Origin of the sequence: Limosilactobacillus gastricus DSM 16045, from assembly GCF_001434365.1 — a bacterium.
Taxonomy (GTDB): domain Bacteria; phylum Bacillota; class Bacilli; order Lactobacillales; family Lactobacillaceae; genus Limosilactobacillus; species Limosilactobacillus gastricus.
In genome coordinates, this window is the sequence record NZ_AZFN01000017.1 from 1 (window position 1) to 47,582 (window position 47,582).

The 47,582-nt window shown below is 41.7% G+C and carries 49 protein-coding genes, 3 pseudogenes and 1 other annotated feature; of the genes and pseudogenes, 24 read left to right on the forward strand and 28 right to left on the reverse strand.

Features of this window, described 5'->3' with window-relative positions; genetic code table 11:
• Positions 1-42: 42 nt before the first annotated feature.
• From FC60_RS06420 to FC60_RS06440, 5 genes are all read right to left on the reverse strand, one after another.
• Positions 43-2,394 carry an HAD-IC family P-type ATPase gene (locus FC60_RS06420; protein WP_056937613.1) on the reverse strand — a complete coding sequence of 784 codons (2,352 nt, stop codon included), beginning with the start codon at positions 2,392-2,394 and terminating at the stop codon, positions 43-45.
• Between the two features lie 116 nt (positions 2,395-2,510).
• Positions 2,511-2,891, reverse strand: coding sequence for a DUF956 family protein (locus tag FC60_RS06425; protein WP_056937614.1), 381 nt, complete (start codon positions 2,889-2,891; stop codon positions 2,511-2,513).
• A 3-nt stretch (positions 2,892-2,894) separates the two neighbouring features.
• Positions 2,895-3,818: a PTS system mannose/fructose/sorbose family transporter subunit IID gene (locus FC60_RS06430; protein WP_007121602.1), complete on the reverse strand. Its 924-nt coding sequence runs from the start codon at positions 3,816-3,818 to the stop codon at positions 2,895-2,897.
• Between the two features lie 20 nt (positions 3,819-3,838).
• Positions 3,839-4,645 (reverse strand): PTS mannose/fructose/sorbose transporter subunit IIC, encoded by an 807-nt coding sequence (locus FC60_RS06435; RefSeq protein WP_007121601.1) that lies wholly within the window; start codon positions 4,643-4,645, stop codon positions 3,839-3,841.
• Between the two features lie 18 nt (positions 4,646-4,663).
• Positions 4,664-5,665: a PTS sugar transporter subunit IIB gene (locus FC60_RS06440; RefSeq protein WP_056937615.1), complete on the reverse strand. Its 1,002-nt coding sequence runs from the start codon at positions 5,663-5,665 to the stop codon at positions 4,664-4,666.
• A 261-nt stretch (positions 5,666-5,926) separates the two neighbouring features.
• On the opposite strand from FC60_RS06440, the gene manA reads away from it, so the two are divergent.
• Positions 5,927-6,883, forward strand: coding sequence for a mannose-6-phosphate isomerase, class I (gene manA, locus FC60_RS06445; RefSeq protein WP_056937616.1), 957 nt, complete (start codon positions 5,927-5,929; stop codon positions 6,881-6,883).
• 162 nt (positions 6,884-7,045) lie between these two features.
• Here the strand turns inward: manA and FC60_RS06450 are convergent, their stop codons facing one another.
• Together FC60_RS06450 and mmuM are read right to left on the reverse strand one after the other, a co-directional pair.
• Positions 7,046-7,498 (reverse strand): PPC domain-containing DNA-binding protein, encoded by a 453-nt coding sequence (locus tag FC60_RS06450; protein ID WP_056937617.1) that lies wholly within the window; start codon positions 7,496-7,498, stop codon positions 7,046-7,048.
• On the reverse strand, positions 7,498-8,421 hold the full coding sequence (gene mmuM, locus FC60_RS06455) for a homocysteine S-methyltransferase (RefSeq protein WP_056937618.1): 924 nt from the start codon (positions 8,419-8,421) through the stop codon (positions 7,498-7,500). The genes FC60_RS06450 and mmuM overlap by 1 nt, the downstream gene beginning before the upstream one ends.
• A gap of 84 nt (positions 8,422-8,505) precedes the next feature.
• On the opposite strand from mmuM, the gene FC60_RS06460 reads away from it, so the two are divergent.
• Both FC60_RS06460 and FC60_RS06465 read left to right on the forward strand, forming a co-directional pair.
• The gene (locus tag FC60_RS06460) at positions 8,506-9,891 is read left to right on the forward strand and encodes an amino acid permease (RefSeq protein WP_056937619.1); all 1,386 of its coding nucleotides are present in this window, start codon (positions 8,506-8,508) and stop codon (positions 9,889-9,891) included.
• A gap of 161 nt (positions 9,892-10,052) precedes the next feature.
• Positions 10,053-11,372 (forward strand): ISL3 family transposase, encoded by a 1,320-nt coding sequence (locus tag FC60_RS06465; RefSeq protein ID WP_056937620.1) that lies wholly within the window; start codon positions 10,053-10,055, stop codon positions 11,370-11,372.
• A gap of 96 nt (positions 11,373-11,468) precedes the next feature.
• Here the strand turns inward: FC60_RS06465 and FC60_RS06470 are convergent, their stop codons facing one another.
• Positions 11,469-12,029: a TetR/AcrR family transcriptional regulator gene (locus tag FC60_RS06470; RefSeq protein WP_056937621.1), complete on the reverse strand. Its 561-nt coding sequence runs from the start codon at positions 12,027-12,029 to the stop codon at positions 11,469-11,471.
• 187 nt (positions 12,030-12,216) lie between these two features.
• On the opposite strand from FC60_RS06470, the gene FC60_RS06475 reads away from it, so the two are divergent.
• From FC60_RS06475 to FC60_RS06485, 3 genes and pseudogenes are all read left to right on the forward strand, one after another.
• Entirely contained in the window at positions 12,217-12,945 is a 729-nt protein-coding gene (locus FC60_RS06475; protein WP_056937622.1) for an ABC transporter ATP-binding protein, read from the forward strand.
• Positions 12,945-14,045, forward strand: a pseudogene (locus tag FC60_RS06480) (ABC transporter permease). The gene FC60_RS06475 and the pseudogene FC60_RS06480 overlap by 1 nt, the downstream one beginning before the upstream one ends.
• Before the next feature lie 11 nt (positions 14,046-14,056).
• Positions 14,057-14,716 (forward strand): TetR/AcrR family transcriptional regulator, encoded by a 660-nt coding sequence (locus tag FC60_RS06485; protein WP_056937623.1) that lies wholly within the window; start codon positions 14,057-14,059, stop codon positions 14,714-14,716.
• A 64-nt stretch (positions 14,717-14,780) separates the two neighbouring features.
• On the opposite strand, the gene FC60_RS06490 is transcribed toward FC60_RS06485, so the two are convergent.
• The 3 genes from FC60_RS06490 to asnB all read right to left on the reverse strand — a co-directional run bounded on the left by FC60_RS06490 (position 14,781) and on the right by asnB (position 18,844).
• A complete protein-coding gene (locus FC60_RS06490; protein WP_056937624.1) occupies positions 14,781-16,067 on the reverse strand; it encodes an ammonium transporter in 1,287 nt (428 codons plus the stop codon).
• A gap of 209 nt (positions 16,068-16,276) precedes the next feature.
• Positions 16,277-17,197: a DMT family transporter gene (locus FC60_RS06495; protein ID WP_056937625.1), complete on the reverse strand. Its 921-nt coding sequence runs from the start codon at positions 17,195-17,197 to the stop codon at positions 16,277-16,279.
• Positions 17,198-17,251: 54 nt separating this feature from the next.
• Positions 17,252-18,844 carry an asparagine synthase B gene (gene asnB, locus FC60_RS06500; RefSeq protein WP_056937626.1) on the reverse strand — a complete coding sequence of 531 codons (1,593 nt, stop codon included), beginning with the start codon at positions 18,842-18,844 and terminating at the stop codon, positions 17,252-17,254.
• Positions 18,845-18,906: 62 nt separating this feature from the next.
• Positions 18,907-19,163 (reverse strand) — a binding site (T-box leader).
• Between the two features lie 160 nt (positions 19,164-19,323).
• Between asnB and FC60_RS06505 the strand changes: the two genes are divergently transcribed.
• From FC60_RS06505 to FC60_RS06515, 3 genes are all read left to right on the forward strand, one after another.
• Complete coding sequence (locus FC60_RS06505) at positions 19,324-20,187, forward strand: aldo/keto reductase (protein WP_056937627.1); 864 nt, start codon at positions 19,324-19,326, stop codon at positions 20,185-20,187.
• A 138-nt stretch (positions 20,188-20,325) separates the two neighbouring features.
• A complete protein-coding gene (locus FC60_RS06510; RefSeq protein WP_056937628.1) occupies positions 20,326-20,952 on the forward strand; it encodes an NAD(P)H-hydrate epimerase in 627 nt (208 codons plus the stop codon).
• 19 nt (positions 20,953-20,971) lie between these two features.
• Entirely contained in the window at positions 20,972-21,961 is a 990-nt protein-coding gene (locus tag FC60_RS06515; protein WP_056937629.1) for a D-2-hydroxyacid dehydrogenase, read from the forward strand.
• 225 nt (positions 21,962-22,186) lie between these two features.
• Here FC60_RS06515 and FC60_RS06520 read toward each other — a convergent pair whose 3' ends face one another.
• The 3 genes from FC60_RS06520 to FC60_RS06530 are packed head-to-tail and all read right to left on the reverse strand — an operon-like array spanning position 22,187 to position 24,466.
• Positions 22,187-22,732, reverse strand: a complete 546-nt coding sequence (locus tag FC60_RS06520; RefSeq protein ID WP_056937630.1) for a hypothetical protein — start codon at positions 22,730-22,732, stop codon at positions 22,187-22,189.
• A 38-nt stretch (positions 22,733-22,770) separates the two neighbouring features.
• Positions 22,771-23,541 (reverse strand): ABC transporter permease, encoded by a 771-nt coding sequence (locus FC60_RS06525; RefSeq protein WP_056937631.1) that lies wholly within the window; start codon positions 23,539-23,541, stop codon positions 22,771-22,773.
• Between the two features lie 13 nt (positions 23,542-23,554).
• Positions 23,555-24,466, reverse strand: coding sequence for an ABC transporter ATP-binding protein (locus tag FC60_RS06530; protein ID WP_056937632.1), 912 nt, complete (start codon positions 24,464-24,466; stop codon positions 23,555-23,557).
• An 86-nt stretch (positions 24,467-24,552) separates the two neighbouring features.
• Here FC60_RS06530 and FC60_RS09320 point away from each other — a divergent pair.
• Positions 24,553-24,684: pseudogene (locus FC60_RS09320) on the forward strand (transposase); the annotation flags it as partial.
• A 65-nt stretch (positions 24,685-24,749) separates the two neighbouring features.
• On the opposite strand, the gene FC60_RS09680 reads toward FC60_RS09320, so the two are convergent.
• The 6 genes and pseudogenes from FC60_RS09680 to FC60_RS06555 all read right to left on the reverse strand — a co-directional run bounded on the left by FC60_RS09680 (position 24,750) and on the right by FC60_RS06555 (position 27,830).
• The gene (locus FC60_RS09680; RefSeq protein WP_235806095.1) at positions 24,750-24,890 is read right to left on the reverse strand and encodes a hypothetical protein; all 141 of its coding nucleotides are present in this window, start codon (positions 24,888-24,890) and stop codon (positions 24,750-24,752) included.
• Positions 24,863-25,324 (reverse strand): TetR/AcrR family transcriptional regulator, encoded by a 462-nt coding sequence (locus FC60_RS06535; protein WP_235806096.1) that lies wholly within the window; start codon positions 25,322-25,324, stop codon positions 24,863-24,865. Before FC60_RS06535 ends, FC60_RS09680 begins: the two co-directional genes overlap by 28 nt.
• A gap of 42 nt (positions 25,325-25,366) precedes the next feature.
• Positions 25,367-26,233 carry an aldo/keto reductase gene (locus tag FC60_RS06540; protein ID WP_056937633.1) on the reverse strand — a complete coding sequence of 289 codons (867 nt, stop codon included), beginning with the start codon at positions 26,231-26,233 and terminating at the stop codon, positions 25,367-25,369.
• A 143-nt stretch (positions 26,234-26,376) separates the two neighbouring features.
• Positions 26,377-26,739: a DNA-3-methyladenine glycosylase I gene (locus FC60_RS09685; RefSeq protein ID WP_056937634.1), complete on the reverse strand. Its 363-nt coding sequence runs from the start codon at positions 26,737-26,739 to the stop codon at positions 26,377-26,379.
• A gap of 57 nt (positions 26,740-26,796) precedes the next feature.
• A pseudogene (locus tag FC60_RS09690) lies at positions 26,797-27,008 on the reverse strand (DNA-3-methyladenine glycosylase I); the annotation flags it as partial.
• 48 nt (positions 27,009-27,056) lie between these two features.
• Positions 27,057-27,830, reverse strand: coding sequence for an SDR family NAD(P)-dependent oxidoreductase (locus tag FC60_RS06555; RefSeq protein ID WP_153672868.1), 774 nt, complete (start codon positions 27,828-27,830; stop codon positions 27,057-27,059).
• Positions 27,831-28,130: 300 nt separating this feature from the next.
• Between FC60_RS06555 and argC the strand changes: the two genes are divergently transcribed.
• Genes argC through argF form a run of 5 tightly spaced genes read left to right on the forward strand, consistent with a single transcriptional unit; the run spans position 28,131 to position 33,312 of the window.
• The gene (gene argC, locus FC60_RS06560) at positions 28,131-29,165 is read left to right on the forward strand and encodes an N-acetyl-gamma-glutamyl-phosphate reductase (protein ID WP_056937637.1); all 1,035 of its coding nucleotides are present in this window, start codon (positions 28,131-28,133) and stop codon (positions 29,163-29,165) included.
• 17 nt (positions 29,166-29,182) lie between these two features.
• Complete coding sequence (gene argJ / locus FC60_RS06565) at positions 29,183-30,367, forward strand: bifunctional glutamate N-acetyltransferase/amino-acid acetyltransferase ArgJ (protein ID WP_056937638.1); 1,185 nt, start codon at positions 29,183-29,185, stop codon at positions 30,365-30,367.
• A gap of 14 nt (positions 30,368-30,381) precedes the next feature.
• Positions 30,382-31,113: an acetylglutamate kinase gene (gene argB, locus FC60_RS06570; RefSeq protein ID WP_056937639.1), complete on the forward strand. Its 732-nt coding sequence runs from the start codon at positions 30,382-30,384 to the stop codon at positions 31,111-31,113.
• A gap of 18 nt (positions 31,114-31,131) precedes the next feature.
• Complete coding sequence (locus FC60_RS06575; protein WP_056937657.1) at positions 31,132-32,271, forward strand: acetylornithine transaminase; 1,140 nt, start codon at positions 31,132-31,134, stop codon at positions 32,269-32,271.
• A gap of 21 nt (positions 32,272-32,292) precedes the next feature.
• The gene (argF, locus tag FC60_RS06580; RefSeq protein ID WP_056937640.1) at positions 32,293-33,312 is read left to right on the forward strand and encodes an ornithine carbamoyltransferase; all 1,020 of its coding nucleotides are present in this window, start codon (positions 32,293-32,295) and stop codon (positions 33,310-33,312) included.
• 570 nt (positions 33,313-33,882) lie between these two features.
• Here the strand turns inward: argF and FC60_RS06585 are convergent.
• From FC60_RS06585 to FC60_RS06595, 3 genes are read right to left on the reverse strand one after another with little or no spacing between them, the layout of a single operon-like run.
• Positions 33,883-34,209: a putative quinol monooxygenase gene (locus tag FC60_RS06585; protein ID WP_056937641.1), complete on the reverse strand. Its 327-nt coding sequence runs from the start codon at positions 34,207-34,209 to the stop codon at positions 33,883-33,885.
• 9 nt (positions 34,210-34,218) lie between these two features.
• Positions 34,219-34,569, reverse strand: a complete 351-nt coding sequence (locus FC60_RS06590; RefSeq protein WP_056937642.1) for an MmcQ/YjbR family DNA-binding protein — start codon at positions 34,567-34,569, stop codon at positions 34,219-34,221.
• Positions 34,569-35,045: a pyridoxamine 5'-phosphate oxidase family protein gene (locus FC60_RS06595; protein WP_056937643.1), complete on the reverse strand. Its 477-nt coding sequence runs from the start codon at positions 35,043-35,045 to the stop codon at positions 34,569-34,571. The genes FC60_RS06590 and FC60_RS06595 overlap by 1 nt, the downstream gene beginning before the upstream one ends.
• A 101-nt stretch (positions 35,046-35,146) precedes the next feature.
• Here FC60_RS06595 and FC60_RS06600 point away from each other — a divergent pair, with 101 nt between their 5' ends.
• Entirely contained in the window at positions 35,147-35,545 is a 399-nt protein-coding gene (locus tag FC60_RS06600) for a helix-turn-helix domain-containing protein (protein ID WP_056937644.1), read from the forward strand.
• Complete coding sequence (locus FC60_RS06605) at positions 35,520-35,936, forward strand: hypothetical protein (protein WP_056937645.1); 417 nt, start codon at positions 35,520-35,522, stop codon at positions 35,934-35,936. The genes FC60_RS06600 and FC60_RS06605 overlap by 26 nt, the downstream gene beginning before the upstream one ends.
• Here FC60_RS06605 and FC60_RS06610 read toward each other — a convergent pair.
• From FC60_RS06610 to FC60_RS06625, 4 genes are all read right to left on the reverse strand, one after another.
• A complete protein-coding gene (locus FC60_RS06610) occupies positions 35,923-36,435 on the reverse strand; it encodes a DapH/DapD/GlmU-related protein (RefSeq protein ID WP_056937646.1) in 513 nt (170 codons plus the stop codon). The two genes, FC60_RS06605 and FC60_RS06610, sit on opposite strands and share 14 nt — an antisense overlap.
• Positions 36,436-36,460: 25 nt before the next feature.
• Entirely contained in the window at positions 36,461-37,303 is an 843-nt protein-coding gene (locus FC60_RS06615; protein ID WP_056937647.1) for an alpha/beta fold hydrolase, read from the reverse strand.
• Positions 37,304-37,450: 147 nt separating this feature from the next.
• The gene (locus FC60_RS06620) at positions 37,451-40,219 is read right to left on the reverse strand and encodes a hydrophobe/amphiphile efflux-3 (HAE3) family transporter (protein ID WP_056937648.1); all 2,769 of its coding nucleotides are present in this window, start codon (positions 40,217-40,219) and stop codon (positions 37,451-37,453) included.
• Between the two features lie 120 nt (positions 40,220-40,339).
• On the reverse strand, positions 40,340-40,894 hold the full coding sequence (locus FC60_RS06625; protein ID WP_056937649.1) for a TetR/AcrR family transcriptional regulator: 555 nt from the start codon (positions 40,892-40,894) through the stop codon (positions 40,340-40,342).
• Between the two features lie 223 nt (positions 40,895-41,117).
• Here FC60_RS06625 and FC60_RS06630 point away from each other — a divergent pair, with 223 nt between their 5' ends.
• From FC60_RS06630 to FC60_RS06655, 6 genes are all read left to right on the forward strand, one after another.
• Entirely contained in the window at positions 41,118-41,849 is a 732-nt protein-coding gene (locus tag FC60_RS06630; RefSeq protein WP_056937658.1) for a deoxynucleoside kinase, read from the forward strand.
• A gap of 1 nt (position 41,850) precedes the next feature.
• The gene (locus FC60_RS06635; protein ID WP_056937650.1) at positions 41,851-42,357 is read left to right on the forward strand and encodes a nucleoside 2-deoxyribosyltransferase; all 507 of its coding nucleotides are present in this window, start codon (positions 41,851-41,853) and stop codon (positions 42,355-42,357) included.
• Positions 42,358-42,366: 9 nt separating this feature from the next.
• Positions 42,367-43,023, forward strand: a complete 657-nt coding sequence (locus FC60_RS06640; protein WP_056937651.1) for an HD domain-containing protein — start codon at positions 42,367-42,369, stop codon at positions 43,021-43,023.
• Between the two features lie 45 nt (positions 43,024-43,068).
• Entirely contained in the window at positions 43,069-43,683 is a 615-nt protein-coding gene (locus FC60_RS06645; RefSeq protein WP_056937652.1) for a sugar O-acetyltransferase, read from the forward strand.
• A 210-nt stretch (positions 43,684-43,893) separates the two neighbouring features.
• Positions 43,894-45,312, forward strand: coding sequence for an amino acid permease (locus FC60_RS06650; protein WP_056937653.1), 1,419 nt, complete (start codon positions 43,894-43,896; stop codon positions 45,310-45,312).
• Between the two features lie 12 nt (positions 45,313-45,324).
• Complete coding sequence (locus tag FC60_RS06655; RefSeq protein WP_056937654.1) at positions 45,325-45,756, forward strand: universal stress protein; 432 nt, start codon at positions 45,325-45,327, stop codon at positions 45,754-45,756.
• A 100-nt stretch (positions 45,757-45,856) separates the two neighbouring features.
• Here FC60_RS06655 and FC60_RS06660 read toward each other — a convergent pair whose 3' ends face one another.
• Positions 45,857-46,402, reverse strand: a complete 546-nt coding sequence (locus FC60_RS06660) for a TetR/AcrR family transcriptional regulator (protein ID WP_156399306.1) — start codon at positions 46,400-46,402, stop codon at positions 45,857-45,859.
• A gap of 128 nt (positions 46,403-46,530) precedes the next feature.
• On the opposite strand from FC60_RS06660, the gene FC60_RS06665 reads away from it, so the two are divergent.
• The gene (locus tag FC60_RS06665; RefSeq protein WP_056937656.1) at positions 46,531-47,529 is read left to right on the forward strand and encodes an NAD-dependent epimerase/dehydratase family protein; all 999 of its coding nucleotides are present in this window, start codon (positions 46,531-46,533) and stop codon (positions 47,527-47,529) included.
• Positions 47,530-47,582 lie beyond the last annotated feature (53 nt).

Sequence of the window (47,582 nt, forward strand, 5' to 3'; positions counted from 1 at the left end):
AAATGCTAATTGACATTTCTTCCCACCCTCATTCCTTTTTTATTATTTGTCTCCCCTTTTTTTAAACGAATGTGGTTGCAAGAGCCAATCCACTAATTTAGTTAGATATCGTAAGACGGTATTCGCCGAAAGCAATAGGACGATCGCGAAACTAATCGCCACTCCATCAATCACCTTGATCCCAAAGAAAGTCTTAAAGAAAGTCAGCCCAATAACTGCTCCCAAGAGACAGCCAACAAAGATGGCTAAGCGAAAACCATTTAATGGACGACTCATGTAATACAGCACCATAAAACCTACTCCCGCTAAAATTAAAGTTGAAGCGGTTTGAATTTCATTATTGCTTAAGGCAAACAGACTCCCACATACCACAATAATCGCTACAATCGCCGCATCGGTCACCCCACCAGGAAGCGCTCGAGTGAAAATATTAGTCATAAAGCGACCACTAATCCGCTCATGATTGGCCTCTAATGCCAGCAGGAATGATGGCACCCCAATCGTAAAGAGACTAATAAGCGTAATTTGTGATGGTTGCAATGGATAATTAAAAGCAAAGATGAGCGTAAATAAGGCTAACAAAAACGAAAAAATATTCTTAACTAAGAATAAACTGGCTGACCGTTCAATATTATTAACCACCCGACGACCTTCATTTACAATCGCTGGCATTTTAGCAAAATCAGAATCTAACAATACCATTTGGGCCGCTTGCATCGTTGCATCACTTCCAGTAGCCATGGCGATACTGGTATCAGCCTGCTTCATCGCCAGAATATCGTTCACCCCATCGCCAGTCATAGCAACCACTTCACCTTGTGCTTGCAATTCTTCAACAAATTGTTGTTTTTGTTCGGGAGTCACCCGACCAAAAACCGTCTTGGTCTGTAGTGCTGATGTTAAATTATCTGACGTTAATTGACTAGCATTCACCCATTGATCCGCATTCTCAATCCGAGCCCGCTGAGCAACCGCCGAAACCGTTTCTGGATTATCACCCGAAATAACCTTAATCTTAACGCCTTGGTGGGCGAAAAAGGAAAAGGTATCCGGCGCCGAGGCCCGGACAGGATTAACTAACCGGACGTAGGCCAATGGGGTTACCGGTGCTGATAGTACATGATCATTTAAGGCCGGTCCTTCATATTTCCCAAACACCAGAATACGAACCCCCTGTTGGGTATCAGCTGCAAAATCGGCATGGTAGCGGTCAAAGTTATCCCGCAAAACCATTTCCGGTGCCCCTAGGACATAAGACGTTTGATCAAAGGCAACGGAAGAAAATTTCCAAGCCGAACCGAAGGGAATCAAATTGGTCGCCTGCTTTTGACTCGGTGAAGTGAAATATTGGTGTAGGGCTTGCATGGTCGAATTATCATTTGGCATGGCTTGGACGAAATCGTTTAAAATCCCTTGAATGGAACTCCGCGTGGCATTCTGCGTGGGAGTAACGCCATCAACCACCATTTCGTTTTCAGTGATAGTTCCCGTCTTATCAACACAGATTACGGTAACCCGCGCCAGGGTTTCGATACTCTTCATACTATGCAAAAGGACCTGCTGACGACTTAAACGCACAGCACTAATGGCCAAGGCCACTGTCGCCAATAAGAACAATCCTTCTGGAATCATCCCGATTAAAGCCGCCTCCATCGACACAATGCTCCGTTGAAAGGATAAGCCATTCGTCACAAAGGAGCGATAAAACAAGGCAAGGCCCAACGGAATTAAGGTAATCCCAACCGCTTTAATTAAGCGGTTTAAGGACTTAATCATCACTGATTCTTCATCCATTTGGACCTGCTTTGCAGATGTCGTTAGCTGATTGACGTAGGCTTGTTCACCTACCGCCGTGGCCTTTACATAAGCCTGACCGGCAACCACAAAACTGCCTGACATCACTTGATCATCACTGTTTTTAGGGATTTCATCGGCTTCTCCAGTTAAGAGAGCCTCATTGACCTGCAGAGAGCCAGCTAGTAAAACCCCGTCGACCGGAATCTGCATACCCGTTTTTAAAATAAACACATCGTCTAAGACCAGTCGATCCGTCGCAATTTCATTTATTTGACTATTCCGGACTACCTGCACCTTGGAGGCATGTAGGACGGTTAATTTTTCCAAAGCTCGTTTGGAGCGAATTTCCTGAATGATCCCAATAATCGTATTGGCGATAATCACCGGTAAAAAAGTTAAATTAACATATGACCCCACAACTACCAATAAAATCGCTAAAATCAAAAAGATTAAGTTAAAGTAGGTTAAGGTATTATCTTTAATAATTTGTCGATCAGACTTAAATTGCGGTTCCGGAGGCTGATTGGTTAACCCCTGACGTTGCCGTTGTGCAACTTCAGCTTGGGTTAATCCAGGGTATTTAATTTCTTCACTCATAATTAGCCTCCTAAAGTTATTAGCCTTAATTCTACCGTATTATGTCAACCTAGTACATTGATATAGCTATACTAAAAGGCCGCTGGATACCTTATGATCCAGCGACCTTAATTAGCTTAATGCTTTTTTCGATGAATTAATGCTTTAAGGCCACGCCAAATCCCTTGAAAAAAGGATAATGACCGTACCATACGTTCGGGTTCAACATACTTTCGAATCGCTCGTAAAACCACTTTTGGTTGCTTGCTAGCGAAAGTATAGGTCCCATTCCGCTTGGTCCGCAGTGCGTATCTTGGGATCCAGTGACCACCAAACAATACTTCTGCGATCACATAATCGACTTCATCCCACGGAATTTGAATGTAATTATTGACATTTCGATCGTCAAAAAATTCAAATCCGCGGTCGCCAATCATAATTTGACCATAACTTCCCAGGCCCAGCATAGATGAACCTTTAATCACCAAATCCACCTTGGTATTGATAGATTCAACCATTTTTTATCCTAACAAACCAATAACATGAAGGACAATACCGGCAACGAAAATACCAATGATAATCCAAATTGGGGAAACCTTCTTCTTCAATAACCACATACATAGGAAGGTTAACAGAAGCGCTGCTAAACCTGGAATCAATGAATCAAGGTTATCTTGTAAGGTCGTAACCTTAGTGCTAGAAAGAGCTAACCCATTTCCCATGTCCCATTGTTGCAATGCTTGTTGGATGGCATGCGCATTATGAGGAAGCTTATCCCATTCGATGTAACCACCTTTAGAAACTGGCGTTCTAGAAACCACTGGGGTAAAGGTAATCGTAACCCAACGTTCAATCAAAGTCCCTAGGATAAACATCCCGAGCATAGAAGCTCCCCGAGATACCGTTTGAAGGGATAAACCGTTCGTATCATCAGTAATTTGGGTCCCGGCACGGTAACCAAATTCTTGGGTGTACCACATAAAGGCAATCCGCATGATGTTCCAAACCACAAAGAAGATAATTGGTCCTAAAATATTACCAGCAATGGCTAACGAAGCCCCTAAACCAGCAATAATTGGCCGAGCAGTGTACCAGAAGACTGGGTCACCTACCCCAGCTAAAGGTCCCATCATACCAACTTTAACCCCGGACATGGTCGTATCGTCAACATCAACGCCATTAGCCTTATCTTCTTCTAGGGCTAAAGTTACCCCGATGATTGGGGAAGCCACATATGGGTGGGTGTTAAAGAATTCAAGGTGTCGCTTAGCAGCAGCAGCCCGATCTTCTTTGGTTTTGTATAACTTCTTCAACGCTGGTGACATGGCGTACATGTAACCACCGTTTTGCATCCGTTCATAGTTCCATGAACCTTGCAGGAAAGTTGAACGCCAACATACGTCCCAACGGTCCCGCTTAGTTAATTTAATTTTATTATCAGCCATTATTCTAAGCCTCCTTAATTCTAATAGTCATCAAGGATGTCGCCAAGGGGATCACCTGTCCCACTAGCGCCATTCGAGCCGTTACTGGAACCACCCTTACCTTCAAGTTGAAGGTAAAGTAGCATCAAAGCAACCCCTAATGCACCAATAGCAATTAAGGTAAGTTGAGTAATAGCGGCAATCACGAAACCGATGATAAAGAATGGCCAAACTTCACGAGTGGCAATCATGTTAATAACCATTGCATAACCAACAGCCACAACCATTCCACCACCGATGGTCATCCCATCAGTTAACCATGATGGCATAGAAGCAAGGAATGATTTAACGGTACTTGCTGGAATAAATGCCAAGGCAATTGCTGGAAGCATGATCCGTAAACCTTGCAGACACACAGCAATGATTTGCCACATATCTACCCGACCAAGGTTACCCTTAGCCCCTTCAGCATCCATTACGTGAACAATGGCAACAGAGATAGTCCGAACAATCATTGTCAAGAACAGACCAGCAACTGCCAACGGAACCGCTAACCCAATCGCTGTCCCAATGTCACTAGTGTTGGCCCCACCTTCAACAAAGATAATAGCTGAAGCAATTGAAGCTAGAGCAGCATCTGGCGCAACGGCAGCTCCGATGTTCGCCCAACCCAAGGCGATCATTTGTAGCGAACCACCTAACATAACACAGGGGATCAAATGCCCTGTTACCAATCCGATTAGCGTACAAGCAACCAGTGGTTGGTGGAATTGAAATTCATCTAAAATCCCTTCAACCCCGGCTAAGAACGCTACAATCGCAACTAAAACTATTGAAATCGCAGACATAGTTTCTTCTCCTTAAATTTACTTTTTCTCTTCATTAATCAGCTCTTGGGCATGCTTTAATAAACTATCGATGCTTTCTGGTGAGTCAGATGGAACCTTACGAACATCAAGTTTAATTCCCATATCTTGGAGTTCCTTTAAGGTGTCAACGTCTTTTTGATCCATTGCTAGAACCTTATTCACGTTAACTTTACCTTCTGTGTACGCCATTGAACCAATATTTAATTCTTTTAGTTCAACCCCACCTTTAATGGCTTCTAAGGCATCTTCAGGGGTTTCGAACAATAGCATGGCTTTAGTAGCACCAAACCGTGGGTCTTGAGCTACTTCTTCCATCTTCTTAATTGGCACAGTGTTAGCATGCACCCCAGCAGGAGCCGCTTGTTGAATCATGCTCTTGCGCAACTTATCCTTGGCCACATTATCAGAAACTACGATAATCCGATCCGGATTCATTGCCTTAGTCCAACCAGTGGCAACTTGACCGTGTAGAAGCCGAGTATCAACCCGTGCAAAGACATATTTGATATGGCCATCACCAAGCACCGTTCCTTCAGGAATAGCACCGGTTGGTTGGTTATCAACTGGCGCAGCTTCGGTTGATGTTTCTTCAGCTGGCATCAAGTCTTCCGGCTTCGTCTTGATCCCGTCTCTTGCAACATCAACAAGGTGCGTAGCGATTTCTCGAGCCGTATTCATCGAGAAACGTGATGCATAAGCTTCGATTACCATTGGTAAATTCATTCCGCTGACAACCGCCCAGGTATCCTTATGCTCATCAAACAAGTTGCTTACCTGATTAAATGGTGTACCACCCCACAAATCAACTAAGAATAATACTTGTTCTTGATCGTCAAACGTCGCAACCGCATCCGACAACTTTTGTCGAATGTCATCCGGTCCTTCGTCTGGCTTTAAAATGACATGAGCCACATTTTCTTGTTGACCAAAGATCATTTCACCAGATTGAAAGATCCCGTCAGCAAAGCCACCGTGACTTGCCAGGACAATTCCTACCATAATATCCTCCTTGTTTTTCACACAACTTACATATCAATTACTATGTAACTAATAGTCTATGAAAACGAATACATTATACAGTCTTTTCATGTAATATTTCAATCTTTTACGTGAATTTGCTAAATTTTTCTAAAATTTTATCTACGAAACCCCTAGCATTCCTGGATTTTCGCCAACAATATTTTCAGATAGCGCTTTCATAACTTTCGACAGTAGTCTATACTGAAAGCGAATTATTCTTATCAGGTAGGTATATACGCAATGAATGATGTCTTATTTCTAAAACCCGCTTTTCAAACCAAGATGTGGGGTGGTCAAAAGTTACGGACCGACTTCCACTATGATATTCCTAGTGATACTACCGGCGAATGCTGGGCCATTTCGGCTCACCCCCATGGACCCGCCACGATTGCGAATGGTGATTTTAGTGGCTTAACCTTAGCAGAATTATGGGATCAACAACCGAAACTCTTTGGTAACCCCTCTGGGCACGTTTTCCCACTATTAACAAAAATTTTGGATGCCGCTAAAATCCTCTCTGTTCAAGTCCATCCCGATGATCAATATGCCCAGGAACATGAACATGAACTCGGTAAAACCGAATGTTGGTATGTCTTATCAGCAGAACCGGGCAGTTACTTAATCTATGGTCATAACGCTCGCGACAAAGCGGAACTAAAGGGCCTGGTTAATCAGGGACAATGGGATCAATTATTGCGTAAAGTTTACGTTAAAACCGGAGACTTTTTCTTCGTCCCAAGCGGAACGCTACATGCGATTGGCTCAGGAGTCGTCGTCTTAGAAACCCAACAAAGTAGCGACACCACTTATAGATTTTACGATTTTGACCGTGTTGATCCGGCAACTGGCAAAACCCGTGAACTACATTTACAACAGTCCATTGATTGTACGGAAACGCCTTTTGTGGATCAGAATCAAACTCCTATCACAACGGAATATGATCATGCTTCTATTACCCAACTCGTTGACTCAACCCACTTTATCGTCAACAAGTGGCAAACCAACTTTGGGCACCTTACTTTACATCACGAAGTGGCTCCATATACCTTGGCATCCGTGGTTGATGGTCAAGGCAAATTAAAGATCAATGATCAAGTATACTCAATTACCAAGGGAGACCATTTCATTATTCCAGCGACGACTGATGAATGGACACTTGATGGTAATATGACTGTGATTGCGTCAGAACCAAAATGATTGAAAAAATCAGCACAAAAAAATAACCGTCTTAGCTTGATTTAGCTAGCGGTTATTTCATAAGACAAAACTATGTCACCGTCTTTAACGACTCTATAAAAGTCCTAGTTTCTCAGGGCTTCTTTTTTATGTTTTATTATGGCATCTTTAATTAGTTTATGATTAATTTTTCCAATTAACCTGATCTTGTAGATCCCAAATATCAATTTCAGTTGCTTCATCATATTGACGGTTGATTGCGTGTTCCGTCGGTGTTAACACTAACTCGGCAGTATAGTTAACCACTGCCTTACGAAGATCACCACCAACCACCTTCATCTCTCCATGATCAAGATAACCAAAAGCGGCGTGAGCATGGACAAACAAATCCCCATGGTCGAGCGAAACATTCCCCATCAAGGAAACCATTTCATACATTCCTTGACGAATGGGAGCATCGTAATCCTGGGTTTGCGGATTGTAAACCCCCACTTGAACCTCACCGAAACCACCGAGACCATTGAAAGTTGCCCCAGCAATATTTTCGGTTTGACACACCTTCCTTACGACTTCTTTTAATTCTTCTCCTTGATCGACTCGTACCAATAATTGGTGATTACTCCATTGCGTCTTCATTATGACTCCTTTGCTAATGCTAACCTTATTTCCAGGATATCCTTTGGCATGGTGGTACAACAGCCACCAATGATACTAGCCCCGGCCTGCACCCAATTAACTGCCGCTTGTGCAAAACTAGTTTGTCCAGTAGTAGTCTGCCAAGTTTTAGTGGTTGGATCATATTGGGCTCCTGAATTAGGATAAACGATTATGGGAACGCTTGCAACTTTTGCAATTGTTTCCACTGCCGGGGTTGCCATCGTTACTGGCATACAATTAACGCCGACTGCTAGTACATTCGGATCATCCTGAATGGCTTCTACTGCCTGGGTCAAAGCAGTACCCTCACTAATAGTCTGTGGATCTTGCAATGAGAATGAAACCCATACGGGTATTGAAATCTGATGATCATGGAGCCAAGCCAGAATCGCAGTGACCTCTGCTATTTTAGGCTGAGTCTCAATAGCTAAACAATCAACTCCAGCAGCCAGTAACTCTTCCAAGCGTGGTGCATGGAAGTCCTGGTAATCTGCTAATGATAACTCATAGTCACCACGATACTCACTTCCATCCGCTAAATAAGCACCATAGGGGCCAATTGATCCCGCCACCAAATTATGCACACCAGAGGCCTTTTCATATTCATCGCGCGCTGTTTGTGCCAACTGTGCTGACAAACGAATCAAACGTCGTGCTGCTTGTTCACCATAACCATGCTTTTCAAAAGCGCCCACGTTAGTTTGATAGGAATCCGTAATCGTAATCCGTGCACCAGCTTCAAAATAGGCTTGATGAACCCGTTTAACTAAGTCAGGGTGTTTGATTAAAGCTGCCGCAGTCCATAAATCACTATCGGTCTGAGCTCCCCATATTTCTAAAGGAGTAGACATAGACCCATCGATAATGATCGGGGCCTCTTTTAATAATTCTGCTAATTCCATCTAGCTCTCCTCTTTTATTTCGTGATATGATGTTCACTATTAATTCTAATCAAATTGTAATTTTATTCTATCACGGAGTTAATTATGTCTGCTAACGAAAAAACCGAACATCTTGAACGTAAAATGGAAACCCGCGACATCCAAATGATCTCCCTAGGTGGGGTCATTGGAACCGGGCTCTTCTTAAGTTCCGGTTATACTATCCAACAAGCTGGCCCCATCGGGACGATCATTGCCTACTTACTAGGCGCTGTCATCGTCTACGCTGTCATGCTTTGTTTAGGCGAATTATCTGTGGCTATGCCTTATACCGGATCTTTTCACGTTTACGCCAAGGACTTAATTAGTCCGGCTACGGGTTTTACCGTCGCGATTTTATATTGGTTGACGTGGACCATAGCTTTAGGATCGGAATTTACGGCTGCTGGAATTATTATGCGGCAGTGGTTCCCTCACGTCCCGGTGTGGATTTGGAGTTTGCTCTTTATAATTTTGATCTTTTTATCCAATGTCTTTTCGGTTCGAATCTTTGCCGAAAGCGAATTCTGGTTTGCGGCCATTAAAGTTATCGCAATTTTGGTGTTTATTGTCCTTGGCGCCCTCGCTATTGTCGGTATTATTCCCATGAAAGGTTATCAACATGCACCCCTTTTAACCAACCTGACGAAGGACGGCTGGTTTCCGACCGGTTTTGGCGGTGTCTTTACCACCATGTTAACCGTTAATTTTGCTTTTTCGGGGACGGAACTTATCGGCATAACCGCCGGTGAGGCAAAAGATCCTGAAAAAACTTTGCCCAAGGCAATCCACACCACCCTTTGGCGATTAATCATCTTTTTTATCGGATCCATTACCGTAATGGCTTGCTTAATTCCATATCGTCAAGCAGGAGTATCGGAAAGTCCCTTTGTCCATGTATTTAAGTTAATGGGCATCCCCTATGCGGCCGATATTATGAATTTCGTGGTCTTAACTGCCATTATTTCCGCCGCAAATTCTGGTCTATACGCCTCCACGCGAATGTTATGGTCCTTAAGTAATGAAGGAACGATCCCCCGCCGCTTCGCCAAAACTAATCGGCGAGGCATCCCGGTGATCGCTCTGGCGCTTAGTATGATCGGCGGCATTTTATCACTTCTCTCCAGCATTTATGCTGCTGACACGATCTACCTCGTACTCGTCTCAATCTCTGGATTAGCCGTGGTCATTGTCTGGATGGCTATCGCCCTAGCCCAAATTAACTTTCACAAACGCTTCTTAGCATCTGGTCATCAACTGAACGAACTAAAATTTCGAACACCGTGGTATCCCATCATTCCTTGGTTCGCCTTCGTTGCCTCCTTGGCCTCTTGTTTGTTAATCTGGTTTGATCCATCTCAACGAATTGCCCTCTATTGTACAATTCCCTTCGTGATTATTTGTTATTGCCTGCATCACTTTTATGATAAATACCAACATCGTGCTAAGTAGTTACTTCAACCACCGATAGCAACAAATAGGGGTTCTACACTTTTTAGTACTGATAGAAAAATCTATCAGTGCTATTTTTATTTTACGAAGTAAAATAAAGCAAAAAGAAAGAGAAGATGGTTGGACCCCAGCTTCTCAATCGATGAAAGGACCATCTTCTCATGAACAATCATATCAAAACACTAACTGGATTAGAAGATCCATACTTAGAATTTGAATCTAATGACGATAACCAACAGATCGAATTAGTTGGAGACTATCAACTTATTCGTTTAGTTCAATCCAATGTTCCATCACCTCAATGTCATCGTTGTAAGGCTAAAATGGTTAAAAATGGGACCTATAAACCAGTCTTCATACATTGTCCAGAAATAGGTGGAAAGTCACTATTCGCTGCTGTTAGGAAACAAAAATTCTTATGTAAGCACTGTGGTGCTTCTTCACTCAGTGAAATCAAAGGTGTTAAATATCGTTGTAGTATTGCTAATGCGATTAAGCGGAGGGCTCCGGTTTATCTTGCCGACAATATTTCTGTGAAGGATATTGCTAAACTAACAGATGTATCTGCAAGTACGGTCCAACGTGTCCTAGTGGCCAGTAAAGATCTAGTTAAACCGCAATATGATTGGCTGCCTCAAGCGATCTCATTTGATGATTTTAAATCTGGTAATGGTTCCAACATGAGTATCCTGATGATTAATCCTGTTAATCATCGCACGATTGATGTTATTGAATCGAGAAAAGGAAAAGCTCTATTGGCATCTTTTTTCAAGTTCTCACATCAGGCACGTTGTCAGGTCCGATACGTGATCGTAGATCTATACCAGCCATATCGAAAATTGATTAAAGAAGCCTTTCCCAATGCCATTATTATCGCGGAACCATTTCATGTAATCACGCAAGCTTATCGTGCCCTACAATCTGTTCGAATTAACGTTATGAAGCAGTATGGATCTGATTCACGTGAATATCGGGCTCTTAAGAGCCTCTGGAAGTTGATTATGAAAGATCAGAAACAGCTTAAATATGACAATTTCCATTCTCGCCGTAATTTCCGGTACGCTCAGTTATCCGACAGTGAAGTCGTAGACCTATTGTTAGATATGTCTGACGAATTGAAAACAGCTTATGAATATTATCAAACCCTTTTAAAGGCAATGCGTGACCATGATCCTAAACAGCTTCAAGAACTATTAAAAACAAAGCTAACCTTATTACCAACACCATTCCAAAGGACTCAACGAACTCTTAGACAACATAAGGAAGAGATCTTAAATCAATTTAAACATCAATATTCTAACGGAATTATTGAGGGACGCATGAACAGAATCAAGGTAATTAAACGGACAGCCTTCGGCTACCGTAATTTTGAAAACTTCAAAATTAGGATCCTATTGGAATGTCGAAGCATCTCATTTTCTATTGAGAAAACAACAAAAGGAAAAAGGCCAACCATCAAACAGCTTGTTCAATCTGCTTAATGACCGGCCATCTTCTCATTCAATTTTCCATCAGTACTTGTTGACAAAGAGCCCAAATAGACCGGGAGGAAACAAAATGTTTCTTCCCGGCCTTATTTACTCTGATAATAAAATCGAAAATTGACCAACATTATTAATAAAGGTCTCATCATCAAAACCATTTTCGTCTAGTAAGGCTACGTCAACATATCCTAGACAAAGATACACGAAACTTTGCGCAAAAACGTCAATATCAATCGCCAGCTGGTAATTATTATCGTTAATGACATTAAAGGTTAAATCATAAAAGTTGTCGATCAAGGCGTCTAATTGGGAGATGGATTTAGTATCTGGTGAATTACTAACCTCATTTCCCAAAACAATAATCTCGGGATGATCACTAACATACTGGCAGAAGGGCTGCGCTACCGCTCGCATATCGGAAACGAAATCACCCTTAGATTGAAAATTAGATCCTAATTGTTCGATGGATTGGTGTCCTTCTTCCACCACCGTATCAATAATTTCTTGCTTCGTCTTGAAATAACGGAAGATTGTCCCCTCATTTAAATTAGCCTGCTCGGCAATTTTCCGGGTGGTGGTCCCCTTAATGCCATTTTGTACCGCTAAAATCCGAAATGCCCGAATGATCCGCCGCCGGGTTTCTTCGACTGCCATTTCTCTCTCCCTTCTGGTTAAGTAAGCAACTACTTACGTTAATTATTACTAATTATTATATACTATCTGAGATACAATCACAAACGCACTCGAATAATTATCTGCTTGAACTTGACAGTGAGTAAACACTCACCTATAATAATTATAAATTTAGGTGAGTGATCACTTACCAAAGGAGAAAAAGATCATGACAGCTCGAATTTTATTAACTAATTTACAAAAATCTTTTGGCTCACAGCAAGTCTTAGCTGGTATTAACTTTGATGTTGAACCTGGTGAAATCGTGGGCCTGATTGGACCGTCTGGGGCCGGTAAATCCACCGCTATTAAAACTATGTTGGGCATGGAAAAAGCGGATGGTGGCGAGGCCTTGGTCCTTGATCATCATATGCCTAACCGTCAAATTCTCGGCGAAATCGGCTATATGGCTCAATCAGATGCCTTGTATGAATCTTTAACAGCACGGGAAAATATGCGTTTTTTCGGTCAAATGCGCGGACTTAATCACCAAAAACTAGTTCCCCAGATCGAAGCGGCCGCTAAAGTTGTTCAATTAACCCCTGATCTTGATAAACGAGTAAGTGGCTATTCTGGCGGAATGAAACGACGCTTATCCTTGGCCATTGCCTTTCTGGGTAATCCACCGCTCCTAATATTAGATGAACCCACGGTTGGGATTGATCCCGCCTTACGCCGCCAAATTTGGACCGATTTAAAGCGTCTTCGTGATCAAGGAACTAGCATTCTCGTCACCACTCACGTTATGGATGAAGCAGAGTTAACTGACCGGGTTGCTTTACTCATCAACAGTCAAATTATCGCTTTTGATACTCCGCAACAACTTAAAAGACAATACCAGGTTGATTCAATTGAAGAAGTCTTTTTAGCTGCTGAACAAACGAAGGAGAAAGACTAATGAAAAAAACTCTAGCCATTGCCATGCGGGTTCTGAAACAATTATTGCGCGACAAACGCACACTGGCATTAATGTTCATCGCGCCGATTTTAATTATGTGGTTATTGAACGTGATGTTTTCCGCTAATACCACAACCAACGTCAAATTAGCTACCGTTGATCTCGATTCCGCGCTTGTTACCCAACTTGATCAAACTAAACACGTAACCGTCAAAGAATACCAGTCCAAGGATCAAGCCATCCAGGCAGTCAAAAATGATCATGCCGACGCCGCTATCGTCCAAACTTCAACAAATCATTACTCAATCACTTATGCGAATACCGATTCTTCAAAGACAACTATGACCAAGCAAGTTTTCCAACAAGCTCTGACTAAAGTTGGTGTTCGTCAACTCACCACTACCGTTCAAACCCTGGCTAAAGCAACTGGAACTTCGGTACCATCAGCCACCACCTCAACGAAGATTACCAATCACTATGACTATGGTAATAGTGATACCGGCTTCTTCACGAAGATGGTTCCAATCTTAATGTCCTTCTTCATCTTTTTCTTTGTTTTCTTGATTTCAGGAATGGCCCTCTTAAATGAACGGACCACGGGAACTTTAGATCGTCTCTTAGCAACACCCGTCCGGCGTGCCGAAATCGTTTTTGGTTATATGCTAAGTTATGGACTCGTGGCGATTGTTCAAACGATCGTTATTGTTTGAGCTACGATTGGGCTTTTAAACATCGAAGTTGTCGGCAGTATTTTTAGTATCGTAATTATTACCGCCATCTTAGCCTTTGTTGCCCTCGCCTTTGGAATTTTAATGTCAACCTTTGCCAATTCAGAATTCCAAATGATGCAATTCATCCCACTGGTAATTGTTCCCCAGGTCTTCTTCTCTGGAATTATTCCTTTGGATCAAATGGCTTCTTGGGTGCAAGTAATCGGTAAAATTCTCCCAATTACCTATACCGGGGATGCCCTTAGTCAAATCATCCTTCATGGAGCTTCCATCACTGATTTAGGGGGTGACATATTGGCCTTACTAATCTTCTTGATAATTTTAACGACAGCTAATATTCTAGGAATGAAGCGTTATCGAAAAGTTTAGGAGCTTAAATCATGACCGAAAAAAATTTCACCAACTACTTCGCCGAATGGATCAGCGCTCAGGAATTCCCTCCTGGCAAACAAAAAGCGTTACTCGCAGCTAGCGAGCTCTTCAGCCAACAGGGCTATGATGCCACATCTACCGCCCAAATCGCTAAAAAGGCCGGAATAAGCGAAGCTACGATCTTCAAATACTTCAAAACCAAAAAAGCCTTGTTAATGACGGTTTTGTCGCCAATGAGCGATGGCTTAATCCCCAGCATTCAAACTGATTTTTGGAATGACTTTAAACAACAAAAGTTTAATTCCGCCACTGATCTTTTACATGCCTTAGTCGCTGATCGAGTCCAGTATTTCCAACAAAATATCGTCATTGCGCCCATCTTGCTGGATCAACTGCTGGTCAACCCATCTTTAAGAGACCAAGTCCGTAAACAAATTTTCAATACAATCGAGGGTCGGTTCCCAACCTTTAACCAGTCCTTTCAAACACTATATGGCCACCTGTTTCCTAGGAATTTAAAATTGGAAACCATCTTTGTTAATCTCATGCGTCTTCTAATTGGCGATTTCATCCAAATAATCGTCCTAGATACGGTTGATCAGATTGATTGGGACCATGAAATTGATATTCTGACGCAGCAATTAATCGTTTCCCTTCCGCAAAAATAAAAAAGCTGGTGGAATCATCTATGTGCTCCCAAGAGCATCCTAAGATGATTTCGCCAGTTTATTTTTAAGGTCGTTTCAACCAACTTAATTGACCCCTAAATTCATCAGGGTGTTGCGAGATATCCCGCCGTGGGCCTTGGTTATCGTCGACCATTTCACCGTGTTCGGCAATGTCCAAGCCCAGATATTCATCCTTTTTCGTAACCCGCATTGGAATAAATTGTTTCAAGATCCAGGTCACGATTGAAACCCCTAAACAAACAAAGACCATGGTGGCAATCGTGGCAATAATTTGAACCATCAAGAGGTGGCTCCCACCACCATAGAAGAGGCCATCCGTCGTAACAGCGGAGTTCACATGGTGAGTAGCAAATAATCCGGTCGCAATCGAACCCCAAATTCCACTCATCCCATGACAACCAAAGGCATCTAGAGGATCATCAAACTTTAATTTAGGCTTCGCATATTCGACAAACACATAGGAAACTATTGTAGCGATCATGCCGATCCAAAAGGCACCCGCCAAGGTCACATAACCAGCCGCGGGTGTAATCCCCACGAGGCCACACAAAGTCCCGGTACAGGTTCCGACCAAGGTAACCCGTTTTTTCAAGTAAACTTCAATGATCATCCAAGCAACCATTGAGGTAGCGGCCGCAATCGTGGTGGTAAAGACCGCTTGTAAGGCCACTGAGTTAACGGCTAGGGCTGATCCAGCATTAAAACCATACCAACCAATCCAAAGAATGGTTGTCCCTAATAAAACCCAGGGTAAGTTATAGTGTTGGGATTCTCGCTTGGTTCGTGGTCCTAGCCAGATCGACAACATCAAAGCCGTGACCCCGGCGTTAATATGAACCACGGTCCCCCCAGCAAAATCCAGCGTCCCTAATTTTGCTAACCATCCATCCGCCGACCAAACCAAATGAACCATCGGGTAATAGATGAATAAAGACCAAATAATGATGAACCATACTAAGAAGCGAAAGTTAATCCGCCCCACCACAGCTCCAATGAAGAGGGCTGGTGTAATAATCGCGAACATCATTTGGAATAAGGAATAGACTCCGGTTGTGATTCCAGTATCCATGACGTGGTTTAGCGCCACCCCGTGAAAAAAGACGGCCTTAAGGTTCCCGATGACGCCTCCAAGATCACCACTAAAGGCTAAGGAATAGCCACAAGCAAACCATAGAACAATGGCGAGTCCACAAATGAAGAAAACCGACAACATCGTATTGACAACGTTTCGCCGGGAGACTAATCCACCGTAAAAAAACGCCAGACCAGGGGTCATGAAGAGTACTAAAATACTCGATAAAATTAAAAATGATGTGTTAACTGCACTCATAGCATCGCCTCTTTCTCAAACCAAAAAACAAAATTAATAACTACTATTCTAGGATTTCAACGAAGCGTCTACAATACTTTGCCCAAATTGCGTGATTATCCAATCTCCACACCATAAATCGCTTATTATCTTAACAACCATTCTCATCATACTTTAATAATTAAAGCGGGATTATTCGTCATTAACGAAAATTATCCCGCTTTTAGATATTATTTTTCGGTTTTTCCTTGTAAAAAGTCTGGAACTTGAGCAATGATCACGGCAACAAAAACCAATAGTCCCCCTATGATTTCTCGTCCGTTCATAACTTCATTTAAGATGATCCAACCGGCCAATGCCGCAAAAACTGATTCTAAACTCATTGCAATCGACGCCGCAGTCGGTTCCGCATACTGTTGACCAATTACTTGTAAAGTGTAGCCAACTCCGCTGGAAACAAAACCAGCATACAAAATAGTCACTAAAGCATCCATAATATCGGTCCAGGAAAACTGATGTAGTACCAGGGCAAATAACCCCGCTAATAAACTAGCCGTTGCAAATTGAATCGCCGATAAGACCAGCGAATCCATCCCGCGATAGCGATCAATCACTAATATATGCAAAGTAAACATCAGGGCACAGATAATTTCTAACCAATCGGCCAAATAAATATGACCTAACCCATGTTGGACACACAAGAGATACATCCCCACCAAACAAACAACGACGGAAATCATCACGATCCAACTCCGGGTACGTCCGATGGCCCAAGCAATTACCGCCACAAACACCACGTAAACCGAGGTCAAAAAGCCTGCTCGGCCCGCAGCAGCTGCGCCTGTCGGGTAAGCAGCAATCCCAATTTGTTGAAAGCTTTCCCCTAAAAATAAGGCGCCACCAATTAAAAAGCCGGGCCACCAATGACTTGATAACTTTAATTTCACGGTCGGTTGGGCAAACGGAGAAGGATAGTGATTACGCCACCATAGCAATCCTAAGACAAATCCGGTAGCTAATAAGTTTCTGGTGGCATTAAAAGCAAAGGATCCTAAATGATTGGCGGCCTCATCTTGGGCCACAAACCCAGTCCCCCATATCAGAGCCACCAGGACTAAAATCAAGGTCCCCTTTAAATTTGTTGATTTCATTTGGTTCTCCTAACTAGAAAAGCGCGTCATGGTTAACCACAACCCGCTTTAAACTTATTTACCACTATCACCGTAGTTCTTAAGAACCCGTGCACTTGGATCATCCACATCCTTTAATGCATCCCATTCTTTATTTGGCATCCAGAAGTCTTTAATCCATTCGGCTTTGCCAGGGAAGAATTCTTCAAAGATGTCCCGATATAATAATGATTCCTTGGTAAATGGGGTACAGTAGGCATACTTCTCACCAGCTTTTACCACATCTTCATCCGTGTATTGGCTTTCGGCATATTCTTTTAAATCGTCCACCAATGAATGCCCAACAGCATCACTAAAGGCTGCCTTTTCCCGCAATAAGATGTCGTCTGGTAAGTAATCTTGTCCCGCAAAGGCCTGCCGCAAGAGATACTTCCCTTTACCATAGACATTCATCTTCATAGCTGGATCTAATGACATCACATAGCGAACAAAGTCACGATCCGCAAACGGTACCCGACCTTCTAAAGAGTTGGAAGAAATACAACGATCTGCCCGTAAGACATCGTACATATATAATTCCCGAATTCGTTTTTGCGATTCTTTTTGGAATTCAGCTGGACTTGGTGCATAGTCGGTATATTTGTAACCAAACATTTCATCTGAACACTCACCAGTCATCAGAACCTTTAAATCGGAATTTTCATGAATCTTCTTACATAACAGATACATCCCTAGTGAAGCCCGGATGGTCGTAATATCCCAGGTTTCTAAGGCATAAATGACATCACGTAACGCCCCTAAAACATCTTCTCTGGTCATAATGAATTCAGTGTGATCAGTCTCGAGGTAATCAGCAACCTCCCGCGCATACTTAAGATCAATCGGGTTTCGATCCATCCCGATCGCAAAGGTCCGCATTGGCACATCCGGTGACAATTTTTTAGCAATCGCACAGACTAGCGAAGAATCGAGTCCACCTGATAATAAGTAACCCAGGGGTGCATCGGCATGAATTCGCTTTTGCACGGCATCGACTAAGCGCAGCCGAATTCCTTCCGTCGCTTCTGCCACACTAGCCGTCCGAATTTTCGGGCTAAAAGCAGGATCGTTATAGCAGACAAACTTTTCGCCATCATAGTAGTGACCTGGTGGGAATGGATATATGCGATCGCAAACTTCCATGAGGCTCTTGGCCGTAGATGCAAAAGCAATCTGGTCGGTTTCCGTCAGGTAACCATAAAACATTGGACGAATTCCGATTGGGTCACGAGCCGCCAAGACTTGTTGCGTCGTTTGGTCATACAAGACTAGGGCGAATTCAGCGTCTAGCATCTTGCACATGACATCCATCCCATACTTTTTGTAAAGTGGAATTAAGACTTCACAATCACTCGTAGACTTAAATTGATAGTCATCTTTAAGGTTATCCTCTAATTCATGGTAGTTATAGATTTCACCATTACATACCAAGGTCACCCCATCATACTGAAATGGTTGCATTCCATCCGCAGATAAGTCCATAATTGCCAAACGGTTAAAACCAAACTTTACCGGTCCTTGATCTTCAACCCAAGTCATATCCGGCCCCCGGCGTTCATCGCAGGCCAGGGCTTGTTTAAACTTCGTCATATCATACTTTTCAGCACTTACCGTTAAAAATCCACACATAATTTTGACTCCTTAATTTCAAAATCAAACGGGAAATTAAAAAGCCTCCCGTCCCTGCATACGCATGGGACGAAAGGCTTTTTTCCGCGGTACCACCCAAATTGTTGAAGTATTAGTTCAACCAACTCTTAAATACGAGTACATTCATACTCGGCCGATGGTAACGGATCGGTGGCCCGTTTAAGCCTACTTTGAGAATCTCATTTGGGTTAAATTATCCGAAAGTGTTCTTCAACCTTCACATGGTTATCGCCTTCTCACTATCGGCGACTCTCTGGTTAAATAATGAAAGTCTACTCGTCTTTCTCATTTAGATTTAATATTTAAACTTATTTTATATAATCTGAACAATTTTCGCAAGCGTCTCGGCAATTATTTTTTACTATGCAGAAAACGCATAATAGCATTCGAACAAATTAATATCTTTCTTCATTCAATCAGGTTAAACTAACTAAAAAATAACAAAGGAGATTTTAACGATGACATTTCCTACTTTTACTTTACGTGACGGTAATCAAATTCCTTCTTTCGGCTTTGGGGTTTTCCAAATTCCAGCTGATGGTTCTACTAAAGCGGCAGTCGCTAAAGCTTTAGAACTCGGCTACCGGCATATTGATACCGCAACAGCTTATTTTAACGAAGCCGAAGTTGGTGCAGCTATTCAAGAAAGCGGTATCCCTCGAGAAGAAATTTGGGTTACTACCAAGTTATGGCTTCAAGATTATGCCTATGAAGATGCCAAGAAAGGTATCGATGCTTCTTTAACCAAGCTCGGTCTTGATTATGTTGATTTGATGCTTTTACACCAACCTTATGGCGAAGTTGAACAAGCTTGGCAGGCATTAGAAGAGGCCCAATCCGCTGGGAAGATCAAGTCCATTGGGGTATCCAACATGACACCTAAGATCTACCAAAAGTTCGTCCCTAACTTTAAGACGAAACCAGTAGTAAACCAAGTTGAATTTAACCCTTACTTCCAACAAGAAGAATTACGGCAAACGATGCTAGAAGATGGAGTTGCCATCGAAGCCTGGGCTCCACTTGGTCAAGGTAACGCTGATCTCTTCCAAGAACCCGTACTCCAAGAAATTGCTGAACGCCATCATAAAAATGTCGGTCAAGTCATTTTACGGTTTGAACACCAATTAGGGATCATTGTCTTTCCTAAGTCAACCCACGATGAACGAATTAAATCTAATATTGATATCTTCGACTTTGCCTTAAGTAATGTTGAAATGGATGCGATTAAAGCCCTCGATAAAGGCAAGGGAAGTCATGATCCTGATGTCCCTGGCGTTGGTGAATGGTTATTGAATGCCTTTGACGTGCACGCCAATGATTAAGCTTTAAATAAGCTGGAAAAAAGGCAACAATTATAAGTGTGCTCCAAGAAAAATTAGGCTGGTAAGAAACCTAAGTTGTTTCTTACCAGCCTCTTTGTTTTATAATAAAGGAAATTAATCAAATTGGAGATGATCGTAATGACAAAGACGGTTACTGCTCAAGAAATGCAAATGGCAGATCAATTTACGATTAATACCATCGGGATTCCGGGGATGGTTTTGATGGAGCGAGCGGCACTTACGCTGCGGGATATTATTCAAGATCAATTTACTCACCAATTATCCCAGGTTGTCGTGGTGGCTGGCAGTGGTAATAATGGTGGTGATGGCTTGGCGCTAGCCCGTTTATTACACCTTCAAAAAGTTCCAATTAAAATCCTAAATGTTGGCAATCCTGATCACGCTAGTCAACAGCACCAATCCCAAGATCACATTTGTCAGTATTATCAAATTCCACAAACCCGGGATTTAAAGATTTTAGACCAGGCTAGTTTGATTATTGATGCTATTTTTGGCGTGGGCTTAGATCGACCTATCACCGGCAATTATTTAACGGTAATTAATGCTATTAATCAAGCTACCGCCCCGGTCCTGGCCGTTGATGTTCCTTCGGGGATGAATACGGATACCGGTGAAATCATGGGCGCCGCTGTTCAAGCTAATATGACAGTTACCATGGCTTTTAATAAGCAAGGCCTAACCACGGCAAGCGGTCAGCAATTAGCAGGCGAAGTTGTTATTGCCGACGATATCGGCATCTATTAACACAAAGAAGGTAATAACTATGAAAATCATTATGTATGACACCCATCAACATGAACGGCCTTATGCCCAAATCTGGGCCCAAGCTCACCATCAGAAGCTAACCATGGTCGAAGAACCCCTCACCATGGAAACTGTCCACCTGGCTGAAGGTTACGATGGCCTGTCAGTTCAACAAACTATTCAAATTGACAATGACATCTATCCAATACTAGCTAATTACGGGATTAATCACATCAGCACCCGTACCGCCGGCTTTGATAACTTTGATCTAGCTGTTGCCAAGCAACATGGGATTACGATTACAAATATCCCTAGCTATTCACCACGGGCGATTGCTGAAATGGGGCTCACCCAAGCCATGTATCTGCTCCGTAATATTGGCCGTTTTCATGAACAAATGGACCAAAATCACGACTTTACCTGGAGTGGAAACTTGATTTCCAATGAAATTTACCGATGTACCGTTGGCCTGATCGGCACTGGCCGTATCGGTACCGCTACCGCGCAAATTTACAAAGCTCTAGGTGCACGAGTACTAGCCTACGATCCGCGCTACCATCCTGAATTAGAACCGTTTGTTGAGTTTGTAGATCGTGATACTATCCTTCGTCAAGCAGATATTATCACCCTCCACACGCCCCTAACACCCCAGACAAAGAATATGATTGGCGCGGCTGAACTACGGGTAATGAAACCTACCGCCATTTTAATCAACGTTGCCCGTGGTGGGTTGGTTGATACCCAAGCCTTAATTAAGGCTTTACAAGATCACGAGATTGCCGGAGCAGGTTTAGACACTTTAGCTAATGAACAAAATCTCTTTGGCCATCAAGTCAGTCCAGACCAAATCCCTGAGGATTATAAGATCCTTCGAGCTATGCCTAACGTCATCATCACTCCCCACGTAGCCTTCTTAACCCAAACAGCGGTCCAAAATTTGGTTCAAATCTCCTTAGATGACACCGTTAAACTGGCGCAAGGACAACGGACCAACCACGCCGTCAATTAGGCTTTTGTCACTATTTTAAAGATTCGAGTCTAGAATTTCTGGGATTGATTTACATCAATACCAGATTTTTTTGTACAATTACATATTACGAGAAGCGCTTACTATGAAAAAATGCATTAACACAAGTAGTTAATGCATTTTGTTGGTTTTAGTTGAAAATTTTTTGGAAAGTTAGCAACGAATTAACATCGCCCTTGACAACTTACCGACATTGCCATTTTTACTTTAATTCAATTTGTACCAGGTTACTTGTGATTTAGCATATCTTTTATCAGTCCAATTAACTTTTGAACCGAATATTGTTCTATATTTAGTATTTACTCTTTGAAGCCTGCCATTCCTTATTTTGTAAGGAACCCATTTTGATTGTGATTTAGATTGACACAAATAATTATTATTACTAATCCACCAAGGACCAGATAGGTTACCATCTGCAAGATTAGTGGCTTTATTATTTTTAACCGTCCAGATAGCATAAAGATCACTAGCGTTAACTGAATCCCTAAATTTAGTAGGTTTATTTTTTCCTAGAAATGCGGAGAAAATAAGCTCAGGAGTCCCGTCTAAATTAATGTCATAGTATGCATAATATCCGCGCTTAAAGCTACCAATCCCATAATCTCTAAGACCTGGGAAATGTTTAGATGAATTTGATGGAGGATTTGATAAATAGGTCTTATATTGATTGATAACGGAATTATAGATTGTAATAGATGCGGATTGTTTTGATTCCTTTTTATTATTGGAAAATAGGAAAAAGATAATCAGCACAATGAAGATAACTCCACCTATAATTTTGTATTTCGTAGTTATACCTCCTTATTTGAAAAAATCAACAGTCCAATGGCAAGAAAAATAATGATATAAACTATGTTTCCTAAGACCATTTCGTTTAAGGATAATAGAGTTGTATGTGAAACTGTATGGTTTGCAATCTGGTCAGTATAATTCATGAAATTTAATGGATTCCACTTCATAAAATGCCATTTGCTAACAACAAAATTCATAAATGGACCAATTAATGCAACTGCGAAATAACCTACGATTCCTACAATAATTGCAGTACTTCCTTTTTTTAGCAAGGCTGCAATTAGAAAGACGACACTAAGTATCAGCCATGTAGTTAATAAATCAGCCCAATTAGTTTGTAACCAATATTGCCATAGTCGACCTCCTTGGACTTTATCTGTCAACGAGAACTTATTTGAAAATAAAACAAGTTTATCAAGGAAGGTAACAATCGCAAAGAATATATACATAGAGACTGAGTAGATAAGGATAGTAATCCACTTAGAAATCAGTATCCGTTGACGAGAATAAGATTGAAAAAGAATATTTCTGATTGTTCCATATTCAAATTCTGAGGCAACAATTGAAGCGGTTGTACTAATTAAAATTAAAGAGATAAAGGTATTAGCTCCATAATCGGCAACAAACAGTTCCTTAGGTAAGAAATGCTCTGGCATAGCATGGCTCACAATAGCAAGGCCAATATTAATAATGAGCACGAGTAACAAGCAAATCCAGGTACTTGTTTTTTTAATTAGCTTATATAATTCTTGTCTGATTAAAGTAAACATTGGATATCTCCTTCTAAAAGTCCATAAGATTTAAAACAGTTGTCTCTAGGTCGCTATCTTCGTGATGGATATCTAACACAATAATATTATTTTTCTGAAGTAGCGTAACTGCATATTCAACTTGCTTATCATCTGCTACAAGGATACGAAGAGGTTTCCTATCAATACCAGACTCAAACACAGCTTTAGTATCAAATTCAAATCCAGCTTCAGAAAGAATTGTTTGTGCCGCGCTGTCATCATTGGTTTTGAGAATGGCAATACGCTTATTGGTAGCTAGGAGGTTCTCCATAGTGTCATTTCTGATGATTTTTCCTTTATTAATTAGGATGACATCATCTGCAAGCTTTTGAAGTTCCGATAATAAGTGACTAGAAATAAGAAATGTCATACCTTCGGATGCTTTTCTTATGATTAAGTTACGTAATTCTTTAGTAGCTTGTGGATCCAGGCCATTCATTGGTTCATCTAAAATAACAAGTTTAGGATTGTTAATCAATGCCATTGCTATACCCAATTTCTGTTTCATACCTAGTGAATAGTTACTAGCTCTTTTTCGGATATATCCTGACATACCTAAATCAGATACCAATTGATTAATGTCATCTTGACTACGTTTTTTTGAGAACATCTTTAAATGTTCAAGTCCCGAAAGATATGGGTAGATACCAGGATTCTCAATCAAAGCTCCAACAGTACCAGCTACTGGTCCGTTATTAAAACTAACTTCTTTACCGTCAATTTTAATTGAACCACTACTTTTGATTAATCCAAGGACAGATTTCATAATCGTAGTTTTTCCAACACCATTTGGTCCAATAAGTCCGACAATTCGACCCATTTTACAGTCAAAACTTACATCAAATAGAACCTGTCTTTTTTTGAAATTTTTGTTTAATTGTTTTACAGATAGAATACTGGTCATAGTACTATTTCTCCTTTATTTATATCCCCATAGTTGGATTATACGACCATAATACGTAATTTTGTATAAACCACTCATAAAAGATTAAATTTGAATACTCCAATGGTCCACTAGAAGGTATTAACCGTAAGATAAAGTCCCTTAAACGTGGCTGTTATGGCTTCTCAAACATTGAATACTTATTCAAATGTATTGATTGTATATTTGCATATAAATAAAAACCACTCCCAGCATTAGGAGTGGTGTACAGGACCATCAATACCAGTTGACGGAGACCCCTCTTCTATACTTTCGGGAAAAATCCCTGCACGCCACCGAGTTGGAGGCGGTTGAGGATCGCTAAAACCTCGTCAATCGGCATCCGCTTACCATCTTCTACCCATTTTCGATAAGCGGCTAGCGTGGTCCCACGAATAAAGGACAATAGTAGCGTCTTTTCAAAACTTGATAAACGTTGATAACTCGCCGATTTTTGCCAACTGTGATCATGACCGTCTGAATCATTTGGTTACGAATCCTTTCCCAACTTGTGTCAAGGGTGATCCGTTCATAAGCAGGCCCTTGCTCAATTGAATACTCGAAAAAGATGCGATTAACCTTACCAAGATCCTTTGGTAACTCTAATCCTGCAATCTGTTTAAGATAACCAGCACTCATCTCATCTTGCATTTCGACAACCAGGGCATCCAAAGTTTCATAGTAGTTGTAAAAAGTCTTTTTGTTAATCTGGGCCCGCTCACAAAGTTCCCTAACCGTGATCCTTCCATATGGTTTCTCACAAATTAGCTCACTAAAGCTCTTTTTAATTGCTTCAATGGTTTTGATAACCCGAAGATCTTCATTCCCCGTTAAAATCATCTATCGACCTCGTAGCACGACTAAATTTATTTTGTCTTTATTTTAATCTTCCGGTGCCCAATTACCTAAAGTTTTAATCTGTTCATCTAGAGAAACATTATAATAACGCTTCTTCCCGTCCAATTTGGCGATTTCAGCCATTTCCGCATCCGATAAAGAGAAATCGAAAATATCAAAATTATCCTTCATATGTTGTGGATTAGTAGTCTTAGGAAAGACAATATTTCCAATTTGAATATGCCAACGCAAGACGATTTGTGCATTTGATTTACCGTACTTTTGCCCTAACTGGGTAAAAATTGGTTCATTCAATAAATCAGTCGCCCCGTGTCCAAGTGGGTACCAACTTTCAATCACAGTTCCATAATCAGCAATCCGGTTTTTTAATTCCGTTTGTTGCCAATAAGGATGACATTCAACTTGTAAAACGGCCGGTTTGATCGTGGCTGCTGCCATTAAATCTTCCAAATTGTTTGATTCAAAATTTGAAATCCCAATCGAGTGAACCTTACCAGCTTGGACCGCTTTTTCCATATCCTGCCAAGCCCCTTTATAATCGCCGAATTGTTGATGCAAAAGTAACAAATCAATGTGCCCAACATTAAGGCGGTCAAGCATCTTATCGATAGCTACCGCTGTCTTCCCTTCGCCATACTCGGAAGGCCAAAGTTTTGAGGTCACCCATACATCCTCGCGACTGACGATTCCTTCACTAATGGCGCGATTTATTGCTTGTCCCACTGAGCGCTCATTTTGATAAGCATGGGCCGTATCAATATGCCGAATGCCCATTTTTAAAGCATCATACACAGCCGTTTCCGTTTCACTTCCTGCGGGAACCATGTATACGCCTAACCCAAACTGAGGAATCAGATTTCCATCATTTAACTTTACCATTGTTTGTTGCATTTTATTTTCTCCTCGTATTCTTTAATTGATTAAATTTAAGTAACCATGGTTACTTTATACTCAAAGAATATCACTAGAAACGAAAGTAAAAAATGGGCACTTGTTGCTAAAAAGACGAATAAGTTACTATTCTCAAGTTTGAGTTACTTATTGTTTACCCCACCAATTTGATCATGAACAATACAATCAACTAAATGATCGTTAACTACTCCAGCCGCTTGCATAAATGAGTAGACGGTAGTGGGACCCAAAAATTTGAAACCGGCTAATTTTAAATCGTTACTCAATTGAATAGCTACGGGAGAGCTTGTGGGTACTTGATCAATTCTATGTATTTGATGATCAATCGTTTGATTGTCTACTAAAGACCATACGAGTTGGTTTAATCCACCGGTTTCTTGTAATGCTCGCATCTGAGATGCATTATGTAAAACCGCTTCGATCTTACGTCGATAACGAATGATCCCTGAATTTTGCATCAAGAGATCGACGTCTAATTGAGACATGCGGCTAAAATCAAAATTCAGGAAAGCTTGCCAGATCGTTTCCCGCTTTTTTAGAANTGAGACATGCGGCTAAAATCAAAATTCAGGAAAGCTTGCCAGATCGTTTCCCGCTTTTTTAGAACAATCGCCCAACTTAAACCGGCTTGAAACATTTCTAGCGTTAAAATTTCAAATAATTTTTGTTCGTTATGTACTGGTCGGCCCCATTCGTAGTCGTGATAATTTTGCATCAACGGCGTCGATTGCGCCCAATCACATCGCTTTGTCATTTCAAACCTCAAAATTTTAGATTAAAAAAGCGCCACCTGGCGCTTTTTTTACATACAAGTATAACCACCGTCAACTGGCAAAGGAACCCCCGTTACGTAAGTTGACTTTGGCGAAGCTAAGAAGATTACGGCAGTGTCAAGTTCACCACTTTCACCATAGCGTTCTTCAGGAATCATCGTTTTAGCATTAGCTTGGAAGAAATCACTGTCTAACGTCTCGCGAGTTAAGTCAGTGTAGAAATATCCGGGACAAATCGCATTAACCGTAATTTTATATTTCCCCCATTCTGCCGCTAACGCCCGAGTTAAGTTCACCACGCCCCCTTTTGCCGCATGATAAGGAGATGACCCGGCTACTTTGTTCCCTACTAAACCATACATCGACGCAATATTGATAACCCGACCGTACTTAGCTGGGATCATTGCCTTTTTAGCAACAGCACGCGCTACCCGGAAAGTCCCGAACAAATCAATATTCATTTCATTTTCAAATTGATCATCCGTGATATCTTCAGCCGGAGCAACTGCACCGGTCCCCGCATTGTTAACTAAAATATCAATCCGACCAAAATGATCTAATACTTCATCAACCGCAGCATTAACCCGCTCCGTGTCTGTAATGTCGCATTGAACTGGTAGGGTTTCTACACCAAATTCATCATGAATCTCTTGAGCAACCGCTTCGACCCGTTCTTTTCGCCGTGCTAAGGCCACAATATTAGCGCCTTGACTAGCCAAGGCCTTAGCCATTTGAACCCCTAAACCAGCTGAACATCCGGTAACTAAGGCCACTTGTCCTTTTAAATCAAAATATTCAGTCATAATCATTACCTCCAAGATATTTTCTATACTTTCATTATAGAACAAACTTCATGAATCCGCTTACATTTTATTTTATGCACCAAAACCATGAATATTCAACCAGCATACATTAATCTTCATAAGATGCTTACCTCAATAAACCGCTTCCGAAGTACAAATGGTTTAGCAATTTTAGCCACCGAGATTAAAATCACACAAATTGTATATTTTTCAACTTTCACCCTTTACAAACTGCATATTATGCATTAATATTGCATTATCCTATTTTTATGCACTTATTATTCATCGGAGGCGAATAGAATGAAAGTTTCATTAGTCGGAGTCACGGGATACAGTGGGATGGTCCTTTATCATCTCTTATCCCAACATCCTCAAGTTGAAAAAATTCTTTTATTTGGTCACTCAGCCACAGCGACTAATGAAAACCATCGATCAACGAGCGGGCTCCCAAGCTATCTGAATATTAGTGACCCACTCTTGCCTTATGATTGTCAAACCATTGAAGAACGCTCCGATGTTGTTTTTTTCGCTACTCCAGCAGGCGTCACCAGTCAAGTTGCTCAGCCTCTAATTAATGATAATTTCCCCGTAATTGACTTATCTGGCGACTATCGATTAAAAGATCCCTTGCAATACCAAAAATGGTATCACAAGGAACCCGTAGCAAAAGAAACCTTACGAAAAGCATCTTATAATTTAGCTGATTTAAGTAAACCAACTTCTAATTACGTAGCTAACCCTGGTTGTTACGCTACCGCCACCCTACTAGGCCTAGCACCGTTGGTCATCAACCATTTAATCGAACCCGATTCGATCATTGTCGATGCTAAATCTGGATTGTCTGGCGCGGGTAAAAAATTAACAACCAACTCACACTATGCTTACATAAACGAAAACATGTTGCCCTATAAGGTTAATCAGCACCAACATATTCCCGAGATTTGTCAACAACTACATCAGTGGAACGACCAGGTAAATAGCATACAATTCACGACTACTCTTGTCCCAATGACACGTGGAATTTTAGCTTCAATTTATGCTAAAGCCATCAAACCAACTTCCACTGACCAACTTCAAGAGGTCTACCAAACTTTCTATGCTGATCACCCTTGGGCCCGCGTTTACCTAGATGGTTTCCCATCCGTTAAAAACGTTAGCCACTCGAATTACTGTGACCTCGGTATCAGTTATAACGAAGCTACCAACACTATCTTTGTTGGATCAGTCATTGACAACTTAGTAAAGGGAGCTGCTGGTCAAGCAATTCAAAATATGAACCACTTATTTAATTTTGACGAAACCATGGGATTTAACTTAATTCCTGACATTCCATAATTACGGAGGAAAAACATATGAAAGAGATTGATTTTAAATGGCCCCTTGGGTTTAAGAGCGACGGGATTCACATCGGTTTAAGAAAAAGTAAGTTAGACTTCGGCTGGATTGTTTCTGAAGTCCCAGCGAGTGCCGCTGGTGCATATACCACTAACAAATTTTGTGCCGCCCCTACTGCTTTAACTAAAGACGCCATTAACCACGGTCATCAACTCCAAGCAATTGTCATGAACAGTGCCATTGCCAATTCTTGTACCGGTCAACAAGGACGATCCGATGCCCTTGAAGAACAAAACTTGGTGGCGCAAAAATTAGAAATTGAGCCAACTTTAGTAGGGGTAGCATCAACCGGATTAATCGGGGCCTTCCTGCCCATGGATAAAGTCAAAGCAGGTATTCAAACCTTAGACCAAACCAGCAATTTTAAAGTGACCGAAGCAGTCCTAACGACTGATACCCACCCCAAAACCATTAGTCTTGAATTTGAAATCGCTGGTCAAACTTGTACGATGAGTGGTTTTTGTAAAGGGTCCGGCATGATTCACCCTAAAATGGCCACCATGCTCGGCTTTATCACCACTGATGCAACGATCGATGGTGATTTATTGCAAACTATTTTAAGTGAACAAGTTGACCTGACTTTCAATCAAATTACGGTTGACGGTGACACTTCCACCAACGATATGGTGGTTGTGCTGGCTAATGGTCAAGCAAAAGCCCCGACTATTCAAGATAGCAGCGAAGACTATGAGAACTTCAAAACTGCTCTTCACCAGGTGATGACTTACCTGGCACAACAAATCGCTAAAGATGGTGAAGGAGCCACTAAGCTTGTCGAAGCAAACGTTAGTCAAGCCCCGAGTCCATTAGATGCCCAAAAGATCGCTAAAGCCGTCGTCGGATCCAATTTAGTAAAAGCCGCCCTCTTCGGTGAAGATGCCAACTGGGGTCGAATCATTTCAACAATCGGGATTACCGATGCCGATTTTAATCCAGCAACGATCGACATCGCCTTAAACGGTCACCCTGTTGTTCAGCAAAGCCTCGGACTCAACTTTGACGAGGACACCTTAAAACAGGCTTTACAAGCAAATAAAATTACCATTGATATCAATCTCCACGACGGTCAGGCAACTGGTCAGGCCTGGGGGTGCGATCTAACTTACCAATACGTCCAAATTAACGCCTCTTACCGGAGCTAACAAAGGAGCAACTTATGAAATCACATCCAGTCATCATTAAAATCGGCGGAAACACCATCCCTAATCTAGATCAAGAATTCTATACTTTTTTACACCAACTCCAAATGCAAAACCGATCGATCATTATTATCCATGGTGGCGGACCGATGATTTCATCCTTGAGTGAACAGCTTCATTTGCCAGTGGTCAAGAAAAATGGAATTCGGGTAACTGATGCCACAACTTTAGCTATCGCTAAAATGGTCTTGCTCGGTCAAGCCCAACCACTATTGGCCCAACAGTTATCGGCACATGGTTTTAAGGTCGTCTGCAAAAATGCCGCCATGAATCATTTACTAACTGGGCAAGCAATTGATCAAGCAACTTACGGATCAGTTGGCACCATCACCAAAGTAAATCAAGCCGCCTTGCAAACTCCAGCTAATCAAATTACCGTCCTCGCTCCCCTAGCCTTAGATGATCAAGGGAATTGGCTCAACGTTAACGCTGACGAGGCGGCCGCGACGATTGCCACCTTAATCCATGCTGAAAAATTGTATTTAATGACTGATGTTGCCGGCGTCTTGTATGAGGGTCATCTCATTAGCCAACTCAATCACCATTTAGCCGACCAATTAGCTTCATCCCACGTCATCCGATCGGGGATGGTTCCTAAAATCAAAGCTGCATTTAAAGCTAAAACCGCCGGAGTCAACCAAGTTTTTATTACTAATCAACTCTGTCACCCTGGCACTGCCATTAATTAAGGAGGCCCTCTCATGACAATGCAATACGTTTTCCCAACTTATGCTCGGTTCCCATTTGAAATTGTGTCCGGAAAAGACTTTACTTTAACTGATAATCAAGGCAAGCAATATCAAGATTTCGCAAGTGGTATTGGCGTTTGTGGACTTGGTTACAATAACGAAGCCTTAAACAAAGCCGTGATCGACCAAGTTCAAAAGGTTTGGCATACTTCCAACCTGTACGAAAGTCAGCTTCAAGACGATGTTGCTCATTTAATCGTTAAAGATGAAGATATGCTGGTAAGTTTTTGTAATTCTGGGACCGAAGCTAACGAAGCCGCTTTGAAGCTTGCTCGGAAAGCCACGGGCAAGCAAAACATCTTAACCTTTAATGATTCTTTCCACGGGCGGAGTTATGGTTCCTTGTCAGTTACTGGGAATGCCCCCATCAAAGAAGGCTTTGGGGCTATGCTTCCTGGAGCTATTTACGACAGCTACAACGACCCTGCTGCTTTAGAATTAATCACTAGTGATCTAGCGGCGGTTATGTTGGAGGTGATTCAAGGAGAAGGTGGCATCAATGTCGGTGACCCAGATTGGCTCAAGTCCGTGGAAGCCAAGTGTCATCAAGAAGGAGTCTTATTGATTATCGATGAAGTTCAAACCGGGATGGGGCGGACTGGTGAATTATATGCTTTCCAAAATTACGATCTGCATCCCGACATCTTTACGCTAGCTAAATGTTTAGCTAACGGACTGCCAGTTGGGGCCATGGTTGGAAAAAAATCTCTCGCTGAATTCTTTGGCCCTGGTAGTCACGGGTCAACTTTTGCTGGAAACCCAATTGCAATGGCAGCCGCCAAAGTGGTCTTAGAAACGATTGATGACGACTTTTTAGCATGTGTCAAAAAGAAAAGTGAACATATCTGGAAAGAAATTGATCAACAATTGGTTGGACTAGATGCAGTCGAATCCGTTTCCGGAAAAGGATTGATGATTGGAATTCACTTAACAGCATCCGTGCCGGTTGACGAGGTCATCACCAAGTTACAAGCCGCCGGTCTCTTAGCTATCTCATCCAAACATAATACTTTGCGGTTATTACCACCACTAATTACTCCTTGTTGCCAACTATGCAAAGGAATTGAAACCATCGCTAAAGTTTTAAAAACCTACTAATCTCTACGGGAGGAGTAACTCATGAATAATCATTTTTACGGGCAATCTTTTCTAAAAGAACTAGATTTTTCCGCCAAAGAATTAAACTATTTAATTGATTTTGCCATTCACCTAAAAGCTTTAAAGCAACAACACATCCCGCATCCATATTTACAAGGGAAAAACATTGCCCTCCTGTTTGAGAAAACTTCCACGCGGACCCGGTCATCCTTTACCGTGGCGGCCAATGACCTAGGAGCTAATCCCGAATTTTTAGGTAAAAATGACATTCAACTAGGTAATAAGGAATCGGTGGCCGATACCGCAAAAGTTTTAGGGAGCATGTACGATGGTATTGAATTTCGGGGATTCAAGCAAAAGGATGTTGAAACCTTAGCTCAAGAAAGTGGCGTCCCAGTCTGGAACGGACTAACGGATGATTGGCATCCGACCCAAATGATCGCTGATTTCATGACTTTAAAAGAGGTTTACGGTCATTTACAAGGTTTAACATTAACTTACGTCGGCGACGGTCGCAACAACATGGCCAATAGCATCCTCGTCACAAGTGCGATCTTGGGCGTTAATTTCAAACTCGGCGCTCCCCAACATCTCCAACCTGCACCAACAGTAATCAGCCAGGCCCAAGCACTTGCCCAAACCAGTGGCGCTCAAATCACCATTACGGACGATCCTTTGACGGCGGTCAAGGACAGCGATGCTTTGTACACGGATATTTGGATTTCCATGGGCGAAACCGTTGATCCTGCTGAACGAATCCAGGCTTTACTTCCATACCAGATCAATCAGGATTTATTGAATGCGACTGGTAAAGACAGCACCATCGTAATGCATTGTTTACCCGCTTATCACGATAAAGAAACCACAATTGGAAAACAATTAGCTGAAGAATTTGGCGTAAGTGAATTAGAAATTACTAACGAAGTCTTCTTAGGTCAACATTCGCACGTTTTCCAAGAAGCTGAAAACCGGATGCATTCTATAAAAGCCATTATGGCTGCTACATTAGGCGATCTTTTTATTCCAGAAGAATTTTTTTAAGAGAGTTTAAAATTAGACGCAAATGCAATATTATATAAAACCTTGATTTATAAGCAACCATAGTTTAATATTGTAAATGAAAAGAGAGCCAACCACTGGTACTGGTTGACCCTCAATCGTGATTGAGACACAAACATCGTTAAAGCTAACTATGGATTATCGTCATGGTTAGCTTTTTTAATTGCTACGTACATACTTGTAATAGCCAAGATAATCTTGTCTAATCGCAAGATCAGTAGGCAAGCAATTGTCAGCATGCTTACGTCTCCATATATTGAAATTCACTGATCTATACCTCCGTAATTGATGAACTTGAGGGGTATGATCGTGTCTCAATTATATATCACTAGGTTGATACTAAGGGTAGCTACTCCCTAGGCATCAACTTGTTTTTATTATATATAATCATTTAAAAATAACAAGATGTAGTACACATGATTTGTGGTGACAAAGATAGTGGGTAATGGATTGTTGATCTCTTCAATCGTTTCGGTATGATAAGGGGAATATAAGTAGAAAAAGCTTAAAAGCGAAGCAGGCAAGAAACTTAAATTAGTTTCCTACCTGCTTTTATTTACGAATAAATTCTTCATCGGCTGGGTTAGCATCAACCGTTACAAACCGTTCTACCCGCATATGCAAATCAAATTGTTCCCGTAATTGTGCTAATTCTTGCATCATTGGCGAATCATGGTGACGATCCAAGGCCGCTTGGTCAGTCCATTGGTCGATTAGCATCACGGTTTCTGGATCATCCATTGGAATGAAGTAGTCATATTTCTCATTTCCCGCTTCCTGGCGAATCCGTTGGGCTATCCCTTGCTCTTCCATAGCTTGAGCAAATTTTTGGGCCGCCCCATTTTGACCTGTATAGTATAGATTAACTGTTAAACTCATTTCATCCTCCTATTCGGTTAGTCGATAACTTTGGTCTAGTAAACTTTCAATTTGCTGATCTGAGACCTGATCGATTAAAATCGAAAGCCAATACTGTTTATTCATGTGATAGGCCAGTAGAAAACCAGCCGCTTTTTGTAAAATGGCCACTTGTTCCGGATCCAATTTCACATTTAATACTGCGTGTTCTGCCTGATCGGCTAATCCCAGCTTATCCCCCGTCACATCCATCAACAGACCATACCATTTTCGATTGCGCTGATGCCGCAAAACTTTGTAGTCCGGATATTTTTTGAAGACCGCCTCCGGCTGAGTATTATATTTTTCTGCTACTAATTTTAAAATTGCTGCTTTATCCATTAACCTTCTCCAAAATCAAAGCGCTTTTGAAATATTGGTTGTTGCCGTAGGTCATAGACCGAACCATTCAACGGGGTGATCGCAAAGGGACGTAACAACTCCCGACGCTCACTCTGATTGGCCGAGATTTGCTCCATTTCGGGATGGAGTGCAAAGATTTGATCTAAATAATCCCGGTTAACTTCTTTCACTACTCCATTCAAGGTAAAACCGACACTCTCTAAGGTTTCTTCTCCTCGTAAAGCGGTGATGGAAAGGCGTGGATGACCTTTCAAGCGCTGGTAAAAAGCTTTTTGATAGGTTGTCGCAAAAATCAATTGTTGATCAATGCATAATTCTAGATCAGCCACATTAGTAAAAGGATCCCCGTTGGCATCTACTGTCCCGAAAACTACCGATTGAAAATTAGTGACAATCATATGTAAAAATTCATCGGCTGTGAGCTGATCATTTAACATTGGTACTGCTGGTCGCATAATGCACCTCCTCATATTTATATTTTACCATTATTTTATTTTTGACTAGTCATTCAATTTTATTATTGACCGAACGTTCAAAAATAATTTATAATAAGATCATGGGTAGAAATAAAAAATTTGATCAAGCTACCGTCATTTCTACTATTAGCCAAACCTTCATCCAGTATGGCTATGAAGGGACTTCACTGGATGACTTAGTAAAAGCAACTGGACTCTTACGTGGCAGTTTATACGCCAGTTTTGGCAGCAAACGTGGAATGTTTCTAGCTACTTTAGAACAGGCCATCAGCGTTGATCCAACCAGTGAAACAACGATTGACTTAGTCATCATCGCCCTAATGGACTTGACTAGCCACGATCAAAAAATCAATCAATTAGTAACGGACTGGAGTCAACAATATTCGTCGACCACTTTAGTTAATCTGTTAGGCCAAGCCATTTTAAAACATGGTCAACTGAAAGGAGCTCCTCATGGAAAACCGCGTAACCATCAATAATCAACAATTAATTATTGAACCCCAAGGGCTTGATAAAGTCTGGGCCGTCAAACGCCAACTTAGTATCCTGCTTGACCACATTAGTGGTGCCACGATTGACGAAGGGATCTTCGGTCATCTTGTGCAAGGCTTTCAAAATCCCGGAACTGCCATTCCTGGAATCTATTATGCTGGTACCTTTTATTTAGGCGGTGATAAAACCTTCTTTAATATTAAGCGCACTAGTAAGCCAGTGGTAATTCAACTCCATGATGAAGATTACGATCGTATTGTGATCGGAGTTGAAAATCCGCGCCATCTAGTAGATCAAATCAATAATTCAATCAAACACAAGGCTGGAAAGAAACTTCAAATTCGTTTCTTTCCAGCCTTATTGTTTATACATATTTAATCACTTTTGCTGGCACTCCAGCAACCACTGCATTATCCGGAACATCATGGCTCACCACCGCCCCGGCAGCCACAATCGCGTTCGTCCCCACCGTGACCCCCGGTAAAATCGTTGCACCGGCGCCAATCCAACAGTTGTCTTTTAGATGAACTGCATGTAATTCTAAATCCCCTGCTTGACGTATCTGGGGATCTAAAGGATGATTAACGGTTAAAATCCTCGCTTGGGGCGCCACTAAAACCTGATCACCAAAATAGATTCCGCCTAAATCAACTAAAGTTACGCCAACGTTAATGAAGTCATGTTTACCGAAATGGATATTTACGCCGGAATCTACAAACAATGGTAGTCGAATCGTGTTCGTTTCATCAATCGGTGATTGAATAATTGCACTTAGGCTTTGCCGAATTTCCGCATCTGACAAGGAACTGTTGTTTAACTTTTGGATTGCACGGATATTAGCTTGAATTCGGCTTTCTTGTTCGGCTGACAACTTCATATTCCCACGTTCCCTTTTCTTCTATTCATCCAAAAAAGTTAATAATTTCAGTCGCAATTTGGGGACAACAATTCTCTAAAGCAAAATGCCCACTAGCTACTGGAATAATCCTTGCGTCTGGGAGATCCTTTTTGAAGGCTTCGGCCCCCGCCCAAATAAAAGATGGATCTTCTTTTCCCCAAATCGCCAGTAGTTTTGGTTGATATTGGCGTAAGTAAGCTTGGAATTGTGGATACAAACGAACATTACTTTGATAATCAAAGATTAAATCGGATTGTTTCTCGGCATAGTCGTCAATTGTGGCCGCATAGTATAGATCCAGAGAATAACCATCCGGCGAAACGCTTCCAGCTGGAGTTCCATAAGTATATTGACCAATCACCGTCTCCCTAGCAAAAGCACTTTGGTATTGGCGTCGTAGTTCTGGAGTAGGATGTTGCCAATACTCAGCTCGTTGGGCCCACTTAGGCCCTAACCCCTCTTCATAAACATTCCCATTTTGACTGATAATTCCAACTATCTTTTCTGGATGCCAACTTGCCAGTCGAAAACCGATGGGCGCTCCATAATCAAAGACATACATTAAAAACTGATCAATCTTCAACTGATCCAGAAAATGATCCATCACCTGAGCTAAATGGTCAAATGTATAAGCAAAATGATCCCGATCCGGGCTCTGACTTTGCCCGAAACCTGGATAATCGGGAGCAATCAGATGAAAATGATCCGCTAGGGCAGGCATTAGGTCGCGAAACATATGACTAGCAGAGGGAAAACCATGCAGTAAAAGTAGGGTTGGCTTAGCTGGATCCCCTGCTTCTCGATAAAAAATCTTGATACCATCAACATCAATCGTTTGATATTTCATGTCCACGCCTCCAGTAATGTGATAACTAAATTATAATAACTTTAGCGCTGGTGACTCAAGAATTATCAACAAAAAACTGGGTAGCTCTCAAGAGTTACCCAGTTTTCTCATTACGATAAAACAAAATCTTTCAAGTTTCAGTTTATTTTACTTTGTATCTTGATCCTTTTTTCGATCCCGCGTTAACTGAATAATTGCTGGCATGAAGGTTAAGGCCGCAATTAAGGAATAGGCCGTATCCATCACCGTACTTACCCCAAGAGCATTTAATCCAGGGAAGTTCACAAACATTAAGGAAACGAAGCCAACAATTAACGTAAGCCCAGAAACGGTAATGGCTGATCCGACTGATTGAACCGACCGTAACATCGCTCTTCGGGTATCGGTATTCTGGATTTCTTCTTGATACCGTTCCAAAAGTAGGATCGTAAATTCAATCCCGATTCCTAAGACCAATGAACTCAACACAATCGTTATTGGGTTATACTGGCCCCCACGCAACCAGATGGTTAACGGGGAAGCTCCCAAGACCACCACAATAGGTAATAATGGTGATAAGGCCACTTTAATACTACGATAAACGATCAGAAGCGTAACAAAAATAATTACTAATCCGGCGGCGATAATCAAATAATGATTAGCGGTCATATTTTGCACCCCAACTAATTGCATCATGGTAGAACCCGCCGGCGAAATGGTCAACTGGCCCTGCTTACCCGCAATCTGACGATTGATTTGTTTCATCAATTTATTTTCTTGGTTAGAAGATAAATTACGCTTAACCTTAAATTGAATAGCAGCATAATGATGATTTTTGCTGATGGTGGTATCCGTCAAAGTGGTTGGTAAATTAGCGATTTGAGTGTTGATTTGACTTTGTGATCCCGCATAATTACCATCGATTTCTTTATAAACGGTCGCGATACTTTGAACACTCTCAACATTCTTATATTTACGGTTCACTTGATTACCGAGTTGCTCAATCTTCTCCAGATTATCTTTTTGCCGAACATCATCCGCCTTAACGAGGTAAGTCAAATAAGTGGTCGAACCGGCATGTCGTTGAATCCCTTTGGTCTGAACCAGTGATGACATATTGGATGGAATTAGTTTAATCAAACTCGTTTCGGTTGGGATTTTTGTTTCCGCCCAAAATCCGGTGGCCGCAACCAAAACTCCCAAAATCAAGACAATCACCGCATGGTTCATCACAAAATTAGCATACCGGGCTAAGATTCCCCCAACACGACTAGGCTTTGGTAGCTTAGCATCTTTAGCTTTGAAATGCCGATCGCGGAGAGGATTAATAGTGTACATCATAACGAATTCCACAAGATAGACACTAATGACCCCGAAGGCTAGGGTAACCCCAAATTGTTGCATAATCGGGGCTTTGGAGATAATCATCGTCAAGAAACTCAGGGTCATCATGATTAAGGCCACACCCACCGCAGGTCCAATTTTTGGAATAGCGGCATAGGTAGCTGCTTGATAATCATGACTCTTCTTAAATTCCTCTTCATATCGATTATGGAATTGGACCCCGAAGTCGGTCCCTAGCCCAATCACAATTGGTAAAACTGCCATGGTCGCAATCGTAATCGGGATCCCGAGCCAGCCCATAATTCCAAAAGTCCAAATTAAACCAATGAGCACGAAAGCTAATGATAGTAATCGCCGCCGAACTTTAAAGATAATTGCCAGGACCACAATCATCAATACCACAGCGAAGATCAGCAATTCACCCATAGTATGCCAAACGACATTATTAACTTCTCCGAGGATTAATGGTTGACCTCCAAAACGCACCCGATAGGTCTTTCCAAAATGAGTCTGTTGCAAAGCTTGATGCAGGTCGGTCCGTAACTGGACATCCGTGACCATGTTCATCGAAGCGCTGGTCGTATTAACCAACACTAGCATATTCCGGCCATTTTGAGGTAACAATTGTTGGAATTGGCTCCTTACCTTTCCGTTTTGGTCCAACAGAATATCCCGCAAAAGACTCGTTGACATATTTTGAACCTTAGGCAACATCTTCACCGCCGCGCTCATCATGGCAGACCTTTGTTGATCATTTAAGATCGACAAGGTATAGGTTTGCATTTGTTGCTTTTGTTGATCCGTCAACAAGGTCAAGGTATAGGCTTGGACCGCTTGTTTTTGTTGGTCAGTTAATTGGGCTAAGGTGGCTGCTTGTACTTGAGCTTGCTGTTCACTGGTTAAACTAGTTTGTAACAAACTACTGGTATCTTGACCACTAGCTGCGGCTTGCGCTAATTGTGCCTGTTGCTGAGTGGTTAATAGTCCCATAGCCGTTTGCTTAATAGCTGCCGTTTGTTCAGTTGTCAAGAGACTATTAGTATAAGTCGTCACCTGGCTTTGCTGATCCGTGGTTAATAATGAAGATACGTACGTGCTAACTTGACTGGTTTGATCACTAGTTAAGGAGGCTTGTACCTGGCTTGTTAGTTGATTTTGTTGACTAGTCGTTAAATTAGCCTGAACATCTTTTTCTAGTTTCGTCACTTCTTGATCGGACATCGAACCCATTAACGACGAAAAATCAGTTTTGGCTAATAATTGATTTAAGGAGTTAACAATCGTGGTCGTTGACTTAACGTTATCAACTTTTTCGGCTTTGTCGCTAAATTTGGCCACCTTTTGCATCGTATGGTGGGAAATAATGTCTGATTGCTTGCCACTAAGCATCAAATAAGCGGCATCCCCACCAAAGTATTTTTGGTAGGTTTGCGTATGCTTATAAATAGCTGAATGACTATTAACAAAGACCTCGTTTCCCATTTTAATAGTTAAACGGGTCATCCCCCAACCAAAGGCCACCGTTAAAATCGCGATAACGGTCAAGTACCATTTGACATGTTTTAAAATATGATGTGCAATTCGATTAAACATCTATTCATCTCCCTAGCTAAGTTCTCTCTCATAAGTGTTTATTTTAGGGAGCTATAAAATCGAATCCAAGCAACGAAAAGACACTACTGTTCTAAAATCATACAGTAGCGTCTTTTTGTGTTATTTTACTAAACGATCCGTTAGTTCTGAGATAAAATCAATAATTTCCTTTTGCCGAAAATGATCATCGGGGTTAGGGTTGTTGATGATAATTGATGATAAGCCACCTGCAACAAACTTGATCCATAAATCACGGTCATCCACCGATTGAAACAACCGAATAAAGGGATCGTCTTGATGGTCCTGGTTAATCTCAAAATAGGCCTGCAAGGAATTTTCCACTAACTTAACAAATTCAACATAAAAATTCATTTTGTGTTGGTTTGAAGGATTTAGGTTATTAATAATTTTGACATTCTTGTCAACAAAATTGGTGACTTGGGCAATTAGCGATCCCTGATCAAGCATAATTAAATCCCGCTCGCCCAAATACTGAATGAGCGCTTCCGTTAATTCATATTTATCAAGAAAATAACGATAAAAAGTACTGCGGGTAATTAAGGCCTCTTGGCAAATTTCATTAATTGTAATTACCTCAAATTTTTGTTCCGACAATAAGCGCTCCATCGCCATAATAATATCCCGCCGAGTTCGCGCTTGTTTTTGCGTTACCATTGCTCCATCCTCCATTCCATCGCCTTTATTATACTCACCCATAACAGCTATGTCAGAAATTTTCTTTTTGACTCTTTGCCAAAACTAGATCTAGTATGCACATTTAAGACCAAAACACAAGATCTTGTGTTTTTGAGTAATTCATTTTAAGATAGATGAGTTGAAAAATTCGCATTAAGATCCAATTGGGGATGCTTTATACAGAAAGAAGTTGAATATTATCTTGATTACATTAAGTGGAATTATTGGCTCTGGTAAAACCAGTTTAACTACTCTTTTAGCCGATCGACTCGGTACGAAACCATTTTTTGAACCGGTAGACGACAATCCGGTCCTCCCCTTATTTTATAAAGGTAACGAAATTGCCGCGGAAAAGCGGGCAGCTGGGGACCAGAATACTACCAACCCTTACGCATACTTACTCCAGACTTTCTTTTTGAATCGGCGATTTGCCATGATTAAACAAGCCATGCAAAACGACAACAATATCTTGGATCGTTCTATTTATGAAGATGAAATCTTCATGCGCATGAATACCGATATGGGAAACGCGACCAAGGTCGAGTATGACATTTATAAATCATTGCTCAATAATATGTTAGAGGAACTCCCCTACGCCGCCCACAAAAAAGCGCCAGACCTAATGATCATGATCGACGTTTCATACGAGACCATGGTTAAACGAATCAAAAAGCGGGGCCGTGAGTATGAGCAGATTGAAAATGATGCTTCCCTGGTTGATTATTACCAAACTCTATTATCATATTATGACCGTTGGAAAGATGAGTACGATGCTTCACCTTTGTTAATCATTGACGGGGATCAGTATGACTTTATGAATAATGCTGCTGACCAACAAACGGTGCTTCAGTCCATCTACGACGAATTATTCAATCTGGGTTCAATTCAGCTTTCACAATATCAACAGCTATCAAACCAGCTCAAGGAGGGCTAAGATGAAGAACACACAAGCTCAACCGATTACCAAAGTTTATTTGGCCACTAGTTTTTTTAACGACCAACAAAAAGCGCGCGTTACCAAGGCACTCGAGGTCTTAGAAACGAACGCAACGGTCGGGGTCGTCCACCAACCATTTGATTTTCAGTATAAAGATGCCCTCATTGACCATGACCCAGAGGGGGTTTTTGGAAGTTTAGAATGGCAAGTAGCGACTTACAATAACGACGTCAATGCCGTGGGTAATAGTGATGTTTGTGTCGCGCTTTATGATATGGATCAAGAAGACGTTGGAATTGCTTTTGAATTTGGGATGTTTGTGGCCTTACATAAACCAATTATCCTGCTCCCCTTTTCACAAAAACCGGCGGAAGACTATGAGGTTAACCTTATGCTCGCGCGTGGTGTCAGTACCTGGCTACAACCGAACTATTTCGACCAGCTCGCGGATTTCAACTTTAATCATCCGATGGCTCAACCAAACGTACCTTATCCAGTCATTTAAGGGGAGCCTATGCTTAATAATCACCAATTAGACGCCATTAAGGCCTACGCAAAAGAAGCGCTGAATGACGATCAAACCGGTCACGCCATGGATCACGTGATGCGGGTTGTTAATCTAGCAACCCGGTTAGCCGAGGCTGAACAAGTGGATGCAACGATTCCAGTGATGGCCGCTTATCTTCATGATACGATCGATCCCAAATTAGTTGCTGATCAGGACCAAGCCGTGGCTCAATTACGGACCTTTTTACAAACGAATCAAATCACTTCGTCCGATATCGACGCCGTCATGGACATCATTACGCAAATGTCCTTTGCCAAAACTCTAAACGGAGAGCGGCCGAGCTTATCAAAAGCTGGTCAGATTGTCCAAGATGCCGATTGGCTAGATGCGATTGGCGCAATCGGCATTGTCCGTGCCATTTATTATGGCGCCCGACACCAAGAAAAGATTTATGATTCTTCGATCCCTCCTCGCGAGTATCTTGATGAGCAAAGTTACCGAAATTTAGCTGATGAGACCATTATTAATCACTTCTATGAAAAACTGCTCAAAATCAAAGATATGTTAAATACGCCGGCGGCCCGCCAAATTGCCGCTGATCGTCAAATTGTGATGCTTAATTTTTTGGATGACTTTAAGGATGAATGGGATGGTCTTCAATAGCTAACTTGGGATTTGATATAATCAAAGCAAAAAGGAAGTGCCATTATGGATACAAATCGTCAAAAAATGTTGAACGGCCAACCTTATGATCCTAGTAGCCCTGATTTAGCAAAACATCGCCAGCAAACCCACGAATTGTGTTTAGAATATAATCAAACTCCGGAAAGTGATGTTCAAAAGCGCACGGAGATTATTACGACTTTAGTCCCCCATCAAGGAGCAGGCGCTTATTTCCAAGGACCCATTCAATTTGATTACGGCGATAACATTACCGTCGGTCAAAACTTTTACGCTAATTTCAACTTAACCATTCTCGATGTCTGTCCGGTTAAAATTGGCGATAATGTCATGCTTGGACCCAACGTAACGATTGCCACTCCCTTACATCCGCTCACCTATCAACAACGTAATGTTCGGTTGCAAGCCGATGGTCGCGAAACTAATTATGAATATGGACAACCCATTACCATCGGTGACAATTGCTGGCTAGCCGCGAATGTAACGGTTTGTCCGGGGGTGGCTATTGGTAAGGGCTGTGTTATCGGAGCGGGTTCTGTAGTGACTAATGACCTTCCGGATAATTGTTTGGCAGTCGGGGCGCCAGCACGAGTTATTCGTCAAATTACCGCTGATGATCGCTTAACGGAGTTCCCTTATTAATATGTTAAGCCTCTAACCACTGCTCATGGCAGTGGTTATTTTTATTCGCTTTCATTTTTGAAGTTACCTAATAAAATTAATTAATTTGTTTACAAAACTTTTGAATTTACGCAATTAAATTTAAGATCTTTACGAATTTCCTTTGACCCACTACAATTCTAATTAATTTCTAATTTAGTTTTAATTTTTTACGAAAGGAAGTCAATGGAAATGGGATCTTCAATCTTCCGCAAAAAGGATGTTAATAGCTTACTACATCAGCGTTCGCCCCTGAAGCGAACTTTACGAACGATGGATCTAACCTTTTTAGGAATCGGCGCCATCATCGGTACCGGGATTTTTGTTTTAACGGGTAAAGGGGCCCTCACGGCTGGCCCCGCCCTGTCAGTTTCTTTTTTAATCGCCGGGATTTGTTGTGGATTTGCGGCTCTTTGTTATGCTGAATTCGCCTCGCTCGCTCCGATTTCGGGATCAGCGTATACCTATTCTTATATCGCTTTTGGTGAAATTATTGCCTTTATTATCGGTTGGGATCTCATCTTAGAGTATTCCCTTGCCACGGCAACGGTTTCGGCGGGGTGGTCGGGTTACCTGGTTAGTCTTCTTGGTGATTTTGGCATTCACCTCCCTACAGTTCTCACGGCAGCCGCTGGGACCACTCCGGGAGTAACCACTTATTTTAATTTACCTGCCTTCTTAATTGTTTTGATCATCACTTGGATTATCTCGATTGGGATTACACAGACTAAAGAAGTCAACAATGTAATGGTTATTATCAAAATCGGGGTTGTCCTCCTCTTTATCATCTGCACAGTCTGGTTCGTTAAAACTGCTAACTGGCATCCTTTCAACCCATATGGTTGGTATTCCTACCACGGCGGAACGGCTACGGGAATTATCCCGGCCGCATCCATTGTCTTTTTCTCCTTTATTGGCTTTGATGCCGTTTCTTCCAGCGCCGAAGAAACCATTAACCCCAGCAAGACGCTTCCCCGAGGAATTATCTTGTCTCTTGTGATCTCGCTCATCTTATACGTCATTATGACCTTAATTATGACGGGAATCGTCAAATATACCGGTTTTGCCAATTACTTAAACGCCCCAATTATGGCAGTCTTACATAAAACCGGTCAACTATGGTTGTCAATTATCGTTAGCCTGGGCGCCATTGTGGGGATGACCACGGTCATGCTAGTCTGTTTATACGGTCAATCCCGAATCTCATATTCAATGTCGCGGGACGGTCTCTTTCCAAAATTCTTTAGTGATATTCATCCAAAATATCAAACTCCCGCCAAGGGGACCTGGTTCTTTGGGATCGTGACCGCCCTAGCTGGTGGCTTAATCAACTTGAACATTTTGTCAGAATTAGTTAATATCGGGACCTTAACGGCCTTTATCTTAGTTTCGGCCGGGATTTTATACATGCGCCGGAAACAACCTGATTTAAAACGTGGTTTCCGGGCTCCAGGAGTACCTTTTACACCTCTCCTATCCATTGGATTTTGCTTAGTCTTAATTGCGGGTCTAAACTGGGAAACCTGGTTGAGATTTCTCGTCTGGCTGGCCATCGGCCTAACCCTTTACTTCACATACGGTCGTAAGCATTCTAAAATTAATGCCGATTAGGAGGTTGAAATCATGACATATCAGCGAATATTAGTCGGGATTGATGGATCCGATAATTCAACTCGGGCCTATGATACAGGAGTGGCACTGACCAAAGCGCTCAATGCCACTCTCTATCTCACCCGTGTTGTCAATCGCGATCGTGGAATGGACGTTACTTTTAATGTCAATGACGATTTTTATCAAGATCTATATATTAAAGCCGTCCAAGAACTTGATCCCTTAATTGAACAAGCCCATGATCAGGGGGTTCAGGATGTACAGGCCGTCCCACGGCTCGGTGATATTCGAACCCTGCTAGCAAGCGAGTTACCAAATGAATTTAACATCGATCTCATCATTTTAGGAAATACGGGGATTAACCGGGTCAAGGCCATGCTAATTGGTTCTCATACCGGTTATGTCGTTCGTCACTCGAAATGTGATGTCCTGATCGTTAAATAAAGCTAAAGGCTGGGAAGAAACGAATTCATTTCTTCCCAGCCTCTTTTGCGGTCATAAAAGCCTGCCCCGTGAGTCTAACCTATTGCTTTTCCAACTGATTCTATTCCTGATACTGCTTTTCGACAATGGCAAATAGCCGATCACCAAACTCGTGTGGCCCCACTGGACACCCAGCGTTTAGCCATTCTTTAATCACCCCAATAACGCCATAATAGTTATATTGATAAGTAAGTTCAAAGGTCGCTTCATCAAAACTGCCACGCTTAAGCAAGATCGTTTTCATCTGATCTGCCAAACCGGCAACGGTATCCTTAATATATTTACTTTCTAATTGCGAATTGAAAAATTCCCGATAAAAGGCTTGATGATGATAAATCACATCCAGTAATTGATAGCGACTTTGCTCCAGCTTGTTATCCGCAAAAATATCAGTGGTTAATTCGGTTTCGATCTTTTCATACAAATCGTAAATATCTAAATAATTACGGTAAAAAGTTGCTCGATTGATTTGTGCACGTTCGCAGATCTCCTTCACCGTAATTTTAGATAATTGTTTTTCCGCTAACAGATCAAATAAGGCGGTTTTGATAACCATGCGCGTATAGGCCGTCCGTCGATCTAACTTTTTGTCTGTTTTTGGCAACACTTTGACCTCCTATGTTGCATAAGTTTCACTTAACATTTAATTGATGCTTGTTTCTAGCTAACTTCTTCATTATATTTATCTTAAATATTTTTAGCAACTCGTGTTGCACATTTACGGAGGTATTTAAAATGACAAGAATTTTGGTTACTGGCGGGACTGGGTTTTTAGCTGGCTGGATTATCCGGCAAGCACTGGAACAAGGCTATGAGGTCCGAACCACCATCCGCAATGCGCAAAAAGCCGAGACGATTCGAGAGATGTTTCATCAAGAAGGAGTTGATACGCAACAACTCACCTTTGCGGTTGCGGACTTAACGAATCCCGATGGCTGGGATCAGGCAATGGATGGCGTTGATTATCTGATCCATGCAGCTTCACCCCTAAGCGGTCATCGTCATAGCGATCCAGAGCTAATTAACATCGCTAAAGAGGGGGTCATCAATGTTCTTCGTGCCGCGATCCAAGCAAAAGTCAAAAAAGTCGTAATGACTTCTAGTGAAGCCGCTAATTATCCCGATAAAAAAGACTTGCGACCGAATATTGACGAGACCTTTTGGACCGACTTAAACAACCGTTGGCTGACTAATTACCAAAAATCTAAAATTATCGCAGAACAAACTGCTTGGCAGCTAATTGATCAACAAAACTTTACCAAACTAACCACCATTCTACCCGGAGCAATCATCGGTCCCTTCATGGCCGGTAGACGAAGTAGTACCGATCAAATTTTTGAAATGATCTTTAAAAACTCACCATGTCCTAAAGCCATTTATCCCATTGTTGATGTCCGTGATTTAGCCCAACTCCATCTTCTCGCGATGGAAAATCCACAAGCCGATAATCAACGTTTTATTGCCGAAAGCCAAGAAATTACCATGCCCGAAATTGCCCAGTTTTTAAAAGTTAAGTATCCCGAACGGAAAATTAAATCCATCACTATTCCTAACTTTTTGGTCTCATTCCTTGCCACATTTCAAGATCAAATGAAAATTATTAATACCATGGTCGGTCTAAAATATCATCGCGACCATACGAAGGCAATCAAACTGTTACAATGGAGCCCACACCCCCTCAAAACCACCTTACTGGATACCGCCAATTATTTAATTGATTACCAGATTATTTAAAAAAGATGAAGCTGAAAATTCCAGCTTGAAGTGAACCCTTAAAGTTGGACACT

Bases quoted from the DNA above. Each gene is read 5' to 3' on its own strand.
- FC60_RS06535 (WP_235806096.1), bottom strand. From the start codon at position 25,324: ATGATTTTAACGGGGAATGAAGATCTTCGGGTTATCAAAACCATTGAA.
- FC60_RS06530 (WP_056937632.1), bottom strand. From the start codon at position 24,466: ATGACCAGTATTCTATCTGTAAAACAATTAAACAAAAATTTCAAAAAA.
- FC60_RS06635 (WP_056937650.1), top strand. From the start codon at position 41,851: ATGAAGAACACACAAGCTCAACCGATTACCAAAGTTTATTTGGCCACT.
- FC60_RS06600 (WP_056937644.1), top strand. From the start codon at position 35,147: ATGGGTAGAAATAAAAAATTTGATCAAGCTACCGTCATTTCTACTATT.
- FC60_RS06555 (WP_153672868.1), bottom strand. From the start codon at position 27,830: ATGACTGAATATTTTGATTTAAAAGGACAAGTGGCCTTAGTTACCGGA.
- FC60_RS06485 (WP_056937623.1), top strand. From the start codon at position 14,057: ATGACCGAAAAAAATTTCACCAACTACTTCGCCGAATGGATCAGCGCT.
- FC60_RS06605 (WP_056937645.1), top strand. From the start codon at position 35,520: ATGGAAAACCGCGTAACCATCAATAATCAACAATTAATTATTGAACCC.
- FC60_RS06590 (WP_056937642.1), bottom strand. From the start codon at position 34,569: ATGGATAAAGCAGCAATTTTAAAATTAGTAGCAGAAAAATATAATACT.
- FC60_RS06650 (WP_056937653.1), top strand. From the start codon at position 43,894: ATGGGATCTTCAATCTTCCGCAAAAAGGATGTTAATAGCTTACTACAT.
- FC60_RS06540 (WP_056937633.1), bottom strand. From the start codon at position 26,233: ATGCAACAAACAATGGTAAAGTTAAATGATGGAAATCTGATTCCTCAG.
- FC60_RS06490 (WP_056937624.1), bottom strand. From the start codon at position 16,067: ATGAGTGCAGTTAACACATCATTTTTAATTTTATCGAGTATTTTAGTA.
- FC60_RS06655 (WP_056937654.1), top strand. From the start codon at position 45,325: ATGACATATCAGCGAATATTAGTCGGGATTGATGGATCCGATAATTCA.
- FC60_RS06525 (WP_056937631.1), bottom strand. From the start codon at position 23,541: ATGTTTACTTTAATCAGACAAGAATTATATAAGCTAATTAAAAAAACA.
- FC60_RS06505 (WP_056937627.1), top strand. From the start codon at position 19,324: ATGACATTTCCTACTTTTACTTTACGTGACGGTAATCAAATTCCTTCT.
- manA (WP_056937616.1), top strand. From the start codon at position 5,927: ATGAATGATGTCTTATTTCTAAAACCCGCTTTTCAAACCAAGATGTGG.
- FC60_RS06475 (WP_056937622.1), top strand. From the start codon at position 12,217: ATGACAGCTCGAATTTTATTAACTAATTTACAAAAATCTTTTGGCTCA.
- FC60_RS06620 (WP_056937648.1), bottom strand. From the start codon at position 40,219: ATGTTTAATCGAATTGCACATCATATTTTAAAACATGTCAAATGGTAC.
- argB (WP_056937639.1), top strand. From the start codon at position 30,382: ATGAAATCACATCCAGTCATCATTAAAATCGGCGGAAACACCATCCCT.
- FC60_RS06440 (WP_056937615.1), bottom strand. From the start codon at position 5,665: ATGGTAGGAATTGTCCTGGCAAGTCACGGTGGCTTTGCTGACGGGATC.
- argF (WP_056937640.1), top strand. From the start codon at position 32,293: ATGAATAATCATTTTTACGGGCAATCTTTTCTAAAAGAACTAGATTTT.
- FC60_RS06585 (WP_056937641.1), bottom strand. From the start codon at position 34,209: ATGAGTTTAACAGTTAATCTATACTATACAGGTCAAAATGGGGCGGCC.
- FC60_RS06595 (WP_056937643.1), bottom strand. From the start codon at position 35,045: ATGCGACCAGCAGTACCAATGTTAAATGATCAGCTCACAGCCGATGAA.
- FC60_RS06615 (WP_056937647.1), bottom strand. From the start codon at position 37,303: ATGAAATATCAAACGATTGATGTTGATGGTATCAAGATTTTTTATCGA.
- FC60_RS06610 (WP_056937646.1), bottom strand. From the start codon at position 36,435: ATGAAGTTGTCAGCCGAACAAGAAAGCCGAATTCAAGCTAATATCCGT.
- FC60_RS06425 (WP_056937614.1), bottom strand. From the start codon at position 2,891: ATGGTTGAATCTATCAATACCAAGGTGGATTTGGTGATTAAAGGTTCA.
- FC60_RS06465 (WP_056937620.1), top strand. From the start codon at position 10,053: ATGAACAATCATATCAAAACACTAACTGGATTAGAAGATCCATACTTA.
- FC60_RS09685 (WP_056937634.1), bottom strand. From the start codon at position 26,739: ATGTCTCAATTAGACGTCGATCTCTTGATGCAAAATTCAGGGATCATT.
- FC60_RS06495 (WP_056937625.1), bottom strand. From the start codon at position 17,197: ATGAAATCAACAAATTTAAAGGGGACCTTGATTTTAGTCCTGGTGGCT.
- FC60_RS06640 (WP_056937651.1), top strand. From the start codon at position 42,367: ATGCTTAATAATCACCAATTAGACGCCATTAAGGCCTACGCAAAAGAA.
- FC60_RS06460 (WP_056937619.1), top strand. From the start codon at position 8,506: ATGTCTGCTAACGAAAAAACCGAACATCTTGAACGTAAAATGGAAACC.
- FC60_RS06665 (WP_056937656.1), top strand. From the start codon at position 46,531: ATGACAAGAATTTTGGTTACTGGCGGGACTGGGTTTTTAGCTGGCTGG.
- FC60_RS06420 (WP_056937613.1), bottom strand. From the start codon at position 2,394: ATGAGTGAAGAAATTAAATACCCTGGATTAACCCAAGCTGAAGTTGCA.
- FC60_RS06430 (WP_007121602.1), bottom strand. From the start codon at position 3,818: ATGGCTGATAATAAAATTAAATTAACTAAGCGGGACCGTTGGGACGTA.
- mmuM (WP_056937618.1), bottom strand. From the start codon at position 8,421: ATGGAATTAGCAGAATTATTAAAAGAGGCCCCGATCATTATCGATGGG.
- FC60_RS06625 (WP_056937649.1), bottom strand. From the start codon at position 40,894: ATGGTAACGCAAAAACAAGCGCGAACTCGGCGGGATATTATTATGGCG.
- argC (WP_056937637.1), top strand. From the start codon at position 28,131: ATGAAAGTTTCATTAGTCGGAGTCACGGGATACAGTGGGATGGTCCTT.
- argJ (WP_056937638.1), top strand. From the start codon at position 29,183: ATGAAAGAGATTGATTTTAAATGGCCCCTTGGGTTTAAGAGCGACGGG.
- FC60_RS06510 (WP_056937628.1), top strand. From the start codon at position 20,326: ATGACAAAGACGGTTACTGCTCAAGAAATGCAAATGGCAGATCAATTT.
- FC60_RS06435 (WP_007121601.1), bottom strand. From the start codon at position 4,645: ATGTCTGCGATTTCAATAGTTTTAGTTGCGATTGTAGCGTTCTTAGCC.
- FC60_RS06645 (WP_056937652.1), top strand. From the start codon at position 43,069: ATGGATACAAATCGTCAAAAAATGTTGAACGGCCAACCTTATGATCCT.
- asnB (WP_056937626.1), bottom strand. From the start codon at position 18,844: ATGTGTGGATTTTTAACGGTAAGTGCTGAAAAGTATGATATGACGAAG.
- FC60_RS06575 (WP_056937657.1), top strand. From the start codon at position 31,132: ATGCAATACGTTTTCCCAACTTATGCTCGGTTCCCATTTGAAATTGTG.
- FC60_RS06470 (WP_056937621.1), bottom strand. From the start codon at position 12,029: ATGGCAGTCGAAGAAACCCGGCGGCGGATCATTCGGGCATTTCGGATT.
- FC60_RS06450 (WP_056937617.1), bottom strand. From the start codon at position 7,498: ATGAAGACGCAATGGAGTAATCACCAATTATTGGTACGAGTCGATCAA.
- FC60_RS06515 (WP_056937629.1), top strand. From the start codon at position 20,972: ATGAAAATCATTATGTATGACACCCATCAACATGAACGGCCTTATGCC.